Raw genomic sequence first — 57,671 nt, 5'->3', positions numbered from 1 at the left:
GTCGGGCAGATCATCCACAAACTCCCGGTCGTCCGAAAGATAGGGATCGACACCCAAGACCTCGATCATCTGAAAGGACAGCATCGCCATCCGGAAACCGAGGTGTTTTTCCATCGATAGGGCACAGTTCCGGCCGTCCCGTACCAGATGAACGTACCGGGCCCGGGGAAAGGCCTCGTACAGGCGATGCACGATCCTCAGCGAACCGCCGGAGCGTTCCACCCAGAGTACATCACCGAACTGCCGGCAGAGCGTTTGCATGAATTGCTGGTAATGGACGGCAACCGTTGCCGACGGCCAACAACTTACTTCCCGTGCCAAGGCCTCGAACAAGGCATCGTGATCCTCCGTCAGATGGGGCAGGGTGGTTTGCAAAAGGGCCGGTACGCCGGTGGCGGCCCGGAAAGCCGCATCGGGCCGGTCGGTATACAGTACTTCTTTCATGGCCACCCCGTGCCGTAGCATGGTGTTTTGCTTGGGGTAAATCCCACTCAGGATATTCCAAAATGCTGCCCCGGAAACCGGGCCTTCCGGGAAGGCTTCGGGGATCATCGTACCCAGGTCGGTGATCATCGAAAAGAACTCCGATACACTGGTGATGCCGGCGTAGGCATTGATCATTTTAGAAAGTAGGGTGGAACCGCAGCGTCCGGTACCGATGATGAAAGCGGCCTGGGTATTCATGGGGTCTTTGATTTGGGTTGAAGGTTGATAAGGGAGTAATTGCCTAACGCGATACGGGTATCCGCACCCGCTTGCTGAGCAGTTTATTGAGGTACCATGAGCTTTTATAGACCAGGCGATCCCGGGTGATAGCGTATTGATCATGATCCGACGCGCGTTGCAGAGCTGCATCCGTATTCCGGCGGTCGAATACCTTCCGGCCAACCAGATAGGAATTGTAGAATTCCATCTTTTCGTTGAATTTCTCGTCGATCCAGTTGAAATCCGCGGCATCCCGGACGATCTCCGGTTGGGAAACGCCCGCAATGTCGAACATAATACCGATGGTCTCGCCGACGGTGAGCACTTTTTTATTGGTCAAATTGAAAATACGCTGGGGGGCGGCCGTCGTTCCGATCTGAACGGCTTCCTGTGCGACCTGATCCACCGGTACCAGATTGAGCGGCACCTGCGGGTCCATCTTCATCCGGATCGGGTTGCGGTCCAGATAACCGGTCTGAATGCGTTCCATCATACCCCTGAACTGAACCAGCCGACGGAGGAATCCGTACATACCGCTGAAATTAAACGCTTCGTGCGTAAGGCTGTGCCCGATAACGATACTGGGGCGGAAAATACGTGTTTGCATCCCGGTAGCGGACAGCACTTCCAGTTCGGAAGTCACTTTACTGCGCTCATAGGCGTTGTTGCTTTCCGTATGGCGAACGACTTCCTCCCGCATGATCCCCTGCTGCTTACCAACTACATAGGCCGTGCTGAAATGATTGAAATACTGGGTCTGCAATTTTTTGGCCAGGCGCAGGGCGTAGTGCGTACCCATCACATTGGTCTCGAAGATCTGGTCGGCGAAGCGCTCCTCGTAATTCAGGGAAGCGGCCACGTGCCAGAAGCAATTTATGGGACTTTCGATCCGGGGTGCAATCTCCAACACGCTTTCACTGAGGTCACCGGCTACGATCCGTACCCGACGACGGGCGGCGGCCAGCAGGGCCGGGTTTTCTTGATAAGCCGGGATCAGTTTGTCCAGCAGTCCGAAGATCCGCGCTTCGGGAGCCTGGTCTTCTTTGGGTCTTACCAAACAGTAGATGGTGTCGTTGGTTTGTTTGAGTAGTTCGATCAGTACGTAGGAGCCGACAAAGCCGGTCGCTCCGGTGATAAAATGAGACTGGGTCATGATAGTGGTTATTTGGGTTTTTAGGTTTGGTTTTTAGCCGATTTACCAGATGTGTCACAACTAACCAGAATGTACCCAGGTCGCCTTCAGGACGTTAATCTTTCTTTTAAAGCCGTATGATAAAAATTAGAGGAGGAAGTGAAGATGAAGGGCCGCAAACGAATCTTGTTGCCGGCCAGGAGCAGGGGCCGCAAAATGCAATTTCCTTTTTAAAATGTGTCTTTAGACACAAAATATAGGTAGCCAAATGATCATTTTCCGGCTTAGCATGCCGTAGGTATGCTATGTAAAATCACATTGCGTGCCTACAGCACGCGAACCTCCTAAATGATTGGACGGGCTACCTATAGTTCGTCCCTACGGGACTTTCACCCCTGAGTCGCATGACTCATATACTAATAAATTTCGATCGGGCGAAAAGAGCGAAAAGTTGACTTTTTATTGCTATTGTTAAGCAAAGAACGCCTTTAACGCTTTTTAAAATTTTGAAGAATAAAACCTACTGCCAGCTAAAGTAATACGTCTTTCCGGCATCACCGCCAAACCACCTCTGGTTTCCAGATCACTTGGCCGTCCTTGCGATAGTAACCGATGCGGTCTCCTTTTTCTACCCGAATAATATCTTCGTTTAAGGGATCGAGTTGATCGTATTCAACGGGGATCAGGACCTTGCCGGCCCTGCTGATCAGACCAATTTTCCGGGGAAGAGGTCTTACTTCAATGTAGTCGTCTCCGATCGTGATGTTGGTGAATTTGGGCGGTACCACAAACATGCCCCGGCGATTGATGACGCCGGAGCGGCCTTTCAGGCTGACTTTCGCCACACCGTTTTTAAAGGCGCCAGCCGAATTGAAATCCCGTTGAAATAAATTCTGTAATTCCAGATTGACGTAATAATGATTATCGACGGTCGCCAGATCTCCGGACCAACCCGTAAACCTGCCTGCATTCGGTGCCTTGAACAGGAATTCGTCTTTACGATAGAGAAAACTTAGACCGGATCGGCTCACGAGGGTGTAATCACCAGTGAAGGGACGGGCAGTATCGAAATCTCCCTGCAGGATTTTGACTTCTTTGCCATCAAAAAAGAGGTGATGCCAGGATTCTTCTCCATCTTGCACCAAGAGATGACCTTCGGAAAAATAGTTGATATCGGAAATGAGCTCGAAGGGAAAATCGATCGGCTGACTTTGTCGGTCGAATATCCGCCATTCAAAACCGTCAAAAGTGGCAAAGCCATCCGGAAATACTTTGGCAGATTTATGGAATCCGTTTGATATCAATTGGCCACTTAGGTCGACTACCCCCTGATTGAAAATGGAATCCCGGCTTTTCACTACGCTCAGGCCGGCTTCGTTTAGTGGGATAATTCCTTCGTAGTCGACCGGTATGATTTGGTTGCCGGAACGGTTGATTATGCCGTAGCTGCCCGGAACACTGCTCATCAGTCTCTCGTCGTAATGATCAAAATCCAGGATAGCCACGATCGCGTGTCCGTTCTGGAAATTGCCCGCTAGGTGATATTTCGTATCGATGACCAGGCTGCCGTTAGGATCCAGATAGCCGGTTTTTCGGTTCCCTCTTTTGCTGCTTCCTGGATCAGTGATCCGCTGCACGGCACAGAGCCCTTCGTGGAACTCCAAAACCCGCTGGATGCCCCGCAGGGAAGGATCTACCGCAAACCGAATGCTGTCCCGCTGATCGATAAAGAACCATTTTTTATCCAATCGGACGGCAGCAACACCATCCGAAAAATAGCCGGCTGTCTCATAACGGGCAGGGATGACCATTTTTCCCAAACTATTGGCGTAACCGTAAAGCGGCGGGTCGGTGGTCGACCGACGGGGGAATAACGTCTCCCCGCGGGTGGATAACTGAGCACTTTTCTTATCGGGCAGCTGTCTCCCCCGGAAATCGTAGAAGAGGGATTGCCCCCGATCCACATAATTGCTTACTCGCCAGTATTCTTTTTTGTCCTGAATATAATCGTACAGAAAAGGTACGATGGTTTCGTTCTCCGCATTGATGACGCCCTGTTTCCCTGCTTTCATCACGATTGAGAAACTGTCCACGAACGGGCCGACCCGGTCGTAGGCAAAAGGGATGAGCTCATTGCCTTCAGAATCGATGAAACCCCATTTTGGAGGCTGGGAGGTGGTTTGTCCACGTCTTGTCGAGAAATTATTATTCTGGATGCTGACGTGGAAGCTTTCCCGCGTTTGGTTGTGTAATGTCCGCGAATACACGAGCCCGATTGGGGAATCAGCCGTAGCGGCCGGTATTTTACCTTCTCCGGGCACACCGATATAAGCAAACCTCAGCGGTTGCCCGCCGGTATCCAGTACCTGATTGCCCGCTTTATCGATCAGTCCCATTCGTCCTTCCAGGTCGATAAAGGCCGCATAAGGAAGGCCTTGCCGGAAATCCTGCAGGCGGATACCCAGAATGGACAGGTCCGGCAGGAATCGCTGCTGATCCCGAAGGAAAATACTGATCCGCTGTCCCCGGTTCCGGCTACTACCAAAAGTAGTGAAGTCATTAGCAATGAGGTTTTCGCCCCGGGCAGTGTGGTAAACCAGTTCCCAATTTACGTCCGTACACCTCCTCGTTTGCCCCTGTGCTTCAAAGGTAATTTTCCAGTGTTCGGAAGTTTTCACTTCCTTTTGGTGGGTTCCTTTGCGTTTGGGTTGTAGGAATGGAAAAAGGCGGGTGAAAAAATTACTTTTTAGTCGACTGCTTTTTCCATTGCTTTTCCTCCTTTCCGCTCTTCGCTTTTCTCTTTCCGTAGGAACGTACCTCCGACGGGTCCGGGTTTCTGTTATACGCTCTACGACCTGATAATTGTCCACCGATACGATCAGGTACTTGTCCTGGTTTTCCCAGATGGTGTCCGGTTCTTCATTGTTATTGACATCGGTCAAATAGGGTCGGTTATCTATACGGTTGGCCGGTGGGATAAACCTCTGGGTCGTATCATCCTGGTAATTAAAATTTAATCCATAATACATTCCCCGGCCGCTGACGAATACCGCCCTATCGACATAGGGCTCCCCGTCCAGAGCGCCGGATTCGGACAGGTAGTAGACCATGGTGCTATCGGACCAATAACACTGTACCTTTTGGATGCCCGCTCCGATATCCGGGATACTTTCAAAGCGGGGAGGGATCACTTCGGCGGGGGAACTATTAAGGAGGCCTACTTTGCCGTCGAGATAACAGCGGGCCAGGTTGCCTTGAAAGACACCAATAGAGTCATACTGGCAGGGAAGGAGGATCGACCGGGCCGATTTCGAAAAAAGCCCCCATTTCCCGGTAGCCTGCCGGCCCGGTGCTGAACTGATGATCCGGAACAGATCCTGGTTGGTATCTATAAATTCCAAACTATTAAGCTGTTCCAAAACGATTTGATCTCCGTTGGGAAAAATAAGGCCGGACTGACGGCCGGTCCGGTATAGGGCCATATCCCGGTCCACGGCCATTACCGTGTCAAATTTCATGTCCAGCGTTTCGATTTGCTCTCCTAGTACCAAAACGGTAAAAGGTCCGTTAGCTTCCTCCCGGTAAGCGAAGAGTGTATTGTTGTGCAGCGACTTGATACGCGCTCCCGATCTTAGAGTCATCTGCGGAGCACCCGCGAGATCGCGGATGATCCAGTTGGTTCCGATATCCTCGCGAGTAATAAGGTAGTTACTGCCGGCCGGAAGTATCACTTTTTGAGGGCGTTCCAGGGCCGGCAATGCGCGTTGGGTCCAATCCACTACGATCCAGGCGCTGTCCTTTGCGTTCGGTTTGACTTTGAACAGGCCATCGCTCACCGGTAGGTATTCCAGCTCACTGTAAATGGTAGGTAGAGCGGGAATAGGTTCCCCTTTTTTCTGTGCTCCCCATTTGTCCCTTTGCTTCACCAGGAATAAACTGTCTCCCACTTCCGGCACTGTGCGAATTACATCATAGCGGGAGCCGGCCAGCAGATCGGTTCCACGGGCATCAACGACGGCGTACAAACTGTCAAAAACCAGGAACAGCTCTGTGGAAACAGGATAAATCTCGTCCCAGGCCGGTGGAATGACGAGTTGAAAAGATTGGTCGACCAAACCAAGCTTTTCGTCAGATTCAACCAGATAAAATCCCGAAGGCCGGCCATTGTCGAGCCAGGGAAGCTGGACATCACCCAGATAGTCAAATTGCCGGCTGGTGTCCAGTCTAACCGTATGGGAAAAATCCACAAAAGTCCACTTGTGACCTACCTTTACGGGCAGGAAGGAACGCTGAGCCAACAGGCTCGTTCCTAACGTCACCAATAGGCATACTACAAGCACGCGTACCATATTCCATTCGATTTTTCGGTAGTGGCTCAATCGCCGATCTGCTCAAGGTCCTGGAGGTTATCGACCCGGTCCGGCAGTACCTTCATCTTGAATTGGTAGGCTTGATTGCGGGCATTCTGCAGCTGATCCTTTTCCGCATTGAATTGCTCCTGGGAGAAAACCGCCACACGGCCATCCGGCAAAACGGCTACCAGCCGGTTATCCATTTCCGGTCGATAGGAGAACCGGGCCCAATCGTATTTGGGAAAACTAATGACGCTGCGGCCTTCGCCGGTGATCAGATAGACGATGATATCTTTTTCCAGATGCTCCGGTAGTTGGACTTCAAAGTCAAAGTCAGCCACCAGCGGCAACGCAACGTCCGCTTTGATCAGGTAATCCCAGTTAAAAATGCCGAATTCCTGGATGCTAACCTGGCGAATAAAACCATACTGGCGCTGGCGAAAGGTTTCCCGTTCCTGTTCGCGTATTACGTAGGCATCGTATTCCTGCTGCTTTTTACGGTAAGCGGTCATACTCTGATTGAAAGCTTCCAGGTCCTTGGCCCGCCGGAAACAGGGACGTACGGGAACGTCCAGGCTTTCTCCGGAGCGGGAAAAGGTGAGCCGGTAGCTGCTGCCCGTTCCCTTGTTGATCACCAGATTATCCCATTTATCGAAAAAGGAGGGATCGTTGCGCGGATTGTCCGCGGCGGGGCCGGTGTATTCCCATTCCAGGTTTCGGAATTCCTTCAATTCCGGAAAAAATTTATAATCGATCTTTAACGGTGGGAGTATCTTTTTGGGGTTGCCGATAACTGGTTGTATGGGCGGTGGCGGCGGCGGTGCGACTTCACCAGGTAAGGCGTCTGGGTCGGACACGGGCAAATTTTCGGTTCCCGTGGTGTTCTGCGCTTTATTTGCCCAGTTTCCACTCACTGCATCGAAGTACCAGAAATCCACCGGTTCGCTGGTTTCGGCGGCAAATTCGACCGTAATGGTTTTTCCCGCGGCAATGGCTACCTGCTCTCCCCGAAGAGAGCCATTGACTTCGAACATGCCGGCGGTCTGCATCCAGCTTTCACTACCCGTTTCATCGAAATACCGCATGGGAATACCACTGGCAATAATTTCGTGGGCTTTGCGAATTTCTCTAAATCGAATCTCTACCATTTCGTTCACCAAAGCACCTTCCGTATTAACGATACTATTGGCCGGCACGTACACCCGGGTACCCGATTGCGTTTGGAAGGTGGTATCCAGAGTCGGATCAATGGTAAAGACCTCGAAAAAGTCGCTGATCTCGGGGATGGGAGCTGCTACCAACTGTTTGGGGAACAGCTCTTCTTGCTCCAAGCCGGAGGAGCTTACATTGCAGGCTCCAAACAGGAGACTGACAATTACAGCTAATGAAAGAAAGCGACCTAGTTGTCGGAAATTAGGCTGGTGGTGAGAAATACGTTTGTCTAGTTCACCCTGCAGGGGGGGAAGTTGGGAACTATTCATAATACTGGGTTTCGTTTTTTGGACCAATATTGCCTGCTGCTAAGCTTTTATGGCAATGCCTGGTCTCTAAACAGGTTATGGTAATAGATGCCGAGAAAGCGTCTTTAAATCGTGTTCTTCCAAAGATAGTGACAATTGTTAATATTATTTTGGTATCAGAGGATTATGTTATGGATCGGTGGTGTTTAAGCCAGAAGCGTGATTGGATGAGCCCCTAAAAGGTCCGTTCTGGAAGGCGGATTATTTAGCATTTCTTTCCTCCCTAGTAATGCCTAACTTCTTCATTTTAGAAAATCAAGGTGCGATCATTCATCTGCAATAATTTGGAGGCTCCGCCTACGCCGCTGACATGCCAGTTGGTTTTTTCCAGCGCTTCGAGGATGTTTTTTCTTTGGATCTCTTCAAAAGTCAGGAATTTTGCGATTGGTGGTGCTCAACCTCACCGGTTGGCCGGTCCTGCCAGTTGGATAGGTTGAGGGTACTGCCTTCTGTTAGAATTTTCGCTCTCTCAATGATGTTTTTCAGTTCCCAAATGTTACCCGCATAGGAATATGTTAATGCTATTTTCTTCTTGTTTCAGCGATTTGATTACTTTGAAATGCTCTATGTGTTGGATAATGATACTGCCAATCTCGATCTGCTGCATGCTTTTAAGTTGTCAATTGTAGGAAAATTAGCGATAGATGTACTGACCTTTCACAAGGGGCGGGACGTAATTGATTATTTAAGCAAAACGGAGCAATTACCCGATCTACTGATTCTGGATCTCATCCTGCCCGACATTGAAGGAGATGACCTGATCCAGATCCTGGACGCCCAGGACAAGACCAAAAACCTACCGATGATCCTGATGTCCGGCATCGTTATCAATGTGGATAATCGAGCGAATGCCGTCGGAGCGGATACCTATCTGAAAAAGCCTTTTTCAATTGATGCGCTAGTGAAGAAAATCAGGGAATTTATTGATGTTTGATGGGATGACGGAGCTGGAGTAGGTGTTCTTAAGTAGCACCTCCGGCAATTTGTAACAGCTTCCTTATTGGAGCGGCTCACAAATTGATAAAGGATGCGAAATGGCATCTGATCTCAATAAACACTATGTTATAAAGCGCCGATAATCGGACCCACCTTTAATATGTCCAATAAGTTTACTGACCTCAGCGAAGTAGGGTGTACAATCTGCGGGGCAAATGTACTTTCAATAATATCTGAACAACATAATATCTGCTTCGTCATTCCAGGCGCCGTATAGCTTTTTTAGATCATCGTCTTCTCCATTCGGAGCGTCCGGCGACTTGAGGGAATTGATCAGCCGGGAAGCCAGTTCGAGTTTGGCATCATTGCTTAGATGCTGGAGCAGGGCCCACCACCTTTCTAAAGCTTTCTTGTTGAAATTCAATGCTCAACAAAAAATTCATTTAATTCCCATTCCTTATATTTGTTTGGATTGTATCTTTTGTTCAACTTTCGCCTAAAATGATATGCCCTATAAGCAAGAAGAACAAATGATCCTTTGTCAACTTGGTGATAATATTCGCCGGATTCGAAAACAAAAGGGCTTATCTCAGGAAGCACTCGCTTTCCAGGTGGATCTTGATCGTACCTATATTGGATCTACCTGGAAAGCGAGGCGAACGAAATGTCGCAGTATTGAATTTAGTACAGATTGCGAGGGGATTGCAGGTTGAAGTAGGGACCTTATTAGAAAAGATCGAATAAAGAAGGAGGGTTACCAAAAAACAAAAACCGGCAGGCAAAGCCCAACCGGTCTAATTCTTGCAGGAAAGTGTCCAGTTACTATATCATCAATTCACTCACCTATAAATTCTAGTGGTCATTACTGGATTCGAACCAGTGACCTCTGCTCTGTCAAAGCAGCGCTCTAAACCAACTGAGCTAAATGACCGTTTCGGCTAAGACCGGGAGCAGGGATCGAGGATCACGCTCCGGCGGATAGCCGATTGCTTTTAGGAAGCGGATGCAAAAATACAATAATTCCCGAAACTGGAAAGCTTCCGGTGACAATTGTGTGTATGTCAAATTGCACAAGCCATTCTCCGTGATCGGTGCGCTGTACCTAACTGTGCAATTTGGGATACGCAGGTGACAATTGTTTGTAGTATAGATGGCCTATTAAACGAAACGGAATAAACATAGCCTACAACCCAACTCCGTCGAATACCAATAGGCTGATATCTAACGAATGGCCCAACATTCACACCTTCCAACCTCAACACCTCAACACATTTAGCTTACCCCCGATTCGTCCCAACCAACAAATCCCGCAAATGATGATTATACGTATCCGCCGCGATCAGGTCTTCCAGGCTCACGTGTAGCCGGTAGCGCCAGTAGTGCTGCGGATTAGCCGGAATGTTGATCCGTTCCGCCATCGGTTCCGGGTGGCGTAATTCGGCGTCGATACCCAGGAGGTCGGCGATCGGGAAGACGGCCCACATGCTGGGAAACTGCAAATGCTGCAGGATCACCTTTTCGGCGACGTAGGTCTCACAGGTTTCCGGAGCCGCTCCGCCGAACTGCAGTTCCTGCTGGTAGAAGCGCTGGATCTGGCTGCGGTCACTTTCCTCCCACCAGGCGCGGATGGGCGTCATATCGTGGGTAGAGGGGCTGCAAACCGAGAAATACGGAATATCGCGGGCCTGCAGGAATTCCGTCTCCGGATTCTTGGACATCCGCTGGATTTCGAGGGTGAAGAGGTCCAGATTGCGCATCACTTCGGGGACGCAGGCCGGGATCATCCCCAGGTCTTCCCCGCAGATCAGCATATTGGTGGCCTCTTTGATGGCCGGGAGTTTGGTCATCGCCTGTTCCCGCCAGAATTCTTCCTGCCGGTGGTAGAAATAGTCGTGGTAGATCTCATTCAGGTGGTGTTGCAGATGACCGTCCAGGTGTTGGTAGGAAGCGGTCTTTTGCAGATCGATGCGCGGGTGGAAGGCCTCACCGCCACCGTTGGGATCCTCGATCAGGAGCACATTGCTGTGCAGTTGGAACAATTTCGATTTCAGTTCCGGATCGCCGTACTGTTCCATTTCCTGCAGGTGGTCCTGCACCTTGCGTTGGGTATCGAATGCTTCGCGGAAGCGGTAGCGATCGTGGCCGCTGCTTTCCAGAAAGGTCTGCACGATGAAATCCGCCTTTTGGCCGAAAACGGACTGCACGATCCCGGAAGTGATGAAGGGTTTGCAGAAGCGGTCGTGATCAAATTCAATACCGCGGTTCTGAAATTCCTGCCGGGTTACCGGAATGGCCGGATTGAAATAGCCCAGCGTCCCTTCGATCTGCTCGTAGGGGATCTGCCAGATCCGGAAAAAGCCCAGGATATGGTCGATCCGGAAGGCGTCGAAATAGCGGGAAAGGGTCTGCAGGCGGTTCTGCCACCACTGGTAGCCGTTTTTCGCCATTTCGGACCAGTTGTAGGTCGGGAATCCCCAGTTCTGTCCCAGATCGGAGAACGGATCGGGCGGCGCTCCGGACTGGGCGTCCATGTTGTACAGCTCCGGTTGCGTCCAGGCATCCACGCTGTAGCGGTAGATACCGATGGGAATGTCTCCCTTCAGGATTACCTGGTGCTCCCGGGCGTAATTCGCTACTTCGAGCAATTGCTCATCCAGATAAAACTGCAGGTAATAATAGAAGGCGATCTCATCGTACCGTTGACGCCTGGGATCGGTCGCCTCCTCCAGGTTCTTAGCCGAAAAGGTACCGGCTTTGCCCCACTGATTGAAATCAGAGGTACGGTACTGATCACGCAGGGTACAGAAGTAGGCGTACGGCTTCAGCCAGTGCTGATTGTTTTTCAGAAAATCATTGAACGCCTTACTTTTCAGGAAGGTCGTTTTCTTTTTGTCGAATACCTGGCGGGCGTATTTGAGCTTGGCGCTGATCACGGCTTCGTAATCCACCTGATCCAGCGCATTGAGTTGTTGTTGCAGTTCCCGGTATTCTTTTTGTTTAACGGCCTGTTTGAAGCCCGGCAGTTTTTCCAGGTCCAGATACATCGGGTGGAGTGCAAATACCGAAATGGCGGCGTACGGGTAGGAATCTTTCCAGCTAAGGGTCGCGGAAGTATCGTTGATGGGCAGGATCTGCACCATTTTCAGGCCGACGGTACGGGCCCAGTCTACCAGCAGCCGGATATCGGAGAATGCGCCGACGCCGAAACTGTCTTTGGTTCGCAGGGAGAAAACGGGAATGGCCAGTCCGGCTCCCTTCCAGTCCGGTCCCGGGTAATTGAAGAAAATATCGTTGATCACGGTCACTTCCTGGCGTAGCGGCAGGTCGGTGAACAGCCGGCGATTGGGTCCCGATTCGAGCACGACGACCTGTTTGCTCCCGGTGTCGTACAGCCCGTATTTGTATTCGATATTGGCGGTAAGCGGAGCGGGGATCATCGCCTGCCATACGGGATAATCTTTATTGCCGAGCAGCAGGGGCCGGGTGGTATCCCAATTGCCCAGCTCGGGCGTATTACCGACAATGCAGACCCGCTGCCCCGGCGCTACCCGTGTCGCCTGCAGGCGGAAATGGATGCTGGCGCTGCCGTCCGTCAGCTTGGTCCTCGGTGCGGCGTAGGTCTTTTTCTGAAAGATGACATCCTGAAAGGCGGAATTATCCAATCCGTTTTCGGGATGGTGTTTGGGCCGCCAGAAATCAAAGATCTCGACCTCGGCGGACTTATAGTTAGCCAGGTTGAGCTCCCGGTCGTGACTCCATTCCTCATCGAGCACGTTGCCGTGGTCATCGACCAGGGCGTAGCGGTATTTGAGTTTTTTGACACTTGCGGGCAGTTGTACGTTCTGTTTCCATTTGCCGTCGGCCAGGTAATCCAGCCGCAGGCCATCGGCGGGATGGCCGGCTCCCAGTTCCTTGCGGTCGCCGATCACGACGATGCGCTGCCCCCATTGGGTGTGATATTCTACGTTGAAAGAGATTTTCAAGGGTCAAAGTCGTTTTGAAGGGTTGCTAAATCATGCAAATGTAGCAAATGCTGACCTTAACCGCACATTTCGTGCAAACCAGTTTGTAAATAGCAAAAAGCCCGGACCTTTTCACGAGAATGGCAGAGCGGTCACCGGGATTTAAACGCAAAATGCGTATTTTGGTGTTCGTATTTTACTCACTGGATCTTGAAGCCAAATAAAACGATCGACAAGAAAGAATTAGACGCTCTGGTAAAAGCCCTGTCCCAGGGAAGCGTTGCGGCTTACAGCACGATCTACCGGCTGTACTATCCCCGCCTGTATCGTTATGGACTGCAGATCAGCCGGGACCCCGCCTTTGTCGAAGATATCCTGCAGGATCTTTTTACCTATCTGGCCGAAAACTGCCGAAAACTACGGCGGGTTTCCAACTTTGAAGTGTATCTGTTCCAATCCGTCAAACGAAATATCTTTACCCGTCTTGCCCGCGAGCAACAATCCCGAAATTCCCGGGATCGCTATCGCCAGCGCACGGAGCCACTGGAGGATCAGTTCGCCCCGGCTCCAGATGAAGCGCTCATCGCCGACGAGTCGGCCGCACGGCGCAGCGCCCGGCTTCGGGCCGCTATGGCCGAATTGCCCGATCACCAGCGGGAGATCCTTTATCTCCGGTATTTCGAAGAAATGAGCTACCAGGAGATCTGTCAGATCCTGGACCTCAACCACCAGGTGGCCCGCAATTACACCAGCCGGGCGATCCGCCAGCTGAAAAAAGCGCTGCTGAACCTGGAACTACAATTCATCCTACTCTTCTTCAGTATTCTTTCCGGTAAATAAAAAAAAGAGGATCTGTGCGTACAGACCCTCTCAGGGAGGACTTAAAAAAATTTCAATAGGGGACACTAAATGGTATTTCCTGGATGGGGTCTACCTTTTAGGTCGGATAATGCGTTTAGCCGCAAGCAGATCGTGTTGCAAACGGGGAGCCGGATCAATATCGCAGCTCCCGGTCGGCAGCAGCAGCCGGGGAGTAGGAGTACCGTCCGGGCCAGACCTTTTTTTAAAATCCGGCCGATGGGCATCCCGATACTCCCCGGGCTTGCTAACTTAGGTCTAAATCAATCACTATTCGGTACGGATAAATCGTTTGGTCTGCACCCGCTCACCATCGGTAAACTGGATCAGATACAGTCCGCTGGACAGTCCGTCCAATTCAATAGTTTCCGTGTTCACGCCCTGCATGGCGTCAATTTGCATCGTGCGGTATAGCTTGCCGTTCATATCCATTACCCGGATACTGATCTGGCGGTCGGCATCCAGATTGAACTGGAGGTTGACCTGATCTTTGGCCGGATTCGGGAATACCCGCATCTCTGTATTCACCCGTTCGGTAAACTGAGGAATAGCCAGGAATGGGTTTTGGGACGGCAGACCACAGGTATTGTTACATTCGTTGAATGCAGTCAGCGGTTTGATGTACGCGGATAGCTGCGAGGCCGAGGTGGCACCATTCAGACAGAAATTGATGGCGCAGATCTCATTGGCGCTGGCATCGGGCGTACCGTTGAAGATATTCGGTACATTCACTCCGTTCACTTCATCGACACATACGAGGTCACCGACATCCAGATTACCAAAGCTGGCTCCGTTGTAGATCAGGTTCAGTTTTGCCGCCAGGATGTGGTGGAGTAAAGTCTCACCGTTTGGATACGGGGCAAAATGTTCGGCGATAGCCACCACTTCCGGGGTGCAACCCGGAGGCGTTTTCCGGCCGCGGGTGCTGCTGCTGTAGTTAAACAGACAGGAGATCTCGCTGGCCGACAGGGTGTAGTGCGTACCACAGAGTTCAAAACCGATATTCTGACTTTCTCCGCTGCAGCTGCGTTGGCCTTTGAACTTGGTCACATTGCCGCCTAACAGACCGCAGATCTCTTCCGGATGGTTTTTCCAGAAGCCCGGCGTCCAGGTGCATTCGTCTACACAACGAACGGTAGTGATATCGATCGTACAGGTTGTGACACAACCATTGGCGTCGGTGATTTCCAATGTGATGGTTTCGGTACCTAAACCGAAGCCGGACACCGTGGTGCTCGAACTGGAAGGACTCGAGAAATTAGCACTTCCGTCGCTACTCCAGTCGTAGGTATAAGGTGGTGTGCCACCGGACGGGCCGGCGGACAGATCCAGGGATTCTCCCAGGCAGATCTCGGATACGCCACTGTTGTTGATAATCGAACAGCTTAATGGCGGAGGTTGACTGATGGTCACCGAGCAGGTAGAGGTACATCCGTTGGCGTCGGTCACCGTCACGGTATGCGTACCGGCCGGAAGGGCATTCGGATTTTTACCTCCCCAGTTGAAGGAATAAGGAGTCGTACCACCACTTCCGCTGACGGTTGCCGATCCGTCGGAGAAACCGTAGCAACTCACATCACTATCCTTAGAAATGGAACAGCTCAAAGCCGGTGGCTGTAGGATGGTCACCGAGCAGGTGGAGGTACATCCATTGGCATCGGTCACGGTAGCGGTATAAGTACCGGCGGCAAGTGCATTGGGATTCGCACCCCCCCAGTTAAAGGAATAAGGCGGCGTACCACCGGACCCACTGATAGAAGCCGATCCGTCACTGAATCCATAGCAGCTTACATCACTGTCCTTAGTAATGGAACAGCTCAGTGCGGGCGGTTCGGCGATCGTGACCATACAGGTAGAAGTACAGCCGTTGGCATCGGTTACGGTAGCGGTATACGTGCCGGCTGCGAGTGCGTTCGGATTTGCGCCACCCCAATCAAAGGAATAGGGCGTCGTACCACCAGCCCCGCTGATCGTTGCCGATCCGTCACTGAATCCGTAGCAACTTACATCGCTGGTCTTAGTGATGGAGCAGGTCAGTGCGGGCGGTTCGAGAATGGTTACGGAACAGGTGGAGGTACACCCATTGGCATCGGTCACGGTTGCGGTGTAGGAACCGGCGGCGAGTGCGTTGGGATCCGCGCCACCCCAGTCGAAAGAATAGGGAGCCGTACCGCCGGCCGCACTGATGGAGGCCGATCCGTCACTAAATCCGTAGCAACTCACATCACTGTCCTTGGTAATAGAGCAGCTCAGGTCAGAAGGCTGACCGATCGTCACATCACAGGTGGAGGTACACCCATTGGCGTCGGTCACGGTAGCGGTATAGGAGCCGGCCGCGAGTGCGTTGGGATCGGCGCCTCCCCAATTGAAGGAGTAAGGCGGTGTTCCACCGGCCCCACTGATGGTTGCCGAACCGTCATTGAAACCGTTACAACTGGCATCACTGGTTTTGGTGATGGAGCAACTCAGTGCCAGTGGCTGGAGGATAGTCACCGAGCAGGTGGAGGTACATCCATTGGCATCGGTTACGGTGGCGGTATAGGTCCCGGCCGACAGTGCTGTTGGATCGGCGCCACCCCAGTTGAAGGAGTAAGGGGGAGTACCGCCGGAGCCGCTGATCGTGGCCGATCCGTCACTGAAACCGTAGCAGCTCACATCACTGGTCTTGGTGATGGAGCAGTTCAGCGCGGGTGGTTCGTTAATGGTCACCATGCAGGTGGAATTACAGTCGATGATCTCATCGGAAACCGTTACCTCGTAGGTGCCGGCTGCGAGATTACTGACCGTAGCGGTCGTTTGACCACCGGGCCAGGCGTAGGTTACGGTTCCGTAAGCACCCGTCACGTTTACCGTAGCGGATCCATCACTGAATCCATTACAGCTCGCATCCTGATTTTTGGTAATGGTACAGGCGATCTCACACTCGGGAAGACCCACTTTCCAGGGGATCGTCTGGGCGCCGCCTTGCAGATTATCACAGCCGCAATCGATGCCGTTTCCGAAGAGGATCTTAATGTCCTGAAATGCACCTAGATTGGCCTGAATATTACCGGTCGGCGTGGAAGTTAGATCACAGTCCAGCAATACATCGATCCGGACGATCACAACGTCTCCCGGATCCAGACCGGATACTTCAAAGACGGCATCCAAGGTACAACTTCCGTTGCTAGTGCCAAGGGGATCACCGTTGATCTGTTCCATGGTCTTAATGATCATTTCGTTGCCGTCCAGATTGGCTGAGCCTGGATCGCTGGCATCATTGAGTTGAAAACTGACAACGTCAGTAACACCGATACCGCCCTGACCGGTAGTGTTACACAACCAGGAGACGGGAAGCTCCACGACATAATCGGTGCAGGCTGCGTCCGGATCGATTCTCAACTCCACAAAGAATGGTACGACGTCAAAACATTCGTAATCCTGTGGTTCTAGGGATTCTCTGATAAAAGCATTACTGCCGTCACCCCAGTATATATCGGTGTCTGCCGGGTTGTTGGCCGCAAAGTTAATGCTCGATATTGCGGAGCACTGTGCGTAAATGGTTTGGGGAGTAAGCGCCAAAAACAGCAAACACCCCAGGCTAAACAGCAGAAAGAATTGCTGCTTTAGCCCGTTTTTTTTGCTTTTGGACTTGGTTGTAACTATTAAACTGGTCATGATCTTGAGGTGTTAGATTGTGTAATAATTAAAAGGTTTAGGTTGAAAAATGAATACTTGTGCAACGATTGTACGGGGCAATAGAACCCCACTCCACGTTGGTACATCAGCAACGTAGATGTATTGTTTGAATCAGGTCGAAAATGGAGATAGCGAGGTGAAGGCAGTCGGGCTGCTTCACTTTAATTGTGGTGGATAGACTTTAAAAAGCGGTTTAAAAGCGCAACGGTTGTCTAACCGTACGGTAATAGTTGATACGAAAAAGCTTTTAAGGATAGCGTAAGGGATGATTGTTCCTGTGTTCTCATGACGATGGTTGTTAAAAATAATTTGTTGTGCGGACATACCTTGGGCCGTTAGCCATTGGTACAGCACCTTCTGCTATGGTTTATCTCTATCTCTAAAAGTGTGAATATAAAAATTGCTGTAGCGCTTTAGCGCCTGTGGTAAATGCAATTAGCCAAAGGGAAAATATAGTTGTGAAAGGGAGAGAAGACAATATTTCACGTATGAATTGGAGGAAACGTTTTCAAATATAAGCAAAATATGGCAGGAAGCCAACCGTGGGAAAACATAGTTTTTATTTGTATTTAATAAAAATAGTTGTGGATCAGTAGTGAACTGAAGATATACTACTGAAAAAAGGGCCTGTATGTATGTGAGAAATGGTTAATGCAGGAGACTGTCGAATGGAAGAAGTGGAATTTCGAATTATTTCGAAATAAAAGAAGAGGGCCTGGAAAACCAGACCCTCTAAGGGGGGAAGTGAGTAAAACTGACTCAAGTGGCACGGTGTACCAATTGATCAGAAAGCAGGGTGATCAATTACGGGCCTTGACGAAACGCTTGGTTAGAACGCCGTTCTCGTCCTTGAGAATGATCACGTACATGCCATTGGTCAGGTCACTCAGATCAATTTCCCGGATGTTCCATCCCTGCTGGGCTTCGATCCGGTTAGTACGGAATATCCGACCGTTGCTGTCTGCGATCTGAATGCTGATCTCCTGATCCGAATCCAATTTGAAGCGCAAATTGAGCTGGTCATTGGCCGGGTTCGGATAGACCGTCAGATTGTTGTTGAGCATTTCGGTGGCCATCGGATCAGCTCCGATCACCATGCTCCCCTGCTCAATCTGTGAGGGTAATCCGCAATCATTATTACATTCATTGAAAGCAGTCAGTGGATCGATATATGCAGATAATTGAGACGCTGAAGTGAAATCATCCGGACAGAAACTGATCGCGTATGCTTCGTCTACTCCCGGAGTCGCATTGAAAATACCGGCAATGTCCAGTTCGGTATCTTCAACACAGATCAGGTATTCATTATCTAAATTACCAAAATCAGCACCGTTGTAGATCAGGTTGAGCGTTGCGGCCAGAATGTGGTGCAGCAGGGTCTCGCCGTTCGGGAATTCCGCAAAGCGTTCGGCAATTTCCACCACATCGTCGGAGCAACCCAGGGGCAGTTTCTGGCCCCGGCCACGGGTGCTGTTGCTGTAACTGAACAGGCAGGAAATATCGGATGCAGATAAAGTATACTGCTCACCGCACAGGTAGAAACCGATATTATCACTATCGCCGGTACAACTCCTCTTGCCTCTTTCCTTCACTACTGTACCTCCCAGTACACCGCAAACCTCGGCCGGATGATTTTTCCAGAAACCGGGCGTCCAGGTGCACAGCTCCACACAACGTTCGAAAATGATCTCGATCGTACAGGTGGTGATACAGCCGTTGGCATCGGTGATCTCTACCGTAATGATTTCCGTGCCTTCGGAAGCATTGGAAACAGTCGTGCTGGCTCCGGTGGCGTCTGAGAATACCGCGCTTCCGTCGCTGGACCACGCGTAGGTGTAAGGCATCGTACCCCCGGTCACATCAACCGACAGACTAATGGATTCATCCAGGCAGATCGTATTTTCTCCACTGTCGTTGATGACGGTGCAGATCAACTCATCGGGCTGGTCAACCGTGGCGTCACAGGTAGACGTACAACCGTTGGCATCCCGTACGGTAACGGTGTACATGCCGGCGCTAAGATTATCAAAAGTCCCGGCGGCCTGGTAAGTCATACCACCGTCGATGCTGTACTCGTAAGGTGCGGTTCCGCCGCTACCGGCAACGGAAATAAATCCGTCACTGCCGTCGAAGCAGCTTACATCGGATGGCGTAGCGTCACAGCTTAGGGCATCGGGTTGGTCTACGGTGGCGTCACAGGTAGAGGTACAACCGTTGGCATCCCGCACGGTAACGGTATACATTCCGGCGCTGAGATTATCAAACGTTCCGGAAGCCTGATAGGTCGTACCGCCGTCGATGCTGTATTCGTAAGGCGCAGTTCCGCCGCTACCGGCAACGGAAATAGATCCGTCACTGCCGTCGAAGCAGCTTACATCTGATGGCGTAGCGTCACAGCTGAGGGCATCGGGCTGGTCTACGGCGGCATCACAGGTAGAAGTACAACCATTGGCATCCCGCACGGTCACGGTATACATCCCGGCACTGAGATTATCAAAAGTCCCGGAGGCCTGGAAAGTCGCACCACCGTCGATGCTGTATTCGTAAGGCGCGGTTCCGCCGCTACCGGAAACTGAAATAGATCCGTCACTGCCGTCGAAGCAGCTTACATCGGATGGCGTAGCGTCGCAGCTGAGGGCATCGGGTTGGTCTACCGTTGCGTCACAGGTAGAAGTACAACCGTTGGCGTCACGCACGGTAACGGTATACATCCCGGCACTGAGATTATCAAAAGTCCCGGAGGCCTGGAAAGTCGTACCACCGTCGATGCTGTATTCGTAAGGCGCGGTTCCGCCGCTACCGGATACGGAAATAGATCCGTCACTGCCGTCGAAGCAGCTTACGTCGGATGGTGTAGCGTCACAGCTGAGGGCATCGGGTTGGTCTACCGTTGCTTCACAGGTGGACGTACAACCATTTGCATCGCGCACGGTGACGGTATACATGCCGGCGCTGAGATTATCAAACGTTCCGGAAGCCTGATAGGTCGTACCGCCGTCGATGCTGTACTCGTAAGGCGCAGTTCCACCGCTACCGGATACGGAGATAAATCCGTCGGCGCCACCGAAACAACTTACATCGGATGGCGTGGCGTCACAGGTCAGATCTGAGGGTTGGCCTACAGTGGCGTCACATGTAGACGTACAACCGTTGGCATCGCGCACGGTAACCGTGTACATGCCGGCACCGAGATTATCAAAAGTCCCGGAAGCCTGATAAGTGGTACCGCCGTCAATACTGTATTCGTAGGGAGCGGTTCCGCCGCTACCAACTACGGAGATGGAACCATCAGTTGCACCATTGCAACTGGCGTCGGACGGTGTAGCGTCGCAGGTCAATGCATCGGGTTGGTCTACAGTGGCGTCACAAGTAGAGGTACAGCCGTTGGCATCGCGCACGGTGACGGTATACATTCCGGCGCTAAGGTTATCAAAAGTCCCGGAGGCCTGATAGGTCGTACCGCCGTCGATGCTGTATTCGTAAGGCGCAGTTCCGCCACTACCGGATACGGAAACAGATCCGTCACTGCCGTCGAAGCAGCTTACGTCGGACGGTGTCGCATCGCAGGTGAGTGCATCGGGTTGATCCACGGTGGCATCACAGGTAGAAGTACAGCCGTTGGCATCACGTACGGTAACGGTATACATACCGGCGCTGAGGTTGTTAAAAACTCCGGAGCCCTGGTAGGTGGTTCCTCCGTCGATGCTGTACTCATATGGCGCGGTACCACCGCTACCGGAAACGGATATAGATCCGTCACTGCCGTCGAAGCAGCTTACATCGGAGGGTGTGGCGTCGCAGGTGAGTGCATCAGGTTGGTCTACCGTAGCATCACAGGTAGAGGTACAGCCGTTGGCATCGCGCACCGTAACGGTATACATGCCGGCGCTGAGGTTGTTAAAAACTCCGGAGCCCTGGTAGGTCGTACCGCCGTCAATACTGTACTCATAAGGTGCAGTTCCACCGCTACCGGATACGGAAACAGACCCGTCACTGCCGCCGAAGCAGCTTACGTCGGACGGTGTCGCTTCGCAGGTCAATGCATCGGGTTGATCTACCGTGGTATCACAGGTAGAGGTACAGCCGTTGGCATCCCGCACCGTAACGGTATACATTCCGGCGCTGAGGTTATCAAAAGTCCCGGAAGCCTGATAGGTGGTACCGCCGTCGATGCTGTACTCGTAAGGTCCGGTTCCACCGCTACCGGCTACGGAAATAGATCCGTCACTGTCGCCGAAGCAGCTTACATCGGAGGGCGTAGCATCACAAGTCAGATCGGAAGGTTGGCCTACCGTTGCATCGCAGGTGGACGTACAGCCATTAGCGTCGCGTACGGTAACGGTATACATCCCGGCACTGAGATTGTCAAACGTGCCGGAAGCCTGGTAAGTCGTACCGCCGTCGATGCTGTATTCGTAAGGCGCGGTTCCGCCACTACCGCTTACGGAAATAGATCCGTCTGCCACACCATTACAACTGGCATCAGTTGGCGTAGCATCGCAGCTGAGGGCATCGGGTTGGTCTACGGTGGCGTCACAGGTAGACGTACAACCGTTGGCATCCCGCACCGTAACGGTATACATTCCGGCACTGAGATTGTCAAAGGTTCCAGAGGCCTGGTAGGTGGTTCCGCCGTCGATGCTGTATTCATACGGGGCAGTTCCGCCGCTACCGGACACGGAAATGGACCCGTCACTGCCACCAAAGCAGCTTGCATCGGAAGGCGTAGCATCGCAGCTGAGGGCATCGGGCTGTTCAACGGTCGCATCACAGGTAGTTGTGCAACCATTCGCATCGCGGATGGTAACGGTATACATGCCGGCACTGAGATTGTTGAAAACTCCGGAAGCCTGATAGGTCGTACCCCCGTCGATACTGTACTCGTAAGGCGTCGTTCCGCCGCTACCGGACACGGAAATGGATCCGTCACTCCCACCAAAGCAGCTCACATCGGACGGGGTGGCGTCGCAGCTGAGGGCGTCGGGCTGCTCTACCGTTGCATCGCAGCTAGACGTACAACCATTAGCATCGCGGACCGTAACCGTGTACATACCGGCGCTCAGGTTGTTAAAAGCGCCGGAAGCCTGGTAGGTGGTTCCGCCGTCGATGCTGTATTCATACGGCGCAGTTCCACCGCTACCGGACACGGAAATGGACCCGTCACTACCGCCGTAGCAACTTACATCGGACGGGGTGGCGTCGCAGCTGAGGGCATCGGGTTGCTCCACGGTTCCGTCGCAGGTGGTCGTACAGCCATTCGCATCGCGAATGGTAACGACATACATGCCAGCGCTGAGATTGTTAAAAGTTCCGGAGCCCTGGTAGGTCGTACCCCCGTCGATACTGTACTCGTAAGGCGTCGTTCCACCGCTACCGGACACGGAAATGGACCCGTCATTACCGCCAAAGCAGCTTACGTCGGAAGGCGTTATGTCACAGCTGAGGGCATCGGGCTGGCCGACGGTCGCGTTGCAGGTACTGGTACAATCATTGGCATCCCGTACGGTGACGGTATACATGCCGGCGCTGAGATTGTCAAAAGTCCCGGAAGCCTGGTAGGTCGTACCGCCATCGATACTGTACTGGTAGGGTGGGGTGCCACCGCTGCCGCTTACCGAAATAGAACCGTCACTATCGCCGAAGCAGGTCGCATCCGAGGCGGAAGCATTACAACTCAGGGCGGGCGGTTCGTTGATGGTCACCATACAGGTGGAAGAACAATCTACGATCTCATCGGAAACGGTCACTTCGTAGGTGCCGGCCGCAAGATTGGAAACACTCTGGGTGCTCTGTCCGCCGGGCCAGGCGTAAGTTACCGTGCCGAAATTGCCGGTTACATTTACGGTTGCGGCTCCGTCTGTACCGCCGTTGCAACTGACATCCTGATCCTTGGTGATTGTACAGGCGATCTCACATTCGGGCAGGCCTACCTTCCAGGGAATGGTCTGCGCGCCGCCCTGTAGATTATTACAGGTACAGTTGGAGCCGACGCCGGAAATGATCCGGATATTCTGGAAAGTACCCAGATTGGCCTGGATATTTCCGGTAGGGCTGGAGGTAAGATCGCAGTCGAGCAGAACGTCGATCCGCACGATCACTTTATCGCCCGGATCCAGACCGGATACTTCAAACAGCGCGTTAAAGTCGCAACTTCCGTTGGGTGTTTCCAGCGGAATTCCGTCCGTTACCGGGTAATTGTTTACCAGGATGATCTGTTCATCGCCGTCTAGGTTGGCCGAACCCGGATCGGAAGAAGGATTGATCTGGTAATCGATCACCGCGGTTACTCCGATACCGCCCTGTCCGGTGGTGTTGCAGAGCCACTGCATCGGCAGCTCTACCACGTAATCTTCGCACTGGGCATCGGCGGCAATTTCCAATTCCACCAGGAAGGGAACCACATCGAAGCATTCGTAGTCTCTGGGTTCCAGGGATTCGATTACGTAAGCATTGCTCCCGTCGCCGAAGTAGACATCGGAATCCGCCGGGTTGTTGGCCGCAAGATTAATACTGGAAATCGCTGAGCACTGTGCGTAGACCTGCTGTTGGGTACTCCAGGAAAAGAGCAGACAGAGCGCGCCGAGGAGCAGGTATCTCAGGTTTTGGTCAAGGCAATTTTTCAATTGCGATTTTTTGGGAATGGTTGTAGCTAAAAAACTGGTCATAATTGCTTTAGTTAATTTAAAAATCGGTTTTTGTAAAAAAATGAATATGGATAGTTCTTCTCCGGGCCCGGGCAGCAGGTCCGGGCCGGCAGTACATAGCATTAGCGTTTAGTGGGAATCACACTGGATGAACCACACTATCGGTCAGAAAAAATAGTGGAATGGGAAACTCTTAGCCCGAATAACGGGCAAACTGATCGGAGAACCGGAGATCGGTTAACTCGGATAGAGCGGTACGCCTAGATCAGCAGGTGGTGGAAGTGAATAGATCGTAGAAAGTGCGTTTGGTTGTACATAGTTAAGATTCGTCATGCTTCGAGGGATGATGTTAAACAATAGAATACCGGGCAAACCGGGGTTTGCCAAAAAAGATTTTTGGAAAAAATTAGATCAAACGAGGCTCAAAAGAAGGGCTACTGTATAATGAGAGGACAATTATTTATCTTGTATACAACTATTTGATTTTCAATATATACAAAATTTATACACCAAACAAGCGTAGTGTTGGATAAAAACAAATTATTTCAATTGCTAATTTGACGTAAGGACGGGGAATGCCCCGCTGACGGTAGGTCTATGCCGGGAAGTGGTGCGATTGGTCACTGAATTTTTTTTTATTTCAATCCATATTAAAAATGGATTTAGCCTTCCCGGAGGAACTGTCGGCGGGCAAAAGAGGGTTACCTTTCCGGAAGAGCGGTCCGGTGATCCGGCAATCGGCACGAAAACCAGCAAATGACACTGGGCTTGTAAGCATATTGTTAATAAGTAGCTTTTTCGATGTTTAGGACGCTATTTGCAGTTCCGTCATCAGATCTGAAAATGGCCAAATGAAAAAACTGAAACTCTTGAATACTCCCAAGCGCAATCGTGGCCAACATCCCAAAGATGCTTCGCTCTTCGGCCCTAAATCCCGTTCGGCCGTTCTCGAAGCGGTCGAGGATCATTCCCATCTGCTCACCCGCGGCTACGGCACCAACTCCGCCCTGGAACTGGTAGGGAACCGCTACCGGCTGAACAAAAGACAACGCAAAGCCGTCATGCGTATGAGCGCCTCCGATCAGGAGCTCCGGCGCAGACAAAGCAAGGCGCTGCAGGCAGAAGAGATCAGGGGGCAGGCCGTAGCCATCGACGGCTTTAATCTGCTGATCCTGCTGGAAAGCGCTTTGTCGGGAGCCTATATCTTTCCCTGCCGGGACGGCCTCTACCGGGATATTTCCAGTGTGCACGGTTCCTACAAGCGGGTGGTTAAGACCGAGACGGCCATCACGCTGGTCGGTGATACCCTGCAGGAACTCGGTACCGGTCCCGTCCGCTGGTTGCTGGACCGTCCGATCTCGAACAGCGGCCGACTGAAGACCTTTTTGCTGGAACTCAGCGAACAAAACCATTACCACTGGGAGGTGGAACTAGTCTTCAATCCCGATAAGGTACTGGCGGAGGGGGATGCGGTGGTGATCAGCTCGGACGGCTGGGTACTGGACGAATGCCGGCACTGGTACAATCTCGGTCGCCAGATCGTGGATCAACATCTACCGGAGGCAAAAATGCTGAAACTCTAAGTCGGTACCTTCCATTTTAATTGTAGTAATTCTTTGGAATAGCGGATCAGAAATGGGAAATTGGACGGAAAAAATGAAGCCAATCTCCTCCCGTTTCACCTGGGTGTTACTCCCGTTGCTGCTGCTGACCTTTGTCTCTGCCGGTCAACCCGAACCCATTCCCCCGCTTGCGGTCACCGCCGGTGAATTGCTCGATAAGATCAAAGCGCAACTGACCTGCGATTGGGCCACCGAAACCGTAGATACCTATAAAGGTGGCGGTCCGGATGTGGAAGTCACCGGTATTGCCACTACCTTCCTGGCCACGCTGGATGTGTTGAAAAGGGCCAAGGCCCGGGGCCTGAATTTCGTGATTACCCACGAACCGACTTTCTACAATCACTTCGACCGGACGGAACAGTACGGCGACGATGAAGTACTGGCCGCCAAACAAAAATTCATTGCAGACAATGACATGATCGTCTTTCGTTTTCACGATCACTGGCACCGCACGGCACCGGACGGGATCTACAAGGGAATGACTGCCAAACTGGGCTGGGAAGCCTACAGCCGCGATGGCAGCCAGTACTATTACGACCTCCCGCCGATGAGCCTGAAAAAGCTGGCCAAACAACTGAAAAAGAAATTTGCGCGATCTACCATCCGGGTGGTGGGCGATATCGATACCGAAGTGAGCCGGATCGGTCTGGTCCTGGGAGCGGCCGGTTCCATGCGCCAGATCGAGAGCCTGCAGCGCGATGACGTCGAAGTAGTGATCGCCGGTGAAGTACCGGAATGGGAAACCGTGGAATACATCCGCGACGCGGTTTCCATGGGCAAAAAGAAAGCGCTGATCCTGCTGGGGCACGCCAACTCGGAAGAAGCCGGCATGGCGTATTGTGCCGATTGGCTGAAGACTTTCATCTCGGAAGTACCGGTGGAATTTATTCCGGCCGGAGACCCCTTCTGGTCGCCCGGCACCCGGCAGTAAACGGTACGGCTTATGAGAAAGATCACCCGCAAAGGAGAAATTCTTGCCGCTTTGGAAAAGGTTTGCGCCGCCTACCGCGAGCAGGGCCCGGCGGAGGCCGTAGCGTGTTGCGAAACCGAAATGCTCCAACATAAGGTAAAGTTCCCGTTGCTGGAAACCTTTACCCGCGGCCTGTACGAATGCCTACCGGAAACGGAACAGCTTGCGTTTTGCGACCGGATCGCTGCCCTCAGGACCATCGGTGGCAATGTACTGCTGGGCATTATGCTACAGGAGAGACTTACCGCCCATTTTCTGCCTTCCTTCGGAAAGGCGGCCGAATACATCGCCGCCGGGGAGCAGTGGTACGTCTGTGATATTATCGGAGAACGGGTATTTGGCTATGCGCTGCTTCATCAGCCGGAGCGCACACTGCCGGAACTGGAGCGGCTGGCCCGGCATCCCAGTTTCTGGGTGGTCCGTTCGCTGGGCGCCGGTTCCCACTACGCCATCAAAAAGGGCTTGGAAAAAACGGCCGTACGCCGGGTCTTCGCCTTACTCCTGTCCCTGTGCAACACCCGGAATAAGGAGGTCCGGCAGGGCGTTGGTTGGGCGGCGAAAACAACGGCCAGATTTCATCCGGATATTATTGCGGAAAACCGACTCCGGATCCAGAACGAGGATCAGGTGCCCGGCTGGTTTCGCACCAAAATAAAAATCGGCCTGGCCCGACACCAACATGCCCAAGGAGATAACGGTTAAAACGATCCTGAATAAGACTAAGCAACGGGATAGTTGGTTTTTGGATGACTATACCCTCAACCTCTACAGCAGTTGCTCCTTCAACTGCCTGTATTGCTATATCCGGGGCAGTAAGTACGGGACTAATCTGGAAGAAAGTCTTTCCGTAAAGACGAATGCTATCGATTTACTGGAGCAGCAACTGGCACATCGGGCGGCCAAGGGGCAGTACGGTATCATCGTACTTTCTTCGGCCACCGATCCCTACCTCCGGATCGAAAAACGCTACGAACTGACCCGGCGGGCGCTGGAGGTGATCGCCCAGCACCGTTTTCCGGTACATCTGATCACCAAATCGGACCTCATCCTCCGCGATCTGGATCTGTTGCATCGCATCAACAAAACGGCCATCCTGCCGGAAGACCTGCAGCCCGATCTGGGAAGGGGAGTGATCGTTTCATTTTCTTTCTCTACCCTGGACGATGGGATCGGCAAGATTTTCGAACCCGGAGCGACACCACCGAGCCATCGCCTGGAAGCCCTGCAACAAATGGTCGATACCGGATTATTAAGTGGAGTGAGTATGATGCCGCTGTTGCCCTATATTTCGGATACGACCGCGAGTCTCCACACCTTGTTCTCCACCTTTAAAGCGGCCGCCGCGCACTACCTGCTACCGGCAACCATTACCCTTTTCGGAGACGGCCGGGCGGACAGCAAAACCCTCATGCTGCATGCAATTAAAAAACACTATCCGGAACTGGAAGCCCGCTATCTCCGTTTCTTTGGAGACAGTCACCAGATGCCGGCCTACTACCAGGATGCATTCCACCGGAAAATGAAGGAAATGAGCCACGAATATAACCTGCCGGATCGTATCTTGGATGCTGTAAAGAGAATGGAGTAGAGCGCATCCCCTGACCCCTAATTTCTGACCCCTGCCCCCCCGACACCTGACCCCTGATTTCTGACACCTAACCCCTAACTCCCAAACCCATGCTCCAATCCAAAATAAAAAGCAAAGAAGACGAAGACATCTGCATTCTGGTCCGGCCGGACAATCACCCCTGGAACTACCTCTGTGATTGCGGGGACGCCGGCGGCCTGACCGTGAAAGAATGTCAGGATACCCGCGCTATTTTCATCAGCCACACCCATTTCGATCACTTTTGTAATTTCGACTGGATACTGCGGCACCAGTTGGGGATCGCCCGGGAGGTTATCATTTGCGGACCGCCGCAAATTGCCCGGCAGGTACAATCCCGATTGCAGAGTTATACCTGGAATCTGATCGATCCGGAAGCCATTTGCTATCAGGTTCGGGAGGTGACGGATGGTGACCGGATAAAAGTTTTTAAGTTATCGCCGCCACTCTGGGAATTGCAGGCAGAGGCAGACCTTACCGGCCCGGTAATTTTTGCAGACGAGCAGTTCTCGGTGGAATTCACCGTGCTGGATCACAAGATTCCCTCCGTAGCCTATCTCTTTCGCGAAGTGGATACCGTAAAGATCGATATGGAGGCGAGTAATTTTCGGGCTGGAAAATGGGTGCGGGTACTGAAGGAGGCTTACGAGGCGGAGGATGGGGACCGGCTGCTGGAGGTGGAAGGCAACCGCATGCGTGCGGCGGAACTCTTTCATTTGCTGTTTATCAAAAAAGGAGACACCCTGGGCGTGATCATGGATCACGGGGCCGATGCCGCTAATCACGAACGGATCCAAGGCCTTTTTACGGATTGCCACCGGGTGTATATCGAAAGCTTCTTCCAGGAGGAAGACCGGGCGCTGGCCGAGGCGCACCGCCACAGTTATTCCGTAGCATCGGGAAAGATCATGCGGCAGTGCCGGGTGGCGGAAGCGATCCCGGTACATTTTTCCCGAAAATACGAACCAGCGGATATCGAGAGGCTGAAAGCAGAATTCGAAAAAGCTTATCTTGGCGACTGATCGGAAAACATGGAATTGCTACAACTACCCAAAATAGAATTGCACCTGCATCTGGACTGCTCCCTGAGTTATCAGGTGGTCCAAAAGCTCCGGCCGGATATCTCCGAAGCGGAGTACCGCGCTGCCTTCATCGGACCTCCAAAATGTCACGATCTGGCGGATTTTCTGACGCGTGCCATCAACGGCGTCAAATTGATGCAGACCGGGGAAGCACTGCGACTCGTTACCGACGATCTGTTTGACCAGCTGCTCGCCGACGGGGTCCTCTACGCCGAGATCCGCTTCGCTCCCTTATTGCATACCGAAGAAGGGCTGACTCCCCGGGAAGTGGTGGATATCATCAACGAGGCGACCGTCGCGGCTATCGCCCGCACGGGAGTTAAAGCCGGCCTCATCCTGTGCACCCTTCGCCACTACAACCGGGAACAAAGCCTGGAAACGGTGCGCCTGGTGGAGCAATTTGCCGGCACTTCCGTCGTCGGTTTCGATATCGCGGCCGATGAAGCCGGTTTTCCGATCGACGCTCATATCGAGGCCTTCCAATACGCCCGGGAAAAAGGTATTCACTGTACCGCCCACGCCGGAGAAGCCCGCGGTGCGGACAGTGTATGGGAAACGCTCCAAAATTTCCATCCCCAACGGATCGGTCACGGCGTAAGGAGCATCGAAGATCCGCAACTCATCGATCATTTGAAGGCGCTGAACATCCACCTGGAAGTGTGTCCCACGAGTAATATTCAGACCAATATCTACGACACCATGCGGGATCATGTCGTTGATCAGCTTTACCGGAGCGGGATCTCCCTCAGCATCAACACCGACGCCCGTACCATCAGTGATGTAACGCTTCGCCGGGAATACCAGAACCTGATCGATACCTTTCAGTGGGAAAAAGCACATTTCCTGAAATGTAACCTGGAAGCGCTGGAACACGCCTTCATCGGCGCTGCGGAAAAGGAGCAGCTACGCGAACGACTCCTCGCCGCCTGGCTGTAACCGCCATCCCGTCTTCCGTAGATCGAAATATCTCGATTTCCCACCTTTCTAACTTTCCATCTTCCGCCAAATCGCTCCAAAATTTATTACCTTTCGCAACAGCAAAATTCTCACTTACCAAAAATTGATCCATGCAAAAGATCTTTCACTCACTAATTGTACTATGTCTTTTCAGTGTGACCACCCTGGTAGCGCAGAGCCGAATGCTACCCGCCGACTCGGTGGTGATCACCAAGCACAAAACCACGATAAAAGGGCAGGCCATCAATTACACCGCGGAATGTGGTACCCAGCCGGTTTGGAATGATGACGGCAAAGTGACCGCCTCCCTTTTTTACACCTACTATACCCGCGACGGGATCGCCGACCGCACGGCCCGGCCGTTGGTTATTTCTTTTAACGGTGGACCCGGTTCCGCTTCCGTGTGGATGCACCTGGCATACACCGGCCCCGTTATTCTGGAGGTGGATGACGAAGGATTTCCCGTACAGCCCTACGGCGTGAAATCCAATCCGAATTCCATTCTCGACGTTGCCGATATCGTATACGTTAATCCGGTCAATACCGGTTATTCCCGCATTCTGGATAAAGAGACCAAAAAGGAGACCTTTTTCGGCGTGAATCAGGACATTGAATACCTGGCCGAATGGATCAATACCTTCATCACCCGGCACAATCGCTGGCTGTCGCCCAAATACCTGATCGGGGAGAGTTACGGTACCACCCGGGTATCTGGTCTGGCCCTGGCCCTGCAAAACAACCAGTGGATGTACCTCAACGGGGTGATCCTGGTATCGCCCACCGATCTGGGCATCGATCGGGACGGGCCGGTCAAAGCGGCCAATCGCCTGCCTTATTTTGCGGCCGCCGCCTGGTTCCACAAAAAGCTCGCTCCGGAACTGCAGCGCAAGGACCTCGACGATCTTCTGGCTGAGGTGGAAGCCTACACCGTAGACGAATATTTACCGACCCTGGCCAAGGGCGGGTTTATCGAACCCGCCGAAAGAGCGGCTATGGCCAAAAAAGTAGCGGCTTACTCGGGCCTAAACGAAGAAGCCGTTTTACAAAATAACCTCGATATTTCCACTTCCTTCTTCTGGAAGGAACTGCTGCGGAACGAAGGCTTTACGGTCGGCCGCCTGGATTCCCGCTATACGGGCATCGACCGGAAGGTTGCCGGTGACCGCCCGGACTTCAACTCCGAGCTGACCTCCTGGCTGCATTCCTTTACGCCGGCGATCAATTATTACCTGCAGGAAGTTCTGAAATTCAAGACGGAGGTGAAGTACAATATGTTTGGCCCGGTACGCCCCTGGGATCGCTCCGGCGACCAGACCGGGGAGAACCTGCGTCAGGCCATGGCCCAAAATCCTTATCTTAATGTGCTGGTACAATCGGGCTACTACGATGGCGCGACCAATTATTTCGATGCGAAATACAGTATGTGGCAACTGGATCCCAGCGGTCGGATGAAAGACCGGCTGAGTTTTAAAGGCTACCGCAGCGGCCACATGATGTACCTGCGGGCGGAAGACCTCGCTACTTCCAATGAACACCTGCGGGAGTTCATCAAGGCCTCCACGCCGACCAAAGGGGAGCCGGCTATGTACATCCGGCCTTAGTATAAATGAAATCGGGTGGAGCCATCTATTTTGCCCCGCCGCAGGCCAGACTACAGGAAGACCGGTAGTACACTGATCACAAAATCTTGGTGATCAGTGTACTACTTCTCCCGTTGTTTCCCCGTCTTTAGCATACAAAACGAACCAACAATATGAAATATCTGAATTTTATCCTCTGCTTTTTTCTGGGACTGACCTTACTACCGGCGCAGGACCGCCCCCCCAATTTCGTGATCATTTTTTGTGATGATCTGGGGTACGGCGATCTGAGCGCATTCGGCAATCCCACCATCCGGACACCGAACCTGGATCGGATGGCCGCTGAAGGTCAGAAATGGACCCAGTTCTACGTAGCCGACCCCGTTTGTACGCCCAGCCGGGCGGCGCTGATGACGGGAAGATACCCGGTTCGGAACGGAATGAGCTCAGCCAAACGGGTAGTCTTGTTTCCCGATTCGGCCGGGGGCCTGCCCAAAGATGAAGTGACCATCGCCGAAGTGCTCAAACAAAAGGGCTACGCTACCGCAGCGATCGGCAAGTGGCACCTGGGGCACTTACCGCAGTTTTTGCCCACTAATCAGGGATTCGATTCCTACTTCGGAATACCTTATTCCAACGATATGGACCACATCCGAGGCATGAAACCTAATTATTACAACCTGGCGGATGATCCTGATGCCATGCCGGAAACCAAGTATTATAACGTCCCGCTGATGGAGAACGAAGAGATCGTGGAACGCCCGGCCGACCAGACGACCATCACCAAACGTTACGCCGAGCGGGCCGTGCAGTATATTAAAGATAATAAAGAGCAACCCTTCTTCTTGTATCTGGCGCACAACCTCCCGCACATCCCTCTCTTCGCTTCCAAAGATTTCAAAGGCAGCAGCAAGCGGGGATTGTACGGTGATGTATTGCAGGAGATCGACAACGGAGTGGGCAACATCCTGCAGACGATCCGCGATGAAGGGCTCGAAGACAATACCATTGTCGTCTTTTCTTCGGATAACGGACCCTGGCTGGTATTCCGGACCCACGGCGGTTCTGCCGGTCCGCTTCGGGCTGGAAAAGGAACGACCTTTGAAGGGGGGCAACGGGTACCCACCATCTTCTGGGGCCCCGGTATGGTCAAACCCGGTCTGGTGACGGATATGGGATCTACGCTGGACCTGATCAATACCTTTGCGGCGCTTTCCGGTACCAAGGTGCCGACGGATCGCAAAATGGACGGCTATGATCTCTCGCCGGTACTGAAGGGCAGCGGTGCCAGTCCCCGGCAGGAATTTTACTACTGGACGCGGGCCAAATTGCATGCGGTCCGTTCCGGCCCCTGGAAATTACACATCGCCCAGCGGGAACCGGTCAATTACGGTCGGGAAGTAGAAATGGCGCATCCGGAACTCTACAACCTGGAAAAGGACATTTCCGAAGCCTACGATCGTTACGAACACGAACCCGAAGTGGTAGAACGCCTGATGAAAATGCTGCAAATGCACGAAACCGATACCGAAGACCGGCTGCCGGATAACCTGGAGGCACGCATAAAAGAATAGCTATGCTGCTTAAACGTACATCTCTTTTTGCGATCGCGATCACCCTGGGACTGATCTCCTGTCAGTCCCTGCAGCGGGAAACCGCCGCTCCCCAACCGCCTAACATCATCCTGATCATGGGCGACGATATGGGGTTTTCGGATCTGGGTTGCTACGGTGGCGAGATCCGCACGCCGAACCTGGACCGTCTGGCGGCCAATGGGCTGCGATTCACCCAATTCTACAATACGGCCAGATGTTGCCCCACGCGGGCATCTTTGCTCACCGGCCTCTATCCCCAGCAGGCGGGCATCGGGCATATGGTCGATGACCGGGGTACGGAAGCTTTCCGGGGAGACCTGAGTGACCGGGCGGTGACGATTGCTGAAGTCATGAAAGGAGCCGGTTATGAGACCTACATGTCCGGCAAATGGCACGTCACGCCCTACGTGGTCGAAGATCCCGATCAGAAAAACTGGCCACGGCAACGCGGATTCGATAAATTCTTCGGGATGATCTCCGGAGCCGGGAGCCTGTACGATCCGCGGTCCCTCGCACTGGATAATGAGTACGTGGCCCCGCGGGATGGGTTTTATTGTACGACGGATTTTACGGACTACGCGCTGCAATGCATTGAGGAACACCAAAGCGAGAATCCCTTTTTCATGTATCTGGCTTACACCGCGGCCCACTGGCCGATGCATGCCCCCGCCTCCGCCATCGCCCGGTACGACGGACAGTATGACAAAGGATGGGATGCGGTCCGGCAGGAGCGATACCAGCGTATGCAGGAAATGGGCATCATCGATCCGTCCTGGGAACTGACACCCCGGGATTCCTTCGTAGCGGCCTGGTCGGAAGATATTCCCGATCGGGAATGGGAAATTGCCAATATGGAGGTATACGCCGCGATGGTGGAACTGATGGATGAAGGCATTGGCCGGATCATCGCCAGTCTTGAAGCCCGAGGAGCACTGGACAACACCCTGATCTTCTTCCTCCAGGATAACGGTGCCTGCGCGGAAGAACTGGCCTGGGTAAAAAGAGATACCAGTACCATCCCGGCGGAGCCCATGCCCCCCGGAGCCATCCAGACCCTGATGGTGCCGGAGGTCACCCGCGATGGCAAGCGGGTCAAATTAATGAAGGATGCTATGCCGGGTCCACCGGAAAGTTACACGGCCTACGGCCTGAACTGGGCCAACGCCAGTAATACGCCCTTCCGGGAATACAAGCACTGGGTACACGAAGGCGGGATCTCCACCCCGCTGATCGTACACTGGCCGGCCGGTTTTTCCAGTCGCGGCACGTTCCGATCCGAACCATCCCACCTGATCGACATCATGGCTACCTGTGTGGATGTTTCCGGTGCGGTCTATCCCGAGGAATATCGCGGTAACCGAATTCGCCCCATGGAAGGTAAAAGCCTTCAGCCCGTCTTTACCGAGCAACCCCTGGACCGGGAAGCCATTTTCTGGGAACACGAAGGCAATCGTGCGGTCCGGATGGGAAAATGGAAATTGATCTCCAAAGCGAGTAAGCAGAGATCTTTCCTGTGGGATAAAATCGATTCACTGGCTCCCGAAAACTGGGAGTTATTCGATATGGAAGCCGATCGGACCGAAATGCACGATCTGGCCGGGGCTCATCCGGATCTGGTTCGCCAAATGTCCGGGATGTGGCTGGAGTGGGGAAAGCGCACGGGGATTGTGCCCCGGCCTTATGATTTGGATTGAGGGGAAATAGAGTTTGTTCCACCCCCTTGTTCCCCTGCCCGCCCGCGGGGGAGACTGAGCATCGGCCTTTCGATTCCAAAGTATTTGAGTTTTGGTGTGAAAGTGTCCGAGGTTATTTGCTTATGGAATAATCCCTTCATTGGCTGGGTACTGTCCCCCGCCGGCGGGGGATTTAGGGGGTGGAAACTGTAAAAACATAGCCTAGAAGTGGTTTCCGAACTTCAAAATAAAGCAGTGGGAAATCAAATGAGGTGGGTGAATGGTGAAGGTTTGATGAGGATCCACCTCCTTGTTCCCCCGCCCGCGGGGGAGACTAAGCATCTGCATTTGATTTCTAAGTGTTTGAATGTGGATGTAGAAGTATCCGAGGGGAAGCACTCATGAATTGACCTCGTCGCTGGTTGGATATTGTCCCCCGACCATACGGTCCCGTACCGGGCCGGCGGGGGATTTAGGGAGTGGAGAACTCCTCACTACCAAAAAAACATTACCTTAAAACCACTCTCTATACCAATAAACAAACGCGCAATGATCAAAGCTGCCCCCGAAAATAACTACCACTATAACCCCAAGTTAAGATCACGGGCCAACCAGCTGCGAAAATCGATGACCAAAAGTGAGGCCTGTTTATGGAAATACGTGCTTCGTGCGAGAAAAATGCGTGGCTATCAATTTCGGAGGCAAAGGCCAGTTCTGAATTACATCGCAGACTTTATGTGTAAAGAGCTGCTGCTGATCATTGAAGTAGACGGAATAACTCACGATGACCCGGATGCCTTCCTGCGGGACATGAAAAGAGACGAACGATTAAAGGAGGTTGGATTTACTACTTTGAGGTTTTCCAGTTGGGAGGTGTTGAATCGGATTGGTGAGGTGGGGGGCATGATTAGTGATTGGATTGGTGAGCGGGAGGAGGGTCCACCCCCTTGTTCCCCCGCCGGCGGGGGAGACTAAGCATCATTTTTTGAGTTCCAAAGTATTTGAATTTTGGTGTGAAAGTGTCCAGGGTTACGTGCTTATGAAATAATCCTTTCATTGGCTGGGTAATGTCCCCCGCTGGCGGGGGATTTAGGGGGTGGAAACTGTAAAAACATAGCTTAAAAGTGGTTCTCGAACTTCAAAATAAAGCAGTGGGAAATCAAATGAGGTGGGTGAATAGTGAAGGTTTGATGAGGTCCACCCCCTTGTTCCCCCGCCGGCGGGGGAGACTAAGCATCATTTTTTGAGTTCCAAAGTATTTGAATTTTGGTGTGAAAGTATCCAAGGTTACGTGCTTATGAAATAACCCTTTCATTGGCTGGGTACTATCCCCCGCTGGCGGGGGATTTAGGGGGTGGAATATTTGAAAAAAACTAAAATTAAACACTGGGCAGCCCCAAAACACACAAAAAATAACCAGCAAAAAACAAATGACCATCCAAAGAACAACATACCTTTCTTACTTATTCCTCCTGCTGCTTGCCGCCTGCGGACCGGCTGCGCCGTACACCGATGAGATCGCCGCTACGCTGCCGGAAACCGTCAGTTATAACTTCCACATCCGTCCCATTCTGGCGGATCGTTGTTTTTCCTGCCACGGGCCGGATGAGGCCGCCCGGAAAGGGGAGTTGCGTCTGGATGAAGCCGCGCGCGCCTATGCGAAGGGCAGTAGCGGCCGGTCGGCCGTGCACGGAGGTAGCCTGGGACGAAGCGAGGTGTTTCACCGCATTTACAGTGAAGATGCCGAACTCCAGATGCCGCCACCCGAGAGCAACCTCAGCCTGGATGAGCGGGAAAAAGCCCTGATCTCCCGCTGGATCGAGCAGGGAGGGATCTACGAGCCGCACTGGTCTTTTGTACCAGTGGAAAAACCACCGGTGCCGGACCTGACGAGTGATGCCGTCAAAAATCCCATCGATCAGTTTATCCTGGCGAAGTTGCAGCCGAAGGGACTGGATCTGGCTCCCGCGGCCGACCGGGAAAGGCTGATCCGCCGTCTGAGTTTTGACCTCACCGGATTGCCGCCTACGCTGGAACAGATCGATGCCTTTCTGGCGGATGATAGTCCGGCGGCCTACGAAAAACTGGTCGATCGTCTGCTGGCCGGTGATGCCTACGCCGAGCGGATGGCGCTGGACTGGATGGATCTGGCGCGCTACGCCGATTCACAGGGTCTGCATTCGGACGGGTGGCGATCTATGTATCCCTGGCGCGACTGGGTGATCGACGCCTACCGGGAGGGAATGCCTTTTGATCAGTTCCTGACCTGGCAACTGGCCGGCGACCTGCTGCCCAAACCGAGCCGGGAACAACTCATCGCCACTGGGTTTAACCGCAATCACAAAACGACCGCCGAGGGTGGGGTAGTGGATGAGGAATACCGGGCTGAGTATGTCCACGACCGGGTAGCGACCACTGCTACGGCTTTTATGGGGCTGACCATGGAGTGCGCCCGTTGCCACGATCACAAATACGACCCCATCACTCAGAAAGAATATTACCGATTTTATGCTTTTTTCAATCAGGTCGATGAATTGGGCCTGTCCGGTGACGATGGCAATGCCGGGCCCAATATGCTGTTGCCCGCACCGGAAACCGAAGCGAGGATCCGGGAAATCAGCAAAGAGATCCACGCTAAAGCCCTTTCCGTGGATCATGCCGAAGCAGACCTGGCGAAAGAAAAGGATTTTATAAGCAATCTGCCGGCGGTCTCTATGGCCGCTGCGGCTCCACCGGATATCGCTTTGCCGCTGGATGACCTAAAGGAAGAAAGAATTGACCGAAATGCTGAAAGCCGGGTATCGGGAGAGGCCGCCATCGTCGAGACCGACCGCGGCAAAGTGCTGGAACTGGATGCTGAATACGAATTTATCGACCTGCCTGACCAGGGGCTGTTTGAGCAATACGATGCCTTCTCCGGAGCGATCTGGATCCGGCCGCTGGAAAAACGGACTTCCCAGACCATTATGGGCAACAGTGGCCAGAAGGGAACCTTCTGGCGCGGCTGGGACCTGATACTGGACAGCCTCAATCATCTGAATTTGCGTCTGATCCACGCGCTGCCGCACGATGTGTTGTCCGTACGCAGCGAACCGGTCGTGCCCACCGGAGCATGGACCCATGTCGCCTTCACCTACGATGGCTCCGGACGTGCGGCGGGTGTACAGCTGTACCTGAACGGCGAGGCAGTAGCCATGGTCACCGAATACGACCTCCTTCAGCGCAGTATCTATCCGATCGCTTTTAGTAAGGCCCGCACGGATCGCTCCCTGCGACTGGGAAAAAGCTATCGGGCCTTCACCGGCGAGTACGGGATTTACGCCGGGCAGCTGGATGATTTTAAATTATTCAGCCGGCGTCTGAGTCCATTGGAAGTCGCGGCGCTTACCGGTGCACTAGATCCAATGGAGCTATTTGCGGAATTTCGGAAGCAACCCGAACCAGAACAACGAGCAGCCCTGACGCGTACCTGGTGGTACAACCACCCGCCGGCACCGGTGGAAGAATTACGGGCCCTACGCCGGGAAAAGCAGGAACTGCTGGATACCGTACCGGAAGTAATGATCATCCGGGAGCTGGACCAGCCCCGGAAAACCTATGTGCTCAACCGAGGGAACTACGATGAACCAACGGTGGAGGTAACCCCCGGTACTCCGGCCAGTTTATTACCGTTTCCGGACAGTTTACCGGCCAACCGACTGGGACTGGCCCGCTGGCTGACCGATCCCCGCCATCCACTGACCAGTCGGGTGGTCGTCAATCGGCTCTGGCAGCAGTTCTTTGGTCGGGGCCTCGTGGATACGCCGCACGATCTGGGGCTGCAGGGGAGTTTGCCCAGCCATCCGGAATTGCTGGACTGGCTGGCCGCCAGCCTGCTGGAAAACGGTTGGGAGATCCGGGCAATCCAAAAGCTGATCGTACTGTCGGCGACCTACCGGCAAAGCTCCGTGGCCGATCCGGCCCTGCGGGAGAAAGATCCGGATAACCGACTGTGGGCCCGCGCGCCCAGCTATCGTTTGCCCGGCGAAATGATCCGCGATAATGCATTGCTGGCGAGTGGTTTGCTCAACCGAAAAGTTGGTGGACCCAGCGTCAGGCCCGTCCAACCGGCCGGCCTCTGGACGGAAAAGACCAGTAGTACCCATATCCTGCGCAAATACGAAACGGACAGCGGCACGGATCGCTACCGCCGCAGTCTATACACCTTCATCCGACGCACATCTCCGCATCCGGCCATGACGGCTTTTGATGTGCCCAATCGCAGCGTATGCACCGCCGAACGGCAGCGTACCAACACACCCATGCAGGCGCTGGTGCTGCTGAACGATCCGCAATTCGTGGAAGCGTCGCGGGTATTGGCCGAACGGGTGCTGGATCAGGAAACGGAACTGGCCCCGCGGATCAGTCTGGCCTTCCGCCTGTTGACGGGCCGGGAGCCCCGCCCTCTGCAACTTCGCGAGTTGGTGGCCCTACAGGAGGAAGAACAGGCGCGCTTCTCGGAAGCGACAGACGCCGCCCGCGATTATGTGCTGACCGGGCAATTTCCGCCCGCGGACCACCGGGATCCGGTAGAGCTGGCGGCGATGACGGTGGTAGTTAATACCATCATGAATTTTGATGAATTTTATACCAAAAGATAAATGTCCATGAGTGATTGCCATCAGTATCACGAACATTATACCCGTCGCGATTTTTTGACCAAAACCTCATTGGGCCTGGGAGCGATCACCCTGGGACACCTGCTGGATCCGCTGTTGCTGGGAGCGAAGGCAGGTCCGGTACCGCTGGTTGGTCACCCTACATCGCCTTTGGTGGGTGGCCCGCATTTTGCCCCGAAAGTCAAACGGGTGATTTACTTGTTCCAGAGCGGAGCGCCCTCGCAGGTGGATCTGTTTGATCACAAACCGGAACTGCGTGCGCTACAGGGGCAGGACCTTCCGCCCTCCGTTCGGCAGGGGCAGCGTTTGACGGGCATGTCGGCCGGGCAGAAGCAACTGCCAATCGCCGCTTCTCCCTATAATTTTCAACAATTCGGGCAGAGCGGTGCCTGGGTGAGCGATCTGTTACCCTACACTTCGAAGATCGTCGATGAGCTTTGTTTCATCAAATCCATGTACACGGAGGCCATCAACCACGATCCGGCGGTTACCTTCGTGCAGACGGGATCCCAGCAACCGGGGCGACCGAGCATCGGTTCCTGGATCAGTTACGGACTGGGCAGCGACAATGAAAACCTGCCGGCATTTTGTGTGCTGCTCTCCCAGGGCAGCGGCGGTGGCGGTCAGCCACTTTACGATCGCCTGTGGGGAAACGGATTTTTGCCGTCGCACCACCAGGGGGTACAGTTCCGGGCCGGGAAAGATGCGGTATTGTACCTGGGGAATCCCGCGGGGATCAGTGCCGAAAGCCGTGCAAATCAATTGGAGCACCTGAAAAAACTCCAGGAAGATCAATTCGAGGAGGAACAGGATCCGGAGATCCAGGCTAAGATCGCCCAGTACGAGATGGCTTTCCGGATGCAAACTTCCGTACCGGAAACGATGGACTTGTCGGACGAACCCGATCATATCTTTGAATTGTACGGACCGGACAGCCGGGTGCCGGGTACCTTTGCGGCCAATTGCCTGCTGGCCCGCCGCCTGGTGGAACGGGATGTCAAATTCGTCCAGCTCTACCACCGCGGCTGGGATCACCACGGCAACCTGCCCGGTCAGATCCCCCGCTTATCCCGGCAGACGGATCAGGGATCGGCGGCTTTGGTCATGGACCTCAAGCAACGCGGCCTGCTGGATGATACCCTCGTGATTTGGGGCGGCGAATTCGGCCGGACCACATATTCCCAGGGTAAGCTGCGCCCCGATAACTTTGGCCGCGATCACCATCCGCGCTGCTTTACGATCTGGATGGCGGGCGGTGGGATCAAAAAGGGCCTGACTTACGGCCTGACGGATGATTTCAGTTACAACATTCTCAAAGATCCGGTCCATGTACACGATTTTCAGGCGACCCTGATGCATCTGCTGGGCGTCGATCACGAAAAGCTGACCTACAAACACCAGGGGCGTCGTTTCCGACTGACGGATGTACACGGTAAGGTGGTTCGGGATATTTTGAGTTAATATTGCAGGGAAAATCAGAAACCATTATTCAAATAGTAAACTACATGAGAAGCAAGATCATTCCTTTATCACTGATCACTGCGGTGACCGTACTGCTGGGCCTTGCCTGGAATTTTTCCGAGCGGCCGCTACTCCTGGCCGCCGACGAATTTTTGGTCGGTGACCTCCTGCCCGATGCCCCACTGCTGGCTGCACGCGGCGAATTAGGCGTGGGCGTACGCACCATCGATCTGGTCCATAAGGATCAGGCGGACATTTTGAATTATAAGGACGGAGAAACGCCCCGCTACGACCGCCCGCTGAAGGTGGAAGTATGGTATCCCGCGGAGATCCCGTCGGGTAAAGAAGAGATCGAGATCTACCGGGAAGTGCTCGGTAACCGGGGAGACACCCTGCGGCCTTTGATCCCCTTTGAGTTTAAGGGGCGGTCTCTCCGGGATGCGACTATCCTTAGCCCGGAGAAGCCATATCCATTGGTGATCCTTTCCCACGGTTATACCGGTTCCCGCCTGCTGTTCACCTATCTGGCGGAGAACCTGGCCTCCAAAGGGTATGTGGTAGCCTCCATCGATCACACCGAATCGACCTTCCGGGATGCCAACCGCTTTACCAGTACCCTGCTGAATCGCTCGTTGGACCAACTGTTCGTACTCGACGAAATGGACCGCTTGTCCCGCACGGGCAGCGGAAGTTTTCTGGCGGGCCGCGTAGATGCCTCCAATACCGGTCTGGTGGGCTACTCGATGGGGGGATACGGCGCGCTGAATACCACCGGTGCCGGCTTTAGTCCGAAAGCGGTTGCCTGGTTTAAGTCTATCAGTGGCGGCAGTGATGCGCTGGCCGACCGGGCGACCGGATCGGAAGTCTACCGGCAATCGCAGGATGAGCGCATCCGGGCCGTGGTGGCCTTTGCTCCCTGGGGCATGACCGTCGGCGTCTGGGATTCCGTCGGTTTGCAGGGACTTACCCGGCCTACCTTATTCGTTGCGGGCAGCGAGGATGATATTTCCGGCTATGAAAATGGGATCAAAGCTATTTACGACGGAGCGGTTAATGCCGATCGCTATTTGCTGACCTACATGAATGCGCGGCACAATGTGGCTCCGAACGCTCCACCGCAGGCAGCTTTACAAAATGGCCTGCATCTGGACGAATACCTCCGATACGCCGATTCGGTCTGGGATCAAAGGCGGATCAATAATATTAATCAGCACTTTGTAACCGCCTTTCTGGGCCTGCACCTGCAGGGGCAGGATAACGAGAAATATCTGGATGTCCCGATTTCCGCGAATGAAAATCCCTGGGAAGGATTTAAACCCCGCACGGCGGTTGGGTTGGAATTACGCCACGATCGTCCGGAATAGACCAGTCCTTTTACAAAACACCTATTAACACCAGGAGCAGTTCGCACGGTTTGTTCCACTGGGGCCTTAATGGGCGAATTGCTCTTCAATAACCTGCACATAATGACTAAAAGGTTCACCTATTTTTTACCCTTGCTGCTGCTATTCACCGGTCTTTCCTGCACCAGCGAAGAACAGACTGAGGCCGCCGACCGGCCCAATATCGTCTATATCCTCGCGGATGATCTGGGCTACGGAGACGTTGCCGCTTACAATCCGGACTCCAAGCTCCTGACGCCCAATATCGATCGCCTGGTCAGTCAGGGGATGCGGTTCACGGATGCGCATTCCCCTTCCTCCGTGTGTACGCCTACCCGCTACGGGATCCTGACGGGACGATACTGCTGGCGGAGTCGGCTGCCACAGGGCGTGCTGCGGGGCTACGGTCGGGCATTGCTGGAATCCGGGCGTTCGACGGTTGCAGATCTGTTGCAGGAAAACGGTTACACTACCGGTGTGGTGGGTAAATGGCACCTGGGGATCGATTGGGTGATCCAGGAAAATTATCGGGATTCGATCAATCCACAGACGGCCTCCATAAGTGCGGGAGGAGTAGTGCAGGAAATGAACTCCGACTGGCTGGATTTTTCCGAGCCCCCGACCGACGGGCCGCTGGATCATGGCTTCGATTATAGCTTTGTGCTGCCGGCCTCCCTGGACATGCCTCCCTATTGCTTTCTGGAAAATGATACCCTGCTGAGTATTCCCGACGGCCACACGGAGGGCAACGACCTGGATATGGGCTATTACGGCGCTTTCTGGCGGGCGGGCCGGATGTCTCCGGATTTTAAATTTGAAGAGGTCCTGCCGACCTTCACGGAAAAGGCAGAAGGGTTTATCCGAGAACAATCCGGCACGGCGGATCCGTTTTTCCTGTACTTCCCACTCGCTGCGCCCCATACGCCCTGGGTGGCCAAGGGCGAATTCGTGGAAAGCTCCCAGGCGGGAGATTACGGTGATTTTGTGCAAATGGTCGATGCGACCGTTGGGCGGATCATGGCGGCCCTGGAATCCGCCGGGGTGGCCGACAATACGCTGCTGATCTTCACCAGCGATAACGGTCCCTTCTGGCGGGAGGATAAGATCGAGGAATTCGATCACCGGGCGGCCGGAGATCTCCGGGGTATGAAATCCGATATTTTTGAAGGAGGGCACCGGGTACCTTTTGTGGTCCGCTGGCCGGGCCGGGTGCAGGCCGGCAGCCAAAGCACCCACACGACTACCCTGACCAACCTGATCGCTACCTGCGCCGATCTGCTGGATACTTCCCTGGGCACCGATACCGGTGAGGATAGCTACAGTATCTGGCCCGTGCTGATGGGGGAGGCCGAAGAAGCAGGTCCGGAACAGGCCGTGATCCACCATTCCGGCAGCGGCCATTTTGCCATCCGCAAAGGAAATTGGAAACTGATGGAACAACTCGGCTCGGGGGGCTTTACCTTACCCCGGACGGTAGAACCGGAACCGGGCGGACCCACCGGCCAACTCTACAATTTGGCGGAAGACCCACTGGAAACCACAAACCTCTACCTGGAAAGGCCCGAGGTAGTTGCGGAACTGTTAGGAGAATTAGAGCGGATCCGGCAATAAGGTTCCGGCTCGTTTTGGTCGTCAGAGCCGGACCTGTAAACGCAGATCCAAATAGGGGAGTAGCGGACTGTCCAGCAGGCATCCGCCGCCCAGACCGAGCTGCCAGTTGGGCGTCAGTCGGTAAGTCAATTGCCCGTCGACCTGGATCCGCATAGAGTGTTCCCAGGGAGTATTTCTGATGAGCGTTTCCGTACCGATCCGTTGCTGGTTCTGCCAATACTCCAGATGGGATTCGGATCGATTCGATAAAGTAAGCAGGGTATAGCTGCCAAGCTGGAATTGCCAGCGCCCCCAATCGAGCAGCCGGTATCGCAGGCCGATGCCGGATAGCCAGTGCTGCTGCTGTAGCGTGATACGCTGCGTGAAGATATTGCCCGGCACATTTTGATCAGCTTGCGACTGGCCCCGATAGCGGAAGCGCCATTGGTGCAAACTGAGCGCGATCGACAGACGATCCGAGATCAGGCACTGTACCTGCAGCGATAAAGAACGACCGATCTCGATCTGTTGCCGCCGGATCGCGTCCAATTCGTACAGATCCAGACCATTTATTTGGGTACTCACCAACTGGCCGGAATAGGTCTGTTCGTCCAGATACCGGGCCGGGGCCAGCGTCTGTTGTCCCCGGATCAGGCCGGTGGAAATACCGATGACCCATTTCCGCCTGCGGGGTGGAGGTAGGTCTTTCGGTTCGAGCTGGGGAGGGGTGGACGGTAGTAATTCTACGGATCGGGTCAATAGAGAGAGTGCCGGCATCAATGTCCTATTTCCCTTTGGTTCAATACGCATTGGTTCTACCTCCTGTTGCGGCGTTAAGCTTGGGGACAGCCCGCTGATCTGTGGAGGCTCCGGCGGTTGGTTAGTTTGGATCAGTTTTCCCTCGCTAATGCGCGCCTGTTGCTTGCTGCCGGATTGGGCAATGGACGTTTGATCTTTTGCCTGGATGTTCAAAGATTCCAACGCATTTTCCTCTGATGCGGCTATCAATGGCCCGGCATTTTGGTGATCCGACAGCGGCGCTTCCGGCCTACCGTCATTTCCCGCTCCGGACAGGTCGATCGGAAAAGCCGACAGAACCAGTGGTTCCTTACCAGCCGCTCCGGAACGAAAATAATGGCCCGTTACCACCAATAAAAAGAGCAGTAATAACAGGGGAAGCATGCGTTTGACCCAATGCCGGAATTGCCGTCGGCGCTTTCTGGCCCGCAGACTTGCCTGCAGGCGCTGCCAGCGGTGCTCATCGACCGGGAATGACCGGAGTTGCCGGTCACTTTGTTTCAGGATGCGTTCCACATTTTCCATAACTCAGTCTTTAAAGCATTCGTACTCGCGGGGATAATGCGCTTCGATCAGTTCGGCCAGCTTTCTTTTGGCTTTGAATAAATTTGATTTTGAGGTCCCTTCGGAGATACGCAGCAGTTCGGCAATCTCGCGGTGGGTATAGGCTTCCAGATAGAACAGGCTGAGCGCCATCCGGTAGGACGGCGTCAGCAGTTGCAGCAACAGGTAAACGTCTTCTTCCTCCAGGATCTTCAGCGCCAGATTTTTGTCCTCTTCCTGCCGCCATTGCCGACGAATGAGCGTGAAGCGGTTTTTCCGCTTCTGTACCCGATTGTAGTACGTGATGGCCGAACGCACGATCACCGTCCGGAACCAGGATTTGAAACTGCTGTCTCCCCGGTACTGCCCGATATTCTCGAATACGCGAATAAATCCATTGTGCAGCATTTCCTCTGCTTCCTCCCGGTTCGAGCCGTAATGCAGGCACACAGCGATCCCGTAGGCATAATAGCGCTCGTAAAGCTGCTTTTGTGCCCGACTGTCTTCGGCCCTGCAACCGCTGAGGATCTCCTCCAGTTCAGCGGAATTCGGTCGCTGGTCGTTATCCTGTTTGCCGGTCAAGTTTATACTGCTTATTCTTTTAATGTACTATTGCGGTTCTCCGGTGACGGTGGTGACCGGGATGCGGAATCTTCCGCCCTCCAGCCGTTTTACCTGCAAACCGTCGGAGGATCTCAGTTCGGCCGTGAAAGAACCACTGAGCCAGCCGTCTTCATCCCAGGATTCGATCACGAGTTGGCCGAGGCGGTTATCCAGGTCCCACCGCAGCAGGTCACCCGTCTCGTCGCGTTGGCTGTACTCCATACGGATGAGGTCACCCCCTATCTTTTTGGATTCCATCGTAACGGGGAAGTCGCCCCGCCACAGGAAGATCTGTTTGAGGCTAATTGCAATTTGGGCCGAGCCATCTGGCGTGGTGGAGCGAAAGAATAAATGATCCGTTGCCGGTTCGGAAGCACCCTCCGGGGTGATGACCCGGTAGCCGAAACGATCGGGTTCTTCGCAGCCGGAATAGATAAAGTTGGAAAACGAAATGGCGATACCGTCTACCGTAGCCTGCAGATAAGGTCCGGTAGCGGGGATGATCAGTTCGGTTGTTTCGGTTTTGCTGCAGGCGCACAAGGTGATGCAGCCGGCCAGAAATGCAAAGAGAGCGATCTTCATACTTTTTTATTCCCCAGACTGACCTTTCTGACAAAAGGGTTGCCCGGGTAGCTATAATTTTTGCGCGGCCCGGTGGAAATTCCCGGCGATTTGCAGCGGAAAAAATCCTGGTTTTGGGCTTGCCGCCCTAGCAAAATACTTATTTTAGGCCAGACTCCATGACTTGTAAAATCACAATTATGGTTAATTTGATTTAAGAATAAATTAAAATTTTAATTTGTAATTAATTGATATTCAAAGTTAATAACATGATTGCAAGCCCCTGCAACATAAGTTTTATTCGGTTTCTATCTTTTTGGGCAATTTGTGAAGGTATTCGATATTCATCCTGAAATTCAAAACACCAGTGATCATGAAAACTATCGGCCCTTTTTTCCTTTTCCTGCTTGTGCACCTGAGTACGTCCGCCACTACGCCCGGAGCGAACGACTGGAAACTGATCCTGCAGGATCAGCTCGCCGCGATTATGGATCAGCGGAGCTTTTCTCTGGAAAAAGTAGATGTCAATACCGGAAACCGGGAGATCACCGGGCAGGGAACTTTCTTCGGCGTAACGGGAGTACACTTTAGGGCAGCTTACACGGAAAGCTCGGCGATAGGTGATTTTACGCTGGAATTTCCCGAGCGCGCCGAATTGAGTATCCGGGAGAGTGCCATCGGTCGCCTTACGGGAGGATCGTTGGCGGAACTGGTACCAGCCGCGCTCGGCCGGGCCGTTTACCTGCAGCAATTCGGATTTTCGGTGAGTAAGACCGATAAACAGATCGCCGCCCTGCATCTCGGATTCCGCAGCCCGGTCAAGTGGCACCTGCTACCCGGCAATAATTTTCCCCTGCAACAGATCGCCCTGCGGTTTCAGGTAGACCATCCGACGGATAAAAAGCAGCGCCGGGTAAAAGGTATTCTGAATGGACGGAGTTTTCTGGGAAGCACTCCGGTGGATCTGGAGGCCGAACTGGGGCAACAGCGAGAGGCCCTCACGCTGCGCAGCCGTCTGGCCAATGTCGGCTTGAAAAGCTCCCTGCAGGCCATTGCCGGACAATCGGCTTTCCAGGGCATCTCGCTTCCCGATGCGGTCATTGATCTGCAGTTGGAGGAAGGTACGCTCAGCGTCCTGCCTTACCGGAAGCAGGCCAATATCGTTGCCCAGTCAAATCTCGGTACTGTAGATGCATGGATGCAAAATGCAGTAGAGTCGGATAAAAAAATGGATTATGTGGTGGTGATCTCCCCACCGGCCGGGTTCAAACTGTCCAGTCTGAATGACCGCCTGAAAAGCCTCGATGCTATTGATCTATCCGGCCAAAAGATCGTGCTGACCTCGGAGGATAAGGACAAAAAAGAAAGTAGTAAGATCCCGAGTCTGGCCCAGATGAGCGCCGCGATCAAGCGGGGCGCCAACCTGCTGGCCCGCCTGGACCTGACCAAGCTTCGACTGGAACACCTGCTACGGGCCAAAGAACTGGTGGTGAGTTCGCCCCTGGGGGATTACCTGGCCGATGTCGTGCTGGAGTCGGCGATCGATGTAGATGTTCCCATCGGACCCACCACCAAAATGAGCAATGTGCTGTTTCGCCTGCAACCGGCTCCTAACAATTTTTCTATCGCACTGGTGGGCGTAGTGGACGCCCAGGTAAGCCGGGATGACCTGGTCTTCAAGGGGGGAATGGATCTGGCGATGAGTACGCAGACGCTGAGTTTTATGTCCGTTATGGACGACAACTGGAACAACCCGCTGGGCGCGAAAGGCCTGGTGATGAGCAAAGTCGGTCTGCAACTGGGCGGAAGTTTCGGCGGTGCCGCCATCCTGCCGAATATGGCGTTTAGCGGAGAGATCAAAGTAGGTCGATTTTCGGGCTCTTCGGCCCTGGCTTTCGATACCAGGGACCCCGCCAAAAGTATGCTCAGTGCCGAGATCAGTCAGCTCTATGTGTCGGATATAATGGAATCGGTAATTGATCCCCGGGTAATGCGCAAATTGCCGGACGAAATGAAAGAGGTACTTCGCAGTATCCGCTTCAATGATGTGCATCTGGAATTTGTACCGCAACCACTGCGGGTACTGGAAAAGTCCTACGAGCCCGGTTTTCGGATGGGCGGTAATGTCGACATCATGGGCATCAACGGCTTTGGGAATGTGGAGATCGATTATGAGAACGGGATGCTGGCGCAGGGAGAGGTGGATCCGATTGATCTGGGCCCCTTCAAACTGACGGGAGCCGGCAACAACGAACGACCTGGCTTTGTGATCGACCTGCGGATGAATAAAGAACCGAAAGTAGCCCTGAACGGCCTGGTATCCATGCTGGGCATGCAGGCGGAGACCGAGGTAGAGGTATTGCCCAACGGCTTCCGTTTTGATCTGGGCGGAAAGGTATTCAATGTATTCAACGGTAGCATTATGGCCAGCGCCGCGGACCTCGAACGTCTGGGGTCTATTGAAACATCCGTACAAATGCAGCAGGACCTGTTCGGCTTTTTGAACCGGGAAGTGACCAGTTTTATCGAGAACGAAGTAGGAGAGGCGATTAAGAAGTTGAGTGCCGCACAGGGCAAGATCACCCAGGCGCAATCAAAGGTCAACGAGTTGGATGGGTTGATCAATCAGCAACGGGCAATCGTACGCAAGGATATGAACCGCAAGAAAGCCAAATACGATGCTGCCCGCCGGGATGTGACCAACGCTCAGAAAAAAGTGAACAGTCTGGATAAATCCATTCGTGCGAAAAAGCGGGAACTCAAGGAAAAAGATAAGGCCTGGCAGGTAGCCGAACGCGGCGTGATCCGGACCCAGATCGCCAGTCTGTATACGGCCCGTGGAGTAGCCTGGACGGCTCTTGAGGGATACAAAAAGATACTCGAAGGCCTGGGCCACATGAACACCAACCCGGATATTCATCCGAAAGTAGCCAGTCTGATCGCCAGTAAGGTCAGTGCGCTGGGTACGCTGGAAGCGGCCAAGATCACCCTGGAGGGCCTGAAGATCACCCTGGGCGCTACCGGCAAAGCGGCCACTTTCATCATTGAGAAGGGTACCAAGGCGCTGATAAATGTCCGCCGGGCGAATTTTGCCGGTCAGCTCGGTTCCCTCAGCGGTGGAGCCGTCGATATGGATATGAACCTGGAATGGATGGGCAAGCAGATGGACCTGCGCTTTAACTTTGATTTCAATAACCCCCTACAAACGGTAGCGGCTCTGGGCAAACGCCTGCTGGATCAGTAAAATTTTGCCCAGGCAAAGCCGAAAGATCGTGGGGTTTCCGGTAATCAGATCGGAAACCCACGCTTTTTTTATCGGGAAACTTCCTGCGTTTTGACCCAAAATCTAAAACCTTCTTTATCTTGTTCTGCGAAAACGAAACACGCGCGTTCTTGCGGGCCGGGCATTGCGCCCGGAATGGTATAAACGGGAAATCCTGTTCAACAACTTTCCTGACCCATAGCGCCGCGGTGTAGATTTATTAACCGCTCTGATGATGATCTGAAACCCTGGAAGGCCCGGACTTAATAATGCCTTCGTAAGTCCCGGCCGGTAAACCGCTCCAATCGATTGATGATCTCCCTCAGGCGCAATTCTCTGATCCAGACATGAGTTTTTTTAAAAAGATCTTCGGTAAAAAATCCGCACCGGTAGCCTCTTCCGGTAAATCAGCTACCAGCAAGCAGAATAATTTTTTGACCAATTCGAATGAATTCGGACTCGGTGAGATCGAGTTGGGGATATCCGGTAAGATCCGGGTGGACGGCATCCTGGCCATTGCCGCCCTGGAAAAGATCGCCAAGGCGAGAAACCAGAAATGCGAATGGAAAGTGATGTACGTAACGCTGCTGGAAGAAGGCGCCCTGACGGTACCGGTGGTGGTCAGTATGGGCGAGGAAAAATACTCGATCTATTTCATCTATAACGAGGAAGATCTGCTGAAATACAAAGACCTGGTCAATCACGTCGAAAAAACGGCTTACCCCAATCTGATCTATTTCAGTTCCATTCCCATCTACGACGGGTACCAGCCCAAAAAGATCATCGAACCTTTTCAGCTGGCTGATCTGCGGGTAGAGAACAACGCGGTGATCGGCGGCACCTACGCTATGTGGTGGCCGACGAAGGACGAAAAGCTGTTTTCTGATTCGAAGACCTTTGAGATCCTGTCCAAAATGTACGAGGTCTTTCAGGGGTACGAAACCTACCTGACGGGTTACGTGCTGCGGCAGACCCGGATCGTGCAGGAAACCCAGCTCCAGCGAATGACCCTGCCGGAAGAGGAAAAGAACTTCGTACTGGAAGCCCCCGAGGGTAAAAAGGTGGTGCTGGCGATCTCCCAGGAAAAAGGGATCCGTTTTCTGTTCCCGGTCAACTCCACCAGCCGGGAATACCGGGAGCGCTTCCTGAAAGGCGCCATGGTGGATTTTCTGGCGACCCGCATTCCCATTGAAAAGCAACAATTCCCCCGGGACGAAACCACCGATCCCAACAGCTTTGACTGGTTCCGACTGATGTCCAGCGTGATCCGCAAACAGGAAGCGTCCGGGGAAACCATGCAACTGATCGGTGCCCATACCTTTAATGTGCAGGCCAATTAGCGGGGTTAGATGAACGGTTTTCGAGGAATTTGCAGGAATATATCCTCCGGGTGCGCTAACGGTAGATCCGCCAGGTTAAAATATTAGGCCTTAAGCCGCAAAAAGTGTAAATTCCATTCCATAAACTAAAGGACGGAGCTGTAAGAATACTATGATGGTATTTTCCAACCGGGAATTACTGAAAGTTTGATGCTGGAAGTTGTATTCATCCTGTCCGCTACTATGGTGTGAAAAGGATGATCTGCCGCCGGGCATCAGGTTGGAACAATCCCTGAGATCACTACATCGTTCATTCTTTACACCTTCAACAAATGCAGCTTTCGCTAGTCGCATACTATGGAAACAAACCAGCCTCGCTTCGTCGGCTGGTCACGGATCTGCAATCCCAATTGCAACTTCGCCTGGGGCGTTTCTTCCGCCCCTACCAAATGGATCAGGTACACGCTACCGTCATCGGTCTGGAATGCATAACGGATGGGCTGAAATGCTACAGCCGCTGGTACCGGGAGAACCGGGAAGCGCTCCGGCCGGTTGATTTTACCGGTTTCCTGAGCCACCTGATGAAAAGACCGCCGAAGCTGAAGATCCGCATGGGAGGTTATCGTTCCGGGCAGGACTACGGTTTTCTCAGTCGGGGAGATCACCCTTACTCCAGAAGTTTTTCCTTTCAGGGGACCACTGCGGTGGTGGTGGGTTGGCCGGCCGGTAGGATGGCCGGTAAGCTGGTCTATACCGATAGTTTTTACCAGTTGCGCAGGTCTTTTGAGGCCTATCATCTTTGTCATAAGTGGCACAAGGACGGTTATCGCGATAACGACTGCTATCTGGTGCTGGGAAAGATCAAACCCGATGCGCTGCCGGAAGAAGAATTGCAACAGATCAGTCGCGATCTCCAGCAGATGCTGGCCCAACGGGAGATCCTCTTTCCGCTGGATGGGCAGATGCTGACCATCGTTGCCTACGAGAACGCCGAACTGCCGCTGGAAACGACCCGGGTATTATCTCTGGAAGAGATCGGCTCCTGTCCCGCCAAACTTTCAACCTATCTGGAACACGCCTGAAGACCACCGGCAGCCGCACGCTAATGAATTAAATCGGCTTAGCCGTCACTTCCTGGCGTCGCTACTAAACAAAGCGGCGCTACATCCGATTATTAATAATAGAACGACCGAAGTGATTTAGGAGGACATCCTGGATCACCTCGAGTCGGATAGCGTAGTGGGGCGGGCCCTGATCGTTGAAAAACGGGTGGTGGTAAAGACTAAAAGGATCGTTGGCAGCTTCGTAGTGGTCCAGCGAGAGAACTTCGGATATATTCCGGATTTTCCTTCTGGCTTCTTTCCGTAAAACGAAGGTGGCGCAAATTCCGATAAAACCCTCCAGACATAAGGTGAACCGGGTTGCTCAGTAGGGAACCCGCAATTTACCCGGCCAGGTAAACAGACCGGGTTTTGGTGTGATCCGGCCGGGTAATCAGCCCGCCGGCGAATAGTCACTCCTGTTGAAAGCCTTCGGCCCCTTATAAATAAATCATTTAGCTAACGAGTTGAAACAAGACTCATGCGAATCAGGAGTTAAAAGTCACGTAGGGACGAGATATAGGAAGCCCATCCAATAATCCGGGAGGTTCAGCGTGCCGTAGGTACGAAATATGGTTTTACCTACGGCGGCACGCTAAGCCAGGAAATGGTCATTTTGCTGCCTGTATTTTGGGTCTAAAGGCAAATTAATTCCTGATTGGCTTGACTCATCCTAATAATAAGATGAAGAGAATTTTTATTGGTATAACGGTTTTAATTACACTTTTCCTGATGTTGCTCTTGTTCCGGTCCATGACCAGTCCGTCGCGGCAGAAGGACTACCCGGCCGTGTCTATTCCCGAAATATCCCCCGAAGCCAAACGACATCTGGCGGAAGCCATTAGTATCCCGACCATCAGTTTTGGCGAGGAAAGCCGCTTCGATTCTACGGCTTTTCAGCGGTATGCGGACTTTATTTCCCGTAACTATCCCCTGGTAGATTCTCTTTTGGAAAAAAAGACTTTCAACGATTTTAGCTACCTCTACCACTGGAAAGGCAGCGGTGACGAGCGGGATCCCATTCTGCTGATGTCCCATTACGATGTCGTACCGGTGGAACCGGCCACGATCCACAACTGGCGGCAGCCTCCCTACTCGGGCGCAATTGTCGCCGATACGATCTGGGGCCGGGGGGCAATTGATGATAAAACCGCCGGTATTGCCATTCTGGAAACTTTCGAACAGTTGTTGCAGGAAGGTTATCGACCCCGTCGGGATATTTACGTGGCACTGAGCCACGACGAAGAGAAAGGCGGTTCGCGCGGAGCCTCTTCCATGGCCGCCTACCTGCAGGAGCGGGGCGTGCGCTTCGATTACATCCTGGATGAAGGCGGGGCCATTACCGAGGGCATTATTCCGGGCGTCGAAAAGGAAGTTGCGCTGGTCGGTATTGCTGAGAAAGGATATCTGAACCTGGAATTGTCCACGTCCCTTTCCGGGGGGCATTCCTCCATACCGCTGGGCACCAATTCGATCGATGTACTGACCGCCGGACTGGCCCGGCTGCGCGCCAACCCATTCCCGGCGCGGATCAGCGAACCCCTCAAATTATTTTTTGACTATTTGGGCCCGGAATCCACCCTGGCCATGAAATTCGCTTTTACGAATGCCGATGTGCTGGAACCGCTGATCCTGCAGGGCCTCAGTCAGATCCCGCAGGGTAAGGCCAATATCCGGACCACCATGGTGCCCACGATCTTTTCCAGCGGCATCAAGGAAAACGTCATTCCGAAAGTAGCTTCGGCCAATATCAATCTCCGGATCATTCCGGGAGAGACCGTAGAATCGGCCATCGCCTACGTACGGAAAACGCTCGATGACGACCGCATCCGGATCCAGGCCCAGGACGGTGCATCGGATCCATCCAAGGTGTCCGATGTGGAATCGGAGGCCTACGAGATGGTCTGCCGGAGCGTGCGGGAGATCTTCCGGGAAGTGGTCGTTGCCCCCCACCTGCTGGTTGGCGGTACGGATTCCCGTTATTTTGCGGAACTGACCGATCATATTTTTCGTTTCCGTCCGCTCCGGGTCAACCCGGATAATATCCAGTCCTTTCACGGATTGAACGAACGGGTGACCGTCGCGGATCTGGAGAATAGTATCCGCTTTTATTACCAGCTGGTGCGGAATAGCGCATCCTAAATCTATTTCCAAATTTTATTAGGGTAAGTTGTTGTGTTTAATTTTTATATTTGAATAAAAATTAATCTAATTATTTTTTATTTCAAATACAGAAGACTAGTATGCAACGACTATTGCGAGCGATCCTTATCCTCGGTGCGATCCTAATGCACCAATACGGCCATAGCCAGTGCCCGAACGTGGTATGGTCCGACGAATTCTCGGGAACTTCCCTCGACCAATCCAAATGGAATTATCAGACCGGTACCGGCTGCGATATCGGGATCTGCGGCTGGGGAAACAATGAACTTCAGTATTACCAGGAAGATCAGGTGAGTGTGAATAACGGCACGCTGAAGATCACCGCGGCCAAAGAAAATTACCGGGGATCGAAATACACCTCCGGTCGTATCAACACCAAAGGCAAGGGCGATTTCACCTACGGCGAAGTGAGTAATACCGGCCGCTACGAGGCCCGTATCAAACTACCCGCCGGTATGGGACTGTGGCCGGCTTTCTGGATGCTTTCCACCAACGAACCCTACGGCGGCTGGCCGCAGAGCGGTGAGCTCGACATCATGGAATTTGTCGGTGCCCGCCCGGATGAGATCCTGGGCACGATCCACTACGGCGATCCCTATCCCAACAATCAATTTCAGGGCAACAGCTATTTTATCGACGGAGCCTATCCGGATGCCTTCCACGAGTTTGCTGTTGAATGGGAGCCCGGTGAGATCCGCTGGTTTATGGACGGGATCTTATTTTCCACCAAGACTCCAGCCGATGTGGCCCCTTACAACTGGCCGTTCGATCAGGATTTTCATTTCCTGCTAAACGTAGCGGTGGGTGGTAACCTGGGCGGCCCCGTAGACGACGCTATTTTCCCCGCTACCATGGAAGTGGACTACGTGCGGGTTCTGGATGGTTTTAAACCCTATATTGCCGGCGATCCGGTAGTAGAGAATCAGGCATCCGGAGTGGTGTATACCATCGGTAATACCGGCGGCGGGACTAGTATCAACTGGTCCGTCCCATCGGGAGCTACGATCGTAAGCGGTCAGGGAACCAGCGAGGTCACGGTGGATTTCGGTTCGGCGAGCGGACCGGTCAGCGCCACGATCAACGATGGTTGTACCGTGTACGATCTGGCCATTGCGGTGGAAGTGGAACCGGCTTTTGTCTACGAATTTTCCTTCGAGAATTTCGACGATCCGGCCACGGCTACCTATACTTTTTCCACCGGCACGCTCAACGAAGTGAGCAATCCGGCGGCCAATGCCGTCAATGGTTCGGCACTTTCCGGTCAGTATACCCGTAATTCGGCCGAACAGTACGATGTACTGGTTTATTCCGTAACCAACATAACCGACGGATCGCAGTACAGTGAGAAACAGAAAAAGTTCTACGCCGACGTCTATACCGATGCGCCCGTCGGCACGGAGATCCTGCTGCAACTGGAAACCTCCACGGCGACTTCCACCAACTATCCGACCGGGCGGCACAGCCGCTACGTGGCGACAATTACGGAGACCAACAACTGGCACCGACTGGCCTTCGACCTGCTGGACCGGCCCGATCAGGGAGCAGCGGATAACGACATCATCAGTATGATCCTGCTGTTCGATTCCAATTCCTTTACCGGGGATACGTATTACTTTGATAATCTCGACAGCTACACGGCAGACGGCGGTGGGGCCAATATCCCACCAACGGTCAGCATTACGGCTCCGGCTGATGGTTCCGGCTACGATCAGGGTGCATCCATCACCATTGAAGCAACCGCATCCGATGCCGACGGAACAGTAAGTCAGGTGACTTTCCTGGCGGACGGTAATGCCATCGGCACGGATAATAGTGCGCCCTACAGCATCAACTGGACCGTTCCCCTGGGGACCACTACTTTGACCGCAGTGGCTACCGACAACGAAAATGCCAGCACCACTTCCGCCGGCGTATCGGTGACCGGAAACGCTACCGGCTCCGCTACCCACGTGGAAGTATCGAGCGTCGTAACGGGTACGATCAGTGCCGGTCAGGGCAACAAATACGGCTCCGCAACGGTGACGGTTGTCGATAATCTGGGTAATCCGGTAGGCGGCGCGCTGGTTTCGGGGACATTTTCCGGCACCTACAACGAAAGCGCATCCGGTACGACCAATGCGCAGGGCGTAACGGTCATTCAGACCACCGCTACTGCCAAAGGGGGCGTAACGGTCAATTTCTGTGTGGATGACGTTTCGGCTTCCGGTCTGATCTACGACGCGGGGCAGGATCCTTATCATTGCTCGGGTGCCCGGGTACGGGGACTGGAGATCAACACGGAGCGTCCGGCCGGTCTGAAAGTCTTTCCCAATCCGGTGGGCAACCGCCTGCGCTGGACCCTCGGCGGTTTCGGAGAAAGTGTAGACCTACGGATCCTGGATCAGCACGGCAAACAACTGCTGCAACTCGACGGCAGCCGGCTCAGCGCCGATATTAGTAAGCTGGCTCCCGGCGTGTACTACCTCCTGGCCGAGGGCGGCCAGCGGAGAGAGCAGATCCGTTTCACCAAGGGACGGTAAGGATGCAACTATGCGGATATTGAGGTGTTGGATGTTAGAGTTCTAATTTCCAATACTTCAATTTCTCACCATGAAATATCCGAAAACCTTCTGGGACGAACGCTACGAGAGCGAAGCCTACGTTTACGGCCACCAGCCCAACCAATTTTTTCAGGAACAACTGACCGCACTTACTCCGGGCCGAATATTGATGCCGGCCGAAGGGGAGGGACGCAACGGGGTTTTTGCCGCCCGTCAGGGCTGGGAAGTATCGGCCTTTGATCTGAGTGAAGTCGGCCGCCGTAAAGCCCTGGACTGGGCTTCCGAGAACGGGGTCAGTCTGGACTATCAGGTGATCCAGGCGGAAGAGGTTACGTATCCCACCGGGCATTTTGATGCTCTTGGACTCATCTTTGCTAACTTCGGGGCCAGTCATCGCCCGGAGATCCACCAAAAATTACTGACTTTCCTCAAACCCGGCGGCTGGGTGATCTTCGAATCCTACAGTAAGGAGCAACTGGAATACCAGAAGCAGTACAATTCCGGAGGGCCGCAGAACGCGGAAATGCTTTTTTCGGAAGCGGAAATCCGCTCGGAATTTGCCGGCCTGGAATTTGTACGACTGGAAAAAACGGAAGTTGTACTGCAGGAAGGGACCGGTCACCAGGGACCGGCGTCTATGATCCGCTTTGTGGCGAGAAAGTTATGATGATCCAATGATCTGATAATCTAATGATGAGAAAATTAGGCCGTCCCTGTAAATTCTCCAGGAGATAGTCTTCGATATAAAATTTGGCTATTGGCCGTTTCCCTTGTGGAGTTGTAAATCCGAAGATTGATGATTCTAGGTCTATACGGTCC

The 57,671-nt window shown here is 53.4% G+C and carries 35 protein-coding genes and 1 tRNA gene (1 of these 36 running past the window's edge); 23 read left to right on the top strand and 13 right to left on the bottom strand.

The features are described 5' to 3' along the window. The 5 genes from CRP01_RS02080 to CRP01_RS43605 all read right to left on the bottom strand — a co-directional run. On the bottom strand, positions 1–684 hold the 5' portion of the coding sequence (locus CRP01_RS02080; RefSeq protein WP_170110185.1) for a sulfotransferase. 372 nt of this gene lie to the left of the window's left edge; only the first 684 of its 1,056 coding nucleotides appear in the window; it begins with the start codon at positions 682–684; its stop codon lies off the left edge, out of view. A gap of 43 nt (positions 685–727) precedes the next feature. Beyond that, entirely contained in the window at positions 728–1,858 is a 1,131-nt protein-coding gene (locus CRP01_RS02075) for an SDR family oxidoreductase (protein WP_099148334.1), read from the bottom strand. 533 nt (positions 1,859–2,391) lie between these two features. After that, entirely contained in the window at positions 2,392–6,186 is a 3,795-nt protein-coding gene (locus CRP01_RS02070) for a WG repeat-containing protein (RefSeq protein WP_099148333.1), read from the bottom strand. A gap of 26 nt (positions 6,187–6,212) precedes the next feature. Then, positions 6,213–7,670 (bottom strand): hypothetical protein, encoded by a 1,458-nt coding sequence (locus CRP01_RS02065; protein ID WP_143473232.1) that lies wholly within the window; start codon positions 7,668–7,670, stop codon positions 6,213–6,215. Between the two features lie 408 nt (positions 7,671–8,078). Then, a complete protein-coding gene (locus CRP01_RS43605; protein WP_449401858.1) occupies positions 8,079–8,234 on the bottom strand; it encodes a hypothetical protein in 156 nt (51 codons plus the stop codon). A 7-nt stretch (positions 8,235–8,241) separates the two neighbouring features. Here CRP01_RS43605 and CRP01_RS02060 point away from each other — a divergent pair, with 7 nt between their 5' ends. Then, the gene (locus CRP01_RS02060) at positions 8,242–8,643 is read left to right on the top strand and encodes a response regulator (RefSeq protein ID WP_099148331.1); all 402 of its coding nucleotides are present in this window, start codon (positions 8,242–8,244) and stop codon (positions 8,641–8,643) included. A 225-nt stretch (positions 8,644–8,868) separates the two neighbouring features. On the opposite strand, the gene CRP01_RS02055 is transcribed toward CRP01_RS02060, so the two are convergent. Next, entirely contained in the window at positions 8,869–9,069 is a 201-nt protein-coding gene (locus CRP01_RS02055) for a hypothetical protein (protein WP_099148330.1), read from the bottom strand. A gap of 82 nt (positions 9,070–9,151) precedes the next feature. Here CRP01_RS02055 and CRP01_RS43395 point away from each other — a divergent pair, with 82 nt between their 5' ends. Further along, entirely contained in the window at positions 9,152–9,358 is a 207-nt protein-coding gene (locus CRP01_RS43395) for a helix-turn-helix domain-containing protein (protein WP_394337755.1), read from the top strand. Positions 9,359–9,501: 143 nt separating this feature from the next. Here CRP01_RS43395 and CRP01_RS02045 read toward each other — a convergent pair. Both CRP01_RS02045 and CRP01_RS02040 read right to left on the bottom strand, forming a co-directional pair. Then, positions 9,502–9,576 (bottom strand) — tRNA-Val (locus CRP01_RS02045). A 346-nt stretch (positions 9,577–9,922) separates the two neighbouring features. After that, positions 9,923–12,628 carry a 4-alpha-glucanotransferase gene (locus CRP01_RS02040; RefSeq protein ID WP_099148329.1) on the bottom strand — a complete coding sequence of 902 codons (2,706 nt, stop codon included), beginning with the start codon at positions 12,626–12,628 and terminating at the stop codon, positions 9,923–9,925. Between the two features lie 189 nt (positions 12,629–12,817). Between CRP01_RS02040 and CRP01_RS02035 the strand changes: the two genes are divergently transcribed. Continuing rightward, positions 12,818–13,447, top strand: a complete 630-nt coding sequence (locus CRP01_RS02035; protein ID WP_170110184.1) for an RNA polymerase sigma factor — start codon at positions 12,818–12,820, stop codon at positions 13,445–13,447. Between the two features lie 288 nt (positions 13,448–13,735). Here CRP01_RS02035 and CRP01_RS02030 read toward each other — a convergent pair whose 3' ends face one another. Beyond that, complete coding sequence (locus CRP01_RS02030) at positions 13,736–17,122, bottom strand: T9SS type A sorting domain-containing protein (RefSeq protein WP_099148327.1); 3,387 nt, start codon at positions 17,120–17,122, stop codon at positions 13,736–13,738. Between the two features lie 821 nt (positions 17,123–17,943). Beyond that, positions 17,944–23,766, bottom strand: coding sequence for a T9SS type A sorting domain-containing protein (locus tag CRP01_RS02025; protein WP_170110183.1), 5,823 nt, complete (start codon positions 23,764–23,766; stop codon positions 17,944–17,946). A gap of 872 nt (positions 23,767–24,638) precedes the next feature. Here CRP01_RS02025 and CRP01_RS02020 point away from each other — a divergent pair. The 14 genes from CRP01_RS02020 to CRP01_RS01955 all read left to right on the top strand — a co-directional run bounded on the left by CRP01_RS02020 (position 24,639) and on the right by CRP01_RS01955 (position 43,984). Further along, entirely contained in the window at positions 24,639–25,370 is a 732-nt protein-coding gene (locus tag CRP01_RS02020) for a DUF434 domain-containing protein (protein WP_099148325.1), read from the top strand. A 73-nt stretch (positions 25,371–25,443) separates the two neighbouring features. Beyond that, a complete protein-coding gene (locus CRP01_RS02015; RefSeq protein ID WP_170110182.1) occupies positions 25,444–26,340 on the top strand; it encodes a Nif3-like dinuclear metal center hexameric protein in 897 nt (298 codons plus the stop codon). A gap of 12 nt (positions 26,341–26,352) precedes the next feature. Next, entirely contained in the window at positions 26,353–27,081 is a 729-nt protein-coding gene (locus tag CRP01_RS02010) for a DNA alkylation repair protein (protein ID WP_099148323.1), read from the top strand. After that, positions 27,059–27,967, top strand: a complete 909-nt coding sequence (locus CRP01_RS02005) for an SPL family radical SAM protein (protein WP_099148322.1) — start codon at positions 27,059–27,061, stop codon at positions 27,965–27,967. Before CRP01_RS02010 ends, CRP01_RS02005 begins: the two co-directional genes overlap by 23 nt. 89 nt (positions 27,968–28,056) lie before the next feature. Continuing rightward, complete coding sequence (locus tag CRP01_RS02000; protein WP_099148321.1) at positions 28,057–29,007, top strand: MBL fold metallo-hydrolase; 951 nt, start codon at positions 28,057–28,059, stop codon at positions 29,005–29,007. A 9-nt stretch (positions 29,008–29,016) separates the two neighbouring features. Continuing rightward, complete coding sequence (gene add / locus CRP01_RS01995; RefSeq protein ID WP_099148320.1) at positions 29,017–30,003, top strand: adenosine deaminase; 987 nt, start codon at positions 29,017–29,019, stop codon at positions 30,001–30,003. Positions 30,004–30,134: 131 nt separating this feature from the next. Next, on the top strand, positions 30,135–31,625 hold the full coding sequence (locus CRP01_RS01990; protein ID WP_099148319.1) for a S10 family peptidase: 1,491 nt from the start codon (positions 30,135–30,137) through the stop codon (positions 31,623–31,625). Positions 31,626–31,777: 152 nt separating this feature from the next. Continuing rightward, complete coding sequence (locus CRP01_RS01985; protein WP_099148318.1) at positions 31,778–33,178, top strand: sulfatase family protein; 1,401 nt, start codon at positions 31,778–31,780, stop codon at positions 33,176–33,178. 2 nt (positions 33,179–33,180) lie between these two features. Further along, complete coding sequence (locus CRP01_RS01980; protein WP_099148317.1) at positions 33,181–34,893, top strand: arylsulfatase; 1,713 nt, start codon at positions 33,181–33,183, stop codon at positions 34,891–34,893. Positions 34,894–35,421: 528 nt separating this feature from the next. Next, entirely contained in the window at positions 35,422–35,847 is a 426-nt protein-coding gene (locus tag CRP01_RS01975; RefSeq protein WP_099148316.1) for an endonuclease domain-containing protein, read from the top strand. A gap of 455 nt (positions 35,848–36,302) precedes the next feature. Further along, positions 36,303–39,512 carry a DUF1553 domain-containing protein gene (locus tag CRP01_RS01970; protein ID WP_099148315.1) on the top strand — a complete coding sequence of 1,070 codons (3,210 nt, stop codon included), beginning with the start codon at positions 36,303–36,305 and terminating at the stop codon, positions 39,510–39,512. 6 nt (positions 39,513–39,518) lie between these two features. Beyond that, positions 39,519–40,991: a DUF1501 domain-containing protein gene (locus CRP01_RS01965; RefSeq protein WP_222845641.1), complete on the top strand. Its 1,473-nt coding sequence runs from the start codon at positions 39,519–39,521 to the stop codon at positions 40,989–40,991. Between the two features lie 44 nt (positions 40,992–41,035). Then, positions 41,036–42,355, top strand: a complete 1,320-nt coding sequence (locus tag CRP01_RS01960) for an alpha/beta hydrolase family protein (protein WP_099148313.1) — start codon at positions 41,036–41,038, stop codon at positions 42,353–42,355. Between the two features lie 102 nt (positions 42,356–42,457). Next, positions 42,458–43,984, top strand: a complete 1,527-nt coding sequence (locus CRP01_RS01955) for a sulfatase family protein (protein ID WP_099148312.1) — start codon at positions 42,458–42,460, stop codon at positions 43,982–43,984. A 21-nt stretch (positions 43,985–44,005) separates the two neighbouring features. On the opposite strand, the gene CRP01_RS01950 is transcribed toward CRP01_RS01955, so the two are convergent. From CRP01_RS01950 to CRP01_RS01940, 3 genes are read right to left on the bottom strand one after another with little or no spacing between them, the layout of a single operon-like run. Continuing rightward, positions 44,006–45,286 carry a TonB-dependent receptor gene (locus CRP01_RS01950; RefSeq protein WP_099148311.1) on the bottom strand — a complete coding sequence of 427 codons (1,281 nt, stop codon included), beginning with the start codon at positions 45,284–45,286 and terminating at the stop codon, positions 44,006–44,008. A 3-nt stretch (positions 45,287–45,289) separates the two neighbouring features. Next, complete coding sequence (locus tag CRP01_RS01945) at positions 45,290–45,886, bottom strand: RNA polymerase sigma factor (protein ID WP_170110181.1); 597 nt, start codon at positions 45,884–45,886, stop codon at positions 45,290–45,292. Positions 45,887–45,913: 27 nt separating this feature from the next. Further along, complete coding sequence (locus CRP01_RS01940) at positions 45,914–46,489, bottom strand: hypothetical protein (protein WP_099148309.1); 576 nt, start codon at positions 46,487–46,489, stop codon at positions 45,914–45,916. Between the two features lie 352 nt (positions 46,490–46,841). Here CRP01_RS01940 and CRP01_RS01935 point away from each other — a divergent pair, with 352 nt between their 5' ends. The 6 genes from CRP01_RS01935 (at position 46,842) to CRP01_RS01910 (ending at position 57,519) form a co-directional block, all read left to right on the top strand. Further along, a complete protein-coding gene (locus CRP01_RS01935) occupies positions 46,842–49,712 on the top strand; it encodes a coiled-coil domain-containing protein (protein ID WP_099148308.1) in 2,871 nt (956 codons plus the stop codon). 365 nt (positions 49,713–50,077) lie between these two features. Next, on the top strand, positions 50,078–51,070 hold the full coding sequence (locus CRP01_RS01930; RefSeq protein ID WP_099148307.1) for a hypothetical protein: 993 nt from the start codon (positions 50,078–50,080) through the stop codon (positions 51,068–51,070). A 311-nt stretch (positions 51,071–51,381) separates the two neighbouring features. Continuing rightward, complete coding sequence (locus CRP01_RS01925; RefSeq protein WP_143473231.1) at positions 51,382–52,131, top strand: hypothetical protein; 750 nt, start codon at positions 51,382–51,384, stop codon at positions 52,129–52,131. A gap of 702 nt (positions 52,132–52,833) precedes the next feature. Continuing rightward, positions 52,834–54,291, top strand: a complete 1,458-nt coding sequence (locus CRP01_RS01920; RefSeq protein WP_099148305.1) for a M20 family peptidase — start codon at positions 52,834–52,836, stop codon at positions 54,289–54,291. A 101-nt stretch (positions 54,292–54,392) separates the two neighbouring features. Continuing rightward, a complete protein-coding gene (locus CRP01_RS01915) occupies positions 54,393–56,831 on the top strand; it encodes an Ig-like domain-containing protein (protein ID WP_099148304.1) in 2,439 nt (812 codons plus the stop codon). A gap of 70 nt (positions 56,832–56,901) precedes the next feature. Next, on the top strand, positions 56,902–57,519 hold the full coding sequence (locus CRP01_RS01910) for a class I SAM-dependent methyltransferase (RefSeq protein WP_099148303.1): 618 nt from the start codon (positions 56,902–56,904) through the stop codon (positions 57,517–57,519). Positions 57,520–57,671 lie beyond the last annotated feature (152 nt).

Source organism: Flavilitoribacter nigricans DSM 23189 = NBRC 102662, from assembly GCF_002646595.1.
Taxonomy (GTDB): domain Bacteria; phylum Bacteroidota; class Bacteroidia; order Chitinophagales; family Saprospiraceae; genus Flavilitoribacter; species Flavilitoribacter nigricans.
Note: the sequence above shows the minus strand (reverse complement) of the source record. Positions and strands in the feature narration are given on the sequence as shown.

Bases quoted from the DNA above. Each gene is read 5' to 3' on its own strand.
- CRP01_RS01980 (WP_099148317.1), top strand. From the start codon at position 33,181: ATGCTGCTTAAACGTACATCTCTTTTTGCGATCGCGATCACCCTGGGA.
- CRP01_RS02005 (WP_099148322.1), top strand. From the start codon at position 27,059: ATGCCCAAGGAGATAACGGTTAAAACGATCCTGAATAAGACTAAGCAA.
- add (WP_099148320.1), top strand. From the start codon at position 29,017: ATGGAATTGCTACAACTACCCAAAATAGAATTGCACCTGCATCTGGAC.
- CRP01_RS01990 (WP_099148319.1), top strand. From the start codon at position 30,135: ATGCAAAAGATCTTTCACTCACTAATTGTACTATGTCTTTTCAGTGTG.
- CRP01_RS01935 (WP_099148308.1), top strand. From the start codon at position 46,842: ATGAAAACTATCGGCCCTTTTTTCCTTTTCCTGCTTGTGCACCTGAGT.
- CRP01_RS02015 (WP_170110182.1), top strand. From the start codon at position 25,444: ATGAAGCCAATCTCCTCCCGTTTCACCTGGGTGTTACTCCCGTTGCTG.
- CRP01_RS01985 (WP_099148318.1), top strand. From the start codon at position 31,778: ATGAAATATCTGAATTTTATCCTCTGCTTTTTTCTGGGACTGACCTTA.
- CRP01_RS02000 (WP_099148321.1), top strand. From the start codon at position 28,057: ATGCTCCAATCCAAAATAAAAAGCAAAGAAGACGAAGACATCTGCATT.
- CRP01_RS01960 (WP_099148313.1), top strand. From the start codon at position 41,036: ATGAGAAGCAAGATCATTCCTTTATCACTGATCACTGCGGTGACCGTA.
- CRP01_RS01955 (WP_099148312.1), top strand. From the start codon at position 42,458: ATGACTAAAAGGTTCACCTATTTTTTACCCTTGCTGCTGCTATTCACC.
- CRP01_RS01910 (WP_099148303.1), top strand. From the start codon at position 56,902: ATGAAATATCCGAAAACCTTCTGGGACGAACGCTACGAGAGCGAAGCC.
- CRP01_RS02030 (WP_099148327.1), bottom strand. From the start codon at position 17,122: ATGACCAGTTTAATAGTTACAACCAAGTCCAAAAGCAAAAAAAACGGG.
- CRP01_RS43395 (WP_394337755.1), top strand. From the start codon at position 9,152: ATGCCCTATAAGCAAGAAGAACAAATGATCCTTTGTCAACTTGGTGAT.
- CRP01_RS02070 (WP_099148333.1), bottom strand. From the start codon at position 6,186: ATGGTACGCGTGCTTGTAGTATGCCTATTGGTGACGTTAGGAACGAGC.
- CRP01_RS02010 (WP_099148323.1), top strand. From the start codon at position 26,353: ATGAGAAAGATCACCCGCAAAGGAGAAATTCTTGCCGCTTTGGAAAAG.
- CRP01_RS01970 (WP_099148315.1), top strand. From the start codon at position 36,303: ATGACCATCCAAAGAACAACATACCTTTCTTACTTATTCCTCCTGCTG.
- CRP01_RS01965 (WP_222845641.1), top strand. From the start codon at position 39,519: ATGAGTGATTGCCATCAGTATCACGAACATTATACCCGTCGCGATTTT.
- CRP01_RS01925 (WP_143473231.1), top strand. From the start codon at position 51,382: ATGCAGCTTTCGCTAGTCGCATACTATGGAAACAAACCAGCCTCGCTT.
- CRP01_RS02020 (WP_099148325.1), top strand. From the start codon at position 24,639: ATGAAAAAACTGAAACTCTTGAATACTCCCAAGCGCAATCGTGGCCAA.
- CRP01_RS02075 (WP_099148334.1), bottom strand. From the start codon at position 1,858: ATGACCCAGTCTCATTTTATCACCGGAGCGACCGGCTTTGTCGGCTCC.
- CRP01_RS01930 (WP_099148307.1), top strand. From the start codon at position 50,078: ATGAGTTTTTTTAAAAAGATCTTCGGTAAAAAATCCGCACCGGTAGCC.
- CRP01_RS01940 (WP_099148309.1), bottom strand. From the start codon at position 46,489: ATGAAGATCGCTCTCTTTGCATTTCTGGCCGGCTGCATCACCTTGTGC.
- CRP01_RS01920 (WP_099148305.1), top strand. From the start codon at position 52,834: ATGAAGAGAATTTTTATTGGTATAACGGTTTTAATTACACTTTTCCTG.
- CRP01_RS01950 (WP_099148311.1), bottom strand. From the start codon at position 45,286: ATGGAAAATGTGGAACGCATCCTGAAACAAAGTGACCGGCAACTCCGG.
- CRP01_RS01915 (WP_099148304.1), top strand. From the start codon at position 54,393: ATGCAACGACTATTGCGAGCGATCCTTATCCTCGGTGCGATCCTAATG.
- CRP01_RS02065 (WP_143473232.1), bottom strand. From the start codon at position 7,670: ATGAATAGTTCCCAACTTCCCCCCCTGCAGGGTGAACTAGACAAACGT.
- CRP01_RS01975 (WP_099148316.1), top strand. From the start codon at position 35,422: ATGATCAAAGCTGCCCCCGAAAATAACTACCACTATAACCCCAAGTTA.